This is a genomic window from Streptosporangium album (assembly GCF_014203795.1).
Classification (GTDB): Bacteria; Actinomycetota; Actinomycetes; order Streptosporangiales; family Streptosporangiaceae; genus Streptosporangium; species Streptosporangium album.
The window spans coordinates 115,343-170,500 of sequence record NZ_JACHJU010000001.1; the positions used below are offsets into that span (position 1 = coordinate 115,343).

General features: G+C 70.8%; 57 protein-coding genes and 1 pseudogene (2 of these 58 only partly in view). 23 read left to right on the forward strand and 35 right to left on the reverse strand.

Annotated features, from left to right (window positions below):
- Window positions 1-542, forward strand: partial view of a glycosyltransferase family 4 protein gene (locus FHR32_RS00465; protein WP_184751932.1) — the 3' portion only. The gene continues 499 nt to the left of window position 1, outside the view; the window shows 542 of its 1,041 coding nt (coding positions 500-1,041); its start codon lies beyond the left edge, outside the window; it ends in the stop codon at window positions 540-542.
- 4 nt (window positions 543-546) lie between these two features.
- Window positions 547-1,929 (forward strand): tyrosine-protein kinase domain-containing protein, encoded by a 1,383-nt coding sequence (locus FHR32_RS00470; protein WP_184751934.1) that lies wholly within the window; start codon window positions 547-549, stop codon window positions 1,927-1,929.
- On the opposite strand, the gene FHR32_RS00475 is transcribed toward FHR32_RS00470, so the two are convergent.
- From FHR32_RS00475 to FHR32_RS00485, 3 genes are all read right to left on the reverse strand, one after another.
- Window positions 1,901-2,590: an arsenate reductase/protein-tyrosine-phosphatase family protein gene (locus FHR32_RS00475; RefSeq protein ID WP_184751936.1), complete on the reverse strand. Its 690-nt coding sequence runs from the start codon at window positions 2,588-2,590 to the stop codon at window positions 1,901-1,903. The two genes, FHR32_RS00470 and FHR32_RS00475, sit on opposite strands and share 29 nt — an antisense overlap.
- Window positions 2,591-2,709: 119 nt before the next feature.
- The gene (locus FHR32_RS00480; RefSeq protein WP_184751938.1) at window positions 2,710-4,473 is read right to left on the reverse strand and encodes a DUF4012 domain-containing protein; all 1,764 of its coding nucleotides are present in this window, start codon (window positions 4,471-4,473) and stop codon (window positions 2,710-2,712) included.
- The gene (locus FHR32_RS00485; protein ID WP_184751940.1) at window positions 4,463-5,020 is read right to left on the reverse strand and encodes a hypothetical protein; all 558 of its coding nucleotides are present in this window, start codon (window positions 5,018-5,020) and stop codon (window positions 4,463-4,465) included. The genes FHR32_RS00480 and FHR32_RS00485 overlap by 11 nt, the downstream gene beginning before the upstream one ends.
- 246 nt (window positions 5,021-5,266) lie before the next feature.
- Between FHR32_RS00485 and FHR32_RS00490 the strand changes: the two genes are divergently transcribed.
- On the forward strand, window positions 5,267-6,022 hold the full coding sequence (locus tag FHR32_RS00490; protein WP_184751941.1) for an SDR family NAD(P)-dependent oxidoreductase: 756 nt from the start codon (window positions 5,267-5,269) through the stop codon (window positions 6,020-6,022).
- A gap of 105 nt (window positions 6,023-6,127) precedes the next feature.
- On the opposite strand, the gene FHR32_RS00495 is transcribed toward FHR32_RS00490, so the two are convergent.
- Window positions 6,128-7,348: an ABC transporter ATP-binding protein gene (locus tag FHR32_RS00495; protein ID WP_184751943.1), complete on the reverse strand. Its 1,221-nt coding sequence runs from the start codon at window positions 7,346-7,348 to the stop codon at window positions 6,128-6,130.
- A gap of 176 nt (window positions 7,349-7,524) precedes the next feature.
- Between FHR32_RS00495 and FHR32_RS00500 the strand changes: the two genes are divergently transcribed.
- A complete protein-coding gene (locus tag FHR32_RS00500) occupies window positions 7,525-8,523 on the forward strand; it encodes a LacI family DNA-binding transcriptional regulator (RefSeq protein WP_184751945.1) in 999 nt (332 codons plus the stop codon).
- Here FHR32_RS00500 and FHR32_RS00505 read toward each other — a convergent pair.
- On the reverse strand, window positions 8,495-8,980 hold the full coding sequence (locus FHR32_RS00505; protein WP_184751947.1) for a glutathione peroxidase: 486 nt from the start codon (window positions 8,978-8,980) through the stop codon (window positions 8,495-8,497). The genes FHR32_RS00500 and FHR32_RS00505 overlap by 29 nt on opposite strands.
- Before the next feature lie 225 nt (window positions 8,981-9,205).
- Between FHR32_RS00505 and FHR32_RS43930 the strand changes: the two are divergent.
- Both FHR32_RS43930 and FHR32_RS46500 read left to right on the forward strand, forming a co-directional pair.
- A pseudogene (locus tag FHR32_RS43930) lies at window positions 9,206-9,394 on the forward strand (aggregation-promoting factor C-terminal-like domain-containing protein); the annotation flags it as partial.
- Between the two features lie 328 nt (window positions 9,395-9,722).
- Complete coding sequence (locus tag FHR32_RS46500; protein WP_184751949.1) at window positions 9,723-10,223, forward strand: aggregation-promoting factor C-terminal-like domain-containing protein; 501 nt, start codon at window positions 9,723-9,725, stop codon at window positions 10,221-10,223.
- A 66-nt stretch (window positions 10,224-10,289) separates the two neighbouring features.
- On the opposite strand, the gene FHR32_RS00515 is transcribed toward FHR32_RS46500, so the two are convergent.
- Window positions 10,290-10,922, reverse strand: coding sequence for a TetR/AcrR family transcriptional regulator C-terminal domain-containing protein (locus FHR32_RS00515; protein WP_184751951.1), 633 nt, complete (start codon window positions 10,920-10,922; stop codon window positions 10,290-10,292).
- Between the two features lie 88 nt (window positions 10,923-11,010).
- Here FHR32_RS00515 and FHR32_RS00520 point away from each other — a divergent pair, with 88 nt between their 5' ends.
- The gene (locus FHR32_RS00520; protein ID WP_184751953.1) at window positions 11,011-12,126 is read left to right on the forward strand and encodes a ferritin-like domain-containing protein; all 1,116 of its coding nucleotides are present in this window, start codon (window positions 11,011-11,013) and stop codon (window positions 12,124-12,126) included.
- Here the strand turns inward: FHR32_RS00520 and FHR32_RS00525 are convergent.
- The 4 genes from FHR32_RS00525 to FHR32_RS00540 all read right to left on the reverse strand — a co-directional run bounded on the left by FHR32_RS00525 (window position 12,123) and on the right by FHR32_RS00540 (window position 14,109).
- Complete coding sequence (locus tag FHR32_RS00525) at window positions 12,123-12,893, reverse strand: rhomboid-like protein (RefSeq protein ID WP_184751955.1); 771 nt, start codon at window positions 12,891-12,893, stop codon at window positions 12,123-12,125. The two genes, FHR32_RS00520 and FHR32_RS00525, sit on opposite strands and share 4 nt — an antisense overlap.
- Before the next feature lie 74 nt (window positions 12,894-12,967).
- On the reverse strand, window positions 12,968-13,291 hold the full coding sequence (locus FHR32_RS00530; RefSeq protein WP_184751957.1) for a DUF202 domain-containing protein: 324 nt from the start codon (window positions 13,289-13,291) through the stop codon (window positions 12,968-12,970).
- Entirely contained in the window at window positions 13,288-13,629 is a 342-nt protein-coding gene (locus FHR32_RS00535) for a YidH family protein (protein ID WP_184751959.1), read from the reverse strand. Before FHR32_RS00535 ends, FHR32_RS00530 begins: the two co-directional genes overlap by 4 nt.
- 78 nt (window positions 13,630-13,707) lie before the next feature.
- Window positions 13,708-14,109: a DUF8711 family protein gene (locus FHR32_RS00540; RefSeq protein WP_184751961.1), complete on the reverse strand. Its 402-nt coding sequence runs from the start codon at window positions 14,107-14,109 to the stop codon at window positions 13,708-13,710.
- Window positions 14,110-14,280: 171 nt separating this feature from the next.
- Here FHR32_RS00540 and FHR32_RS00545 point away from each other — a divergent pair, with 171 nt between their 5' ends.
- Window positions 14,281-14,538, forward strand: coding sequence for a ubiquitin carboxyl-terminal hydrolase 14 (locus tag FHR32_RS00545; protein WP_184751963.1), 258 nt, complete (start codon window positions 14,281-14,283; stop codon window positions 14,536-14,538).
- A gap of 50 nt (window positions 14,539-14,588) precedes the next feature.
- Here the strand turns inward: FHR32_RS00545 and FHR32_RS00550 are convergent, their stop codons facing one another.
- Window positions 14,589-16,172, reverse strand: coding sequence for a Na+/H+ antiporter (locus tag FHR32_RS00550; RefSeq protein ID WP_184751965.1), 1,584 nt, complete (start codon window positions 16,170-16,172; stop codon window positions 14,589-14,591).
- A 71-nt stretch (window positions 16,173-16,243) separates the two neighbouring features.
- Window positions 16,244-17,455: a hypothetical protein gene (locus FHR32_RS00555; RefSeq protein ID WP_184756668.1), complete on the reverse strand. Its 1,212-nt coding sequence runs from the start codon at window positions 17,453-17,455 to the stop codon at window positions 16,244-16,246.
- A 263-nt stretch (window positions 17,456-17,718) separates the two neighbouring features.
- Between FHR32_RS00555 and FHR32_RS00560 the strand changes: the two genes are divergently transcribed.
- Complete coding sequence (locus tag FHR32_RS00560) at window positions 17,719-19,761, forward strand: ATP-dependent DNA helicase (protein ID WP_312881785.1); 2,043 nt, start codon at window positions 17,719-17,721, stop codon at window positions 19,759-19,761.
- Here the strand turns inward: FHR32_RS00560 and FHR32_RS00565 are convergent.
- The 10 genes from FHR32_RS00565 to FHR32_RS00610 form a co-directional block, all read right to left on the reverse strand.
- Window positions 19,739-20,506 (reverse strand): SGNH/GDSL hydrolase family protein, encoded by a 768-nt coding sequence (locus FHR32_RS00565; protein WP_184751967.1) that lies wholly within the window; start codon window positions 20,504-20,506, stop codon window positions 19,739-19,741. The two genes, FHR32_RS00560 and FHR32_RS00565, sit on opposite strands and share 23 nt — an antisense overlap.
- Window positions 20,503-20,937, reverse strand: coding sequence for a type II 3-dehydroquinate dehydratase (gene aroQ, locus FHR32_RS00570; RefSeq protein WP_184751969.1), 435 nt, complete (start codon window positions 20,935-20,937; stop codon window positions 20,503-20,505). Before aroQ ends, FHR32_RS00565 begins: the two co-directional genes overlap by 4 nt.
- Window positions 20,934-22,010, reverse strand: coding sequence for a 3-dehydroquinate synthase (aroB, locus tag FHR32_RS00575; protein WP_184751971.1), 1,077 nt, complete (start codon window positions 22,008-22,010; stop codon window positions 20,934-20,936). The genes aroQ and aroB overlap by 4 nt, the downstream gene beginning before the upstream one ends.
- Entirely contained in the window at window positions 22,007-22,510 is a 504-nt protein-coding gene (locus FHR32_RS00580; protein ID WP_184751973.1) for a shikimate kinase, read from the reverse strand. The genes aroB and FHR32_RS00580 overlap by 4 nt, the downstream gene beginning before the upstream one ends.
- A 64-nt stretch (window positions 22,511-22,574) precedes the next feature.
- Window positions 22,575-23,753, reverse strand: coding sequence for a chorismate synthase (gene aroC, locus FHR32_RS00585; RefSeq protein WP_221465196.1), 1,179 nt, complete (start codon window positions 23,751-23,753; stop codon window positions 22,575-22,577).
- Between the two features lie 58 nt (window positions 23,754-23,811).
- Window positions 23,812-24,264, reverse strand: coding sequence for a MarR family winged helix-turn-helix transcriptional regulator (locus FHR32_RS00590; protein WP_184751974.1), 453 nt, complete (start codon window positions 24,262-24,264; stop codon window positions 23,812-23,814).
- Between the two features lie 89 nt (window positions 24,265-24,353).
- The gene (locus tag FHR32_RS00595) at window positions 24,354-25,202 is read right to left on the reverse strand and encodes a prepilin peptidase (protein ID WP_221465197.1); all 849 of its coding nucleotides are present in this window, start codon (window positions 25,200-25,202) and stop codon (window positions 24,354-24,356) included.
- 259 nt (window positions 25,203-25,461) lie between these two features.
- The gene (locus FHR32_RS00600; protein WP_184751978.1) at window positions 25,462-26,013 is read right to left on the reverse strand and encodes an SseB family protein; all 552 of its coding nucleotides are present in this window, start codon (window positions 26,011-26,013) and stop codon (window positions 25,462-25,464) included.
- Window positions 26,014-26,049: 36 nt separating this feature from the next.
- Window positions 26,050-27,141, reverse strand: a complete 1,092-nt coding sequence (gene bar, locus FHR32_RS00605; protein ID WP_184751980.1) for a barbiturase — start codon at window positions 27,139-27,141, stop codon at window positions 26,050-26,052.
- Window positions 27,142-27,569: 428 nt separating this feature from the next.
- Window positions 27,570-28,313 carry a thioesterase II family protein gene (locus FHR32_RS00610; protein ID WP_184751982.1) on the reverse strand — a complete coding sequence of 248 codons (744 nt, stop codon included), beginning with the start codon at window positions 28,311-28,313 and terminating at the stop codon, window positions 27,570-27,572.
- A 259-nt stretch (window positions 28,314-28,572) separates the two neighbouring features.
- On the opposite strand from FHR32_RS00610, the gene FHR32_RS00615 reads away from it, so the two are divergent.
- Window positions 28,573-29,523, forward strand: coding sequence for a cation diffusion facilitator family transporter (locus FHR32_RS00615; RefSeq protein ID WP_246465876.1), 951 nt, complete (start codon window positions 28,573-28,575; stop codon window positions 29,521-29,523).
- Between the two features lie 28 nt (window positions 29,524-29,551).
- Here FHR32_RS00615 and FHR32_RS00620 read toward each other — a convergent pair whose 3' ends face one another.
- On the reverse strand, window positions 29,552-30,112 hold the full coding sequence (locus FHR32_RS00620) for a TetR/AcrR family transcriptional regulator (RefSeq protein WP_184751986.1): 561 nt from the start codon (window positions 30,110-30,112) through the stop codon (window positions 29,552-29,554).
- Window positions 30,113-30,193: 81 nt separating this feature from the next.
- Between FHR32_RS00620 and FHR32_RS00625 the strand changes: the two genes are divergently transcribed.
- Complete coding sequence (locus tag FHR32_RS00625; RefSeq protein WP_184751988.1) at window positions 30,194-31,771, forward strand: MDR family MFS transporter; 1,578 nt, start codon at window positions 30,194-30,196, stop codon at window positions 31,769-31,771.
- 139 nt (window positions 31,772-31,910) lie between these two features.
- Here FHR32_RS00625 and FHR32_RS00630 read toward each other — a convergent pair whose 3' ends face one another.
- From FHR32_RS00630 to FHR32_RS00640, 3 genes are all read right to left on the reverse strand, one after another.
- The gene (locus tag FHR32_RS00630; RefSeq protein ID WP_184751990.1) at window positions 31,911-32,867 is read right to left on the reverse strand and encodes a TIGR03621 family F420-dependent LLM class oxidoreductase; all 957 of its coding nucleotides are present in this window, start codon (window positions 32,865-32,867) and stop codon (window positions 31,911-31,913) included.
- A gap of 253 nt (window positions 32,868-33,120) precedes the next feature.
- The gene (gene ahpD, locus FHR32_RS00635; RefSeq protein ID WP_184751992.1) at window positions 33,121-33,657 is read right to left on the reverse strand and encodes an alkylhydroperoxidase, AhpD family; all 537 of its coding nucleotides are present in this window, start codon (window positions 33,655-33,657) and stop codon (window positions 33,121-33,123) included.
- Window positions 33,657-34,211, reverse strand: a complete 555-nt coding sequence (locus FHR32_RS00640; protein WP_184751994.1) for a peroxiredoxin — start codon at window positions 34,209-34,211, stop codon at window positions 33,657-33,659. Before FHR32_RS00640 ends, ahpD begins: the two co-directional genes overlap by 1 nt.
- Window positions 34,212-34,347: 136 nt before the next feature.
- Between FHR32_RS00640 and FHR32_RS00645 the strand changes: the two genes are divergently transcribed.
- Window positions 34,348-35,253 carry a hydrogen peroxide-inducible genes activator gene (locus tag FHR32_RS00645; protein ID WP_281390892.1) on the forward strand — a complete coding sequence of 302 codons (906 nt, stop codon included), beginning with the start codon at window positions 34,348-34,350 and terminating at the stop codon, window positions 35,251-35,253.
- 71 nt (window positions 35,254-35,324) lie between these two features.
- Here the strand turns inward: FHR32_RS00645 and FHR32_RS00650 are convergent, their stop codons facing one another.
- Window positions 35,325-36,509: a pyridoxal phosphate-dependent aminotransferase gene (locus tag FHR32_RS00650; protein ID WP_184751996.1), complete on the reverse strand. Its 1,185-nt coding sequence runs from the start codon at window positions 36,507-36,509 to the stop codon at window positions 35,325-35,327.
- A gap of 93 nt (window positions 36,510-36,602) precedes the next feature.
- Here FHR32_RS00650 and FHR32_RS00655 point away from each other — a divergent pair, with 93 nt between their 5' ends.
- The 8 genes from FHR32_RS00655 to FHR32_RS00690 all read left to right on the forward strand — a co-directional run bounded on the left by FHR32_RS00655 (window position 36,603) and on the right by FHR32_RS00690 (window position 45,238).
- Window positions 36,603-39,695, forward strand: coding sequence for a DEAD/DEAH box helicase (locus FHR32_RS00655; RefSeq protein WP_184751998.1), 3,093 nt, complete (start codon window positions 36,603-36,605; stop codon window positions 39,693-39,695).
- A gap of 43 nt (window positions 39,696-39,738) precedes the next feature.
- Window positions 39,739-40,578 (forward strand): SWIM zinc finger family protein, encoded by an 840-nt coding sequence (locus tag FHR32_RS00660; RefSeq protein ID WP_184752000.1) that lies wholly within the window; start codon window positions 39,739-39,741, stop codon window positions 40,576-40,578.
- A 179-nt stretch (window positions 40,579-40,757) separates the two neighbouring features.
- Window positions 40,758-41,705: a DUF418 domain-containing protein gene (locus FHR32_RS00665; protein ID WP_184752002.1), complete on the forward strand. Its 948-nt coding sequence runs from the start codon at window positions 40,758-40,760 to the stop codon at window positions 41,703-41,705.
- A complete protein-coding gene (locus FHR32_RS00670; protein WP_184752004.1) occupies window positions 41,702-42,586 on the forward strand; it encodes a carbon-nitrogen hydrolase family protein in 885 nt (294 codons plus the stop codon). The genes FHR32_RS00665 and FHR32_RS00670 overlap by 4 nt, the downstream gene beginning before the upstream one ends.
- Window positions 42,587-42,595: 9 nt before the next feature.
- Window positions 42,596-43,057 carry a hypothetical protein gene (locus FHR32_RS00675; protein WP_312881791.1) on the forward strand — a complete coding sequence of 154 codons (462 nt, stop codon included), beginning with the start codon at window positions 42,596-42,598 and terminating at the stop codon, window positions 43,055-43,057.
- Entirely contained in the window at window positions 43,054-43,485 is a 432-nt protein-coding gene (locus tag FHR32_RS00680; RefSeq protein WP_184752006.1) for a UCP033725 family protein, read from the forward strand. The genes FHR32_RS00675 and FHR32_RS00680 overlap by 4 nt, the downstream gene beginning before the upstream one ends.
- Window positions 43,486-43,541: 56 nt before the next feature.
- On the forward strand, window positions 43,542-44,042 hold the full coding sequence (locus tag FHR32_RS00685) for a SigE family RNA polymerase sigma factor (protein WP_184752008.1): 501 nt from the start codon (window positions 43,542-43,544) through the stop codon (window positions 44,040-44,042).
- Window positions 44,039-45,238: a hypothetical protein gene (locus tag FHR32_RS00690; protein ID WP_184752010.1), complete on the forward strand. Its 1,200-nt coding sequence runs from the start codon at window positions 44,039-44,041 to the stop codon at window positions 45,236-45,238. Before FHR32_RS00685 ends, FHR32_RS00690 begins: the two co-directional genes overlap by 4 nt.
- On the opposite strand, the gene FHR32_RS00695 is transcribed toward FHR32_RS00690, so the two are convergent.
- Window positions 45,235-46,779 (reverse strand): carboxyl transferase domain-containing protein, encoded by a 1,545-nt coding sequence (locus FHR32_RS00695; RefSeq protein ID WP_312881794.1) that lies wholly within the window; start codon window positions 46,777-46,779, stop codon window positions 45,235-45,237. The genes FHR32_RS00690 and FHR32_RS00695 overlap by 4 nt on opposite strands.
- Window positions 46,769-47,926, reverse strand: a complete 1,158-nt coding sequence (locus tag FHR32_RS00700) for a CaiB/BaiF CoA transferase family protein (RefSeq protein ID WP_184756287.1) — start codon at window positions 47,924-47,926, stop codon at window positions 46,769-46,771. Before FHR32_RS00700 ends, FHR32_RS00695 begins: the two co-directional genes overlap by 11 nt.
- A gap of 228 nt (window positions 47,927-48,154) precedes the next feature.
- Here FHR32_RS00700 and FHR32_RS00705 point away from each other — a divergent pair, with 228 nt between their 5' ends.
- A complete protein-coding gene (locus tag FHR32_RS00705; protein ID WP_221465200.1) occupies window positions 48,155-48,736 on the forward strand; it encodes a uridine kinase family protein in 582 nt (193 codons plus the stop codon).
- A 176-nt stretch (window positions 48,737-48,912) separates the two neighbouring features.
- Here the strand turns inward: FHR32_RS00705 and FHR32_RS00710 are convergent, their stop codons facing one another.
- From FHR32_RS00710 to FHR32_RS00730, 5 genes are all read right to left on the reverse strand, one after another.
- Window positions 48,913-49,263, reverse strand: coding sequence for a rhodanese-like domain-containing protein (locus FHR32_RS00710; protein ID WP_221465201.1), 351 nt, complete (start codon window positions 49,261-49,263; stop codon window positions 48,913-48,915).
- Window positions 49,264-49,337: 74 nt separating this feature from the next.
- Complete coding sequence (locus FHR32_RS00715; protein ID WP_221465202.1) at window positions 49,338-49,748, reverse strand: rhodanese-like domain-containing protein; 411 nt, start codon at window positions 49,746-49,748, stop codon at window positions 49,338-49,340.
- Between the two features lie 8 nt (window positions 49,749-49,756).
- Window positions 49,757-50,086: a hypothetical protein gene (locus FHR32_RS00720; protein ID WP_184752012.1), complete on the reverse strand. Its 330-nt coding sequence runs from the start codon at window positions 50,084-50,086 to the stop codon at window positions 49,757-49,759.
- Between the two features lie 122 nt (window positions 50,087-50,208).
- Window positions 50,209-50,472 carry a metal-sensitive transcriptional regulator gene (locus FHR32_RS00725; RefSeq protein ID WP_221465203.1) on the reverse strand — a complete coding sequence of 88 codons (264 nt, stop codon included), beginning with the start codon at window positions 50,470-50,472 and terminating at the stop codon, window positions 50,209-50,211.
- 229 nt (window positions 50,473-50,701) lie between these two features.
- Complete coding sequence (locus tag FHR32_RS00730; RefSeq protein ID WP_184752014.1) at window positions 50,702-52,735, reverse strand: hypothetical protein; 2,034 nt, start codon at window positions 52,733-52,735, stop codon at window positions 50,702-50,704.
- Window positions 52,736-52,865: 130 nt separating this feature from the next.
- Between FHR32_RS00730 and FHR32_RS46505 the strand changes: the two genes are divergently transcribed.
- Together FHR32_RS46505 and argG are read left to right on the forward strand one after the other, a co-directional pair.
- Window positions 52,866-53,108, forward strand: coding sequence for an alpha-L-arabinofuranosidase C-terminal domain-containing protein (locus FHR32_RS46505; RefSeq protein WP_312881797.1), 243 nt, complete (start codon window positions 52,866-52,868; stop codon window positions 53,106-53,108).
- 73 nt (window positions 53,109-53,181) lie between these two features.
- Entirely contained in the window at window positions 53,182-54,630 is a 1,449-nt protein-coding gene (gene argG, locus FHR32_RS00740) for an argininosuccinate synthase (RefSeq protein WP_184752018.1), read from the forward strand.
- Between the two features lie 155 nt (window positions 54,631-54,785).
- Here the strand turns inward: argG and FHR32_RS00745 are convergent, their stop codons facing one another.
- On the reverse strand, window positions 54,786-55,158 hold the 3' portion of the coding sequence (locus FHR32_RS00745; protein ID WP_184752020.1) for a histidine phosphatase family protein. 281 nt of this gene lie beyond the right edge of the window; only the last 373 of its 654 coding nucleotides appear in the window; the start codon falls outside the window, past its right edge; it ends in the stop codon at window positions 54,786-54,788.

Here is a 55,158-nt window from a genome sequence, read left to right on the forward strand (position 1 = left end):
CCTTCGTGTCCGCCCAGCCGTCACTCGGGCTGCTGCTGTCCGTGCTGGCCTATGCCAGCCTCGGCTTCCTGCTGCACAACTGGTCTCCCGCGAGGATATTCATGGGGGACTCCGGATCGCTGTTCATCGGCTCCATCCTCAGCTCCTCTGCGGTCGTCCTGGTGGCGGAGCGAGACCCGGCCACCATGGCCTCCGGGCTGCTCCTGCCGACCTTCGTCGCGGTCGTCGACACCGGCGTCGTGTTCGTCTCGCGGACGATGGCCGGCCGTTCACCGCTGACGGGCGGCACCGACCACGTCTCGCACCGGCTCCGCCGTGTCGGCTTCGGCATCCGGATGGTCGCCGTGCTGTTTGGCGTCATCACGGCTCTCGCCGGCGCGCTCTGCCTGGCGGTGGCCCTGAAGTGGGTGCCGCCGATCACCGCGGCGATCGTCGCGGGCGGAACCGCCCTTCTTCTCATCAGCCTGCTGCAGGGCGTGAACGTCTACTCGCCGGCCCAGCACTCCAAGACTCTTTCACGAATCCCCGAAAGGCTGCGTTGATCCAGTGGATCTGCTCTCCTACCTGCGGCTCATCCGCAGGAACTGGCTGCTCATCCTCTTCTCCTTGGGCGTGGCGGTGGCCGCGGCGGCCTTCGTCACCGCGCACACGCCACCCAAGTACGTCGCGACGATCACCATGCTGGTCTCCGGCCACGATAGGGAGGGCAGCCTCTCCACCGCCTACCAGGCGGGAGCGCTGTCCCAGCAGCGCGTGCAGTCCTACGCCGAACTGCTGACCAGCCGCCGCGTGATCGAAAAGATCGCCGAAGGCGGTGACGTCCAGAGCCTCCAGGGGAACATCACCGCGGAGTCCATCCCCTCCACCGTGCTCATCCGGGCCACGGTCACCGACACCGACCCCGCACGCGCCGCGCAGCTGGCCAACGCCCTGGGCACCGAGTTCCCCAAGCTGATCAGCGAGATCGAGCGGCCTGCTCCCAACAGTCGTGCCACGGTCAAGGTCACCATGGTGGATCGGGCAATCCCCCCGGTGGCGCCGGTCGCTCCCCGGCCGCTGGTCAACCTCGCGCTTGCCGTAGTGATCGCGCTGTTTGTCTCCGTCGGCTCGTTCATCCTGCGGGACCACCTGGACACCACCATCAAGTCAGACGAAGCGCTACAGCAGGCGTCGAAAAGCGCGATCCTGGGCGTCGTTGGCTACGAGCGGGACGCACGGCGCCTTCCCTTGATCATCCGTCATCGCGGCCGGTCGTCCAGGGCCGAGGCGTTCCGCTCGCTCCGAACCAACCTGCAGTTCGTCGGCGTCGACCGGCACCCGAAATCGCTCGTGGTCACCAGCTGCCTGCCGGGTGAGGGAAAGTCCTCGACAGCAGCCAACCTCGCGATCACGCTCGCGCAGGCCGGCTGGCGGGTGATCCTGGTGGACGGCGACCTCCGCCGCCCGCGCATCCCGGACTACTTCGGGATCGAAGGCACGACGGGCCTCACAGACGTGTTGATCGAAAGAGCCGGGCTACAGGACGTCATCCAGACCTGGGGGGCGGCGGACCTGTCGATCCTGCCGAGCGGCCAGATCCCGCCGAACCCGAGCGAGCTCCTCAGCTCACGCGTGATGCGCAGCGTCCTCAGCCAGCTCACCGAGGCCTACGACATGGTGATCATCGATGCGCCGCCGCTGCTGCCCATCACCGATGCCGCGGCGCTCGCGGCGATCTGCGACGGTACGCTCCTCATCGCGCGGTACGGCAGGACCCGGCGGGAGCATGTCGTCCGTGTCGCGGAACTGCTGTCGTCGATCAACGCCCGCCTGGTGGGCGCCGTCCTGAACTTCGCGCCCGCCAGGAACCGCCAGGAATACGGCTACGGCTACGGCTACGGCTACGAGTCCGACGCAGAGGTCAAGAGTAAGACGCCGACGCACGCGTGAGCAGCAGGTGCGGCGCGGCGAGTGACTTTGCGATCCTCCGTCCTGCGATCCGGTGAGCCAGCCAAGAGCCACCGTGGGGGTCGGGGATGTCCGGCTGGTCCACACGGACCAGCCCGCGCAGTGCCCTCGCCTCGGCGATCAGCGCATGGGCCCGGCATACGGGGTCCGCATGGCAGGTGACCGCGGCAGGCGGCACGGCCTGGACCAGCGCACCGAACTCGGCGATGGTGAAGGTCCGAGCGGCCGCCGGGAAATGTCTGGCCACCGACTCGGCGCGGTGCTCGGAGGTGGCGGTCAGCACGAGGTCGGCGGCGGCCACCAGCTCGAAAGTGAGCGGGCGGGAGGTGAACCCCCGGGGATCTCCTCCAAGCCTGACCAGCACGCGTTGAGCCCGTTCGGCCATCTGCTTCCCCGGCTCGGCGTGAGTGCCGGCGCTGATCACCTGGAGCGCCGGGCACGGCCCCAGCACCGACCGGGTCAGCCGTTCCGCCAGCGGGGAACGGCAGAGGTTGCCCGTGCAGACGTACAGGATGCGGAATCTGGGCTCGTCCCCCGGAGCGGGCACCGCTCCGGGGCCCCTCCAGCACCGCCGTCCACAGCGCTCGTGCCCGGAGGGCCGGGTGGGCACGATGCTCTCACTGGTCTTCGGTGAACCCTGCATGAGCGCGACGGTAGGCCGCCCCCGCCAGGCGTTCACCCCTGGCGCGCCGCGCTTTACCTTTTACTGCAATGCCCGCGGAACGGCGTGCGCGTCCACCGTCCTCCGCCGCGGCCACTCGGTCAGGGGGTACAGCCTTGCGTGTCCCAGCTGATCCGGGTGTGCTGGGGGCGGACCAGCGGCTGCACCGGGACCAGCGGCTGCCGGTCGGAAGACGGTTCCAGCAGATCGAACTCCAGCGTCCTCGACTGCCGCGGGGCGAACTCCAGCAGGGTCGAGTAGACCGGATGGGAGCGTTCGTCCTCCCGCAGGACCGGCACCCGGTCACCGTCGAGCCGCGCCAGCCTCATCTTCGTTCCGATCCCGGCGTACAGCGACACCCACAGCAGGTTGGAGCCGGGCGTGTGGCGGAGCTGCGGGGAGTCGAGCCGGCCGGTGACGTAGCTGGGCAGGCTCCCACGGGGCACGTCGTTGGTGAGCCGGACCCGCACCCTCGCGGAGCGCAGCCCGCTCCGGCATGGACCGAGCTCGTAGTCGAGGGAGCGCTTCAGGTAGTAGTCGAGCTTGCCGCCGGCCGAGTTGTTGACCACCAGCCCCGCGAACGGTCCCGGCCGCCGGGACAGCACGCCGCCGGCGTCGGCCGCCGACAGGAGTGACTGCTCGGCCCTGTGGCGGCTCCAGATCTGGATTCTGCGCTCGTTCACCATGTGGAGCAGAGCGGGCAGCAGCCGGGAGGGCTCGGCGAGGGCCGAGGGCAGCGCCTCGCTGACGGCGCCGGCGACCGTGATGAGGAACCGCTTGCGCGCCACGGGGTCGGTGTATCGGGCGTAGGCCGTCCGCTCGGTGAGGCCGACGACGTTCCCGGCGGTCACCGTCTCACCGTCGGGGAGGGTGACCGGCCCTATCACCTCGAGCAGGTCGGACAGGCCGATCGGGTCGGTCGCGATGGCGCCGTCCAGCCGCTGGTGGGTCTGCTGTTCCCACAGCCGCGTCCAGGTGGCCGCGGCGTACGGGAAGTGCGGGGAGAGGTTGGAGTTGGAGAGCATCCTGACCGCGCTCGGCCCGTAGCGCGCCCGGAAGTCACGGCCGTAGTCGGCGACCGGTCCCGAGCTCGTGTCAAGGGTGGTGTTGGCGGACAACCGCGTGACGTCGACCCTGCCGTGGCCGGCCCGCAGGATGCCGAACGCGCCGACCAGACCTCCGGTCCCCCGCGCCTCGGCGTTGGTCTGGAACGCCAGGAAGTAACGGCGCGGGCCGTCGTGACCCAGCATCGGCGGGAGCAGGGCCGTGACGGCCGCCGCGCCGGCGAACCAGCCCCGTAGCTGATCGACGCCCTCCAGCGCCGTGTCGCGTGCCTTGTCGAGCGGGTCGACGCCGGTGTCGGCCGGTGTGGCCTCCAGACGAGACCTCATGCGTGCGAGCCGGGTGACGGCGTCGTCCAGAACCGGCGTCGCGGCGTCGAGGTCGGCCAGCACCGAGGTCACATCGCCCGGGGCTCGCGACTCCGCCGTCAGGAACGCCCCACCGACCCGCTGGACGGCGGCCAGCACATCGGTCAGCTCCGCGGCGCTCTCCGCCAGCACCCGCACGGTCGTCGCGCCGTCGCCCACCACCGGGGCGTGGGCGATCGCCGACCAGTCGGGGCCCGCGGTGAGCCGCCGCGCCTCGGTGGCGTGCCGCCGGGCGTCTGCGAGCGCCCGGGCCATCGGTTCGATGTCGCGTGTGCTCGCCAGCGTGCGCAGCCGGAGCAGCGCGGTCCTGGTCGCCTCCAGATGGTCCCGTACGCTCAGGACGAGATGGGCCGACCAGCCCCCGGCGGGCACGAGGACGGCGACGAGACCCAGCAGGACGGCCAGGACGACTCGACTGCGCCTCCTACCGGACACCGGAAGATCTGCGACGCCGTACGGAGATCAGCGTGCCGGCGGCGCCGACGGCGAGCAGGCCGGCACCCATCGTCGCGATGAGCGCTACGGGTGCTCCGGTGAACGGCAGTTCACCGGCACCGGAGGTGGCAGCGGCGGTGGCCCGGCGCCCCCCGCCGCATCTGCCGCATCCGCCGCATCCGCCGCACCTTCCGTGGCCCCAGTCGTTGTCGGTCAGCTTGATGACCTGCCGGTTCCTGGAGTCCTGGACGATTGCCGGGCCGTCGTCGTCCTCGCCGTTGAGCCCGGTATCGGCCTTCCCCATGATGGCGTTCACCTTGCCTTCGGCGAGGTCCTCGATCGCCTGCTCGGGGCCCCCGAAATCGCCCTCGCCCATGAACGGATCGCCGGTATCGATGTCGGGGACCGGTGGATAGGGATGTGCCCGCAAGGCGGCCACCGGCGGCGACAGGTCGGCGTCGGCGGTCGCCGTTTCGGCGAGTCCGAGCACGGGTCCACCCCCGACAGCCATCGCGATGAGAAGAGAGATCGTCTGCTTTCCGGCCATTTCAGACTCCTGGTGGCGATGATTCAGGCCATAGAACGTGCCACTCAGAACACGAGCGACATGTCTCCGGAACCCGTTATATTCACCCCCGCATAGGGACAGCTCGTCCGGCTCACGCTCATTGCCAAACGATCGCCGGGCGTTCTCGGAACATTGACCCTCGCGGGAGCGACACGCCGGGGAGGATCGCTCCGGAAGGCGGCGGGGAGCCGCCGGATCGGACGGCGCGGTCCCTAGACTTCGGACATGCCTTCCGCATTGATCACAGGTGCGACCGCCGGCCTCGGTGCCGCGTTCGCCCGCCGCCTGGCCGCCGACGGTTTCTCCCTCGTCCTGGTGGCCCGCGACGAGGGGCGTCTGAGCGCCTCCGCAGAGGAGTTGCGCCTGCGCTACGGGGTGAAGGTCGAGGTGCTCTCCGCCGACCTGGCCGCCGAGGAGGGCCTGGCCGCGGTCGAGAGGCGACTCCGGGAGGGGGTCGACCTGCTGGTCAACAACGCCGGCTTCGGCCACCCCGGCGCCTTCCTCGACGTTCCGGTCGCCGACGAGCTACGGATGCTGACGGTGCACTGCGAGGCGGTGCTGCGGCTGACGCTGGCCGCGCTGCCGGCGATGCGGAAGCGCGACCGGGGAGCGGTGGTCAATGTGGCGTCGGTGGCGGCGTTCTTCACCCGGGGCACCTACAGCGCGTCCAAGGCGTGGGTGGTCAACTTCAGTGAGTCCGTCGCCGCCGAGCTGACCGGCGGCCGCGTGCGGGTGATGGCCCTGTGCCCGGGGTTCGTCCGGACCGAGTTCCACGACCGCGCCTCGATGGACGTCTCCGGTATCCCCGGTTTCCTGTGGCTCTCGGCGGACAACGTGGTGAACGAGGCCATGCGCGACCTGGCCCGCGGCAGGCGGGTGAGCGTCCCGGACATCCGTTACAAGGTCATCGTCGGAGTCGGCAGGCTGGTCCCCCGGGGTCTCTCCGGGGAGATCTCCCGCCGCCTCGGCCGCCGGCGGTAGGACCGCCGGACCCGGGCCGGGGCGGACACGGGCCGGGGCGGACACGGAAGGGCCCGCGCCACGGGAGGGGGTCGTGGCGCGGGCCCTTCCGGCCTACGGAGGTGGTCAGACGCGGGCGTTGGCGTGGTGGCCGATCGCCAGACCCGAGACCGGGTCGAAGAAGTGAAGGTTGTGGGTGTCCACGACCAGCTCGATGTTCTGGCCGGGGCGGACGTGGCTGCGGGAGTTGACGCGGGCGGTCCACAGCGACTTGTCGCCGACCAGCGGGAGCGTCGCCTCCTCGTCGTCGCCCGCGTCGGCCGCGGCGACGGTGTCCTGGTGCTGGACCGGCGGGGCGTCGATCAGGAACAGGACGTTGATCTCGGAGCCGAGCTCCTCGGTGACCTCCGCGCGGACCTGCAGGCGGGTCCAGCCGCCGGCCGAGCCGTTGGCGGCGACGGAGTCGTCGAAGTCCGAGGGGCGGATGCCCAGGATGATCTTCTTGCCGAAGTACTGGTCGAGACCGGGCTTCTCGGTGAAGGTCTCGTCCGGCACCGGCAGGTTGAAGCCGGCGAACGAAACGGCGGCACCGCCGTCGCCGCGCACCAGCTCGGCGTTGACGAAGTTCATCGACGGGGAGCCCATGAAGCCCGCGACGAACAGGTTGACCGGCTTGTCGAAGAGGTTCTGCGGGGTGTCGACCTGCTGGAGCAGTCCGTCGCGCAGGACGCAGACGCGGTCGCCGAGGGTCATGGCCTCGACCTGGTCGTGGGTGACGTAGACGGTGGTCACGCCGAGGCGCTCGTGCAGGGTGTTGAGGGAGGCGCGCATGGAGACGCGGAGCTTGGCGTCCAGGTTGGACAGCGGCTCGTCCATGAGGAAGGCCTGCGGCTCACGGACGATGGCGCGGCCCATCGCGACACGCTGGCGCTGACCGCCGGAGAGGGCGGCCGGCTTGCGCTTGAGGTACTGCTCCAGGCCGAGCATCTTGGCGGCCTCGTTGACCCGCTTGGAGATCTCCGCCTTGGGCATCTTGCGGAGCTTGAGACCGAAGGCGAGGTTCTCCTCGACGGTCATGTGCGGGTAGAGCGCGTAGTTCTGGAAGACCATGGCGATGTCGCGGTCCTTCGGAGGCAGGTGGTTGACCACCCGGTCGCCGATGGCGATCTCGCCGCCGCTGATGTCCTCAAGACCCGCGATCATGCGCAGGGCGGTGGACTTTCCGCAGCCGGACGGGCCGACGAGCACCATGAACTCGCCGTCCTTGATCTCAAGGTCGAGGCCGTTCACGGCTTTTACACCGCCTGCGTAGATCTTGTCGACTTTGCTGAGAACGATGGATGCCATGGAAGTCCTTAGCGCCTCGGGTCAACCCCGCGTTCACCCGATGTGGATACGTTTTCATGCATCCCACCGGAAAGGAACATCGATGTCAAGAGCTGGTCTGGTTCTTCCTTGTCAACAGGGGCGTCATTATCTCTTCGCACTGGATCCGCTACGGAAATCATGATGGAATCGTTTCCATGAATATGCGTCGAACGACCATCAAGGACGTCGCCGAGGTGGCGGGGGTCGGGGTCGCCACGGTGTCGCGGGTCCTGTCCGGCGGCTCGGCGAGTCCCGAGACCAGGGAGCGGGTGCTGACCGTCGCGGCCCAGCTCGACTACCGGCCCAGCGCGCTCGGCCGCAACCTCCGCCAGCAGCGGTCGGGCGGGATCGGACTGCTGCTGCCCGACATCACCGACACCTTCTACGGCCGACTGGCCGACGGTGTGCTCGCCTGCGCGCGCTCGGCGGGTGAGCCGGTGATCCTGGGGGCGACCGGCGACGACGCGGAACGCGAGGCGGAGCTGATCGGCATACTGCTGGAGCAGGGGGTGGACCGGGTGATCGCGGTCCCCTCCGGCGACGGGGAGACGTGGACCCCGACGCTGCGGGCCGGGCTCACCATGGTGTTCGCACACCGGCTCGCGGCCGGGCGCGACGACGTGCCCTCGGTGCTGGCCGACGACCGCGCGGGGGTGCGGACCGCGGTCGACTACCTGACGGGGCTGGGCCATCGCCGCATCGCCTATCTCGGCGGTCCCGGCCAGGAGCAGCGCCTGGCCGTCTTCCGCCAGGCACTGGGCGAACTGGTGGACGAGGAGCTCATCGTCTCCGCGCGCGGCAGCCGCGACTCCGCCTACGCGATCGCCGCCGGGCTCCTCCAGCGCCGGCCCGACCTGACGGCCGTGCTGGCCGGGGGCAACCTGCTGGGCGAGGCGGCCGTGCTCGCCGCCAGGGAGCTGGATCTGCGGGTGCCCAGGGACATGTCACTGATCATGTTCGACGACGTGCCCTGGGCCGAGCTGTGCTCCCCGCCGCTGACCGTGATCGCCCAGCCCGCCCAGGACATCGGCTACCGCGCGGCCGAGCTGGTGTTGCGCGCCGGAGGACGACGCCCGCGCAGCGTGCTGCTGCCCACCGAGCTGATCGTCAGGGGAAGCTGCGCCCCTAAAGGGATTTCTCGATCGCCGCGATGACGGCGGGGTCCTCCGGCTCGACGGCCGGGCGGAACCGGGCCAGCACCTCCCCCTCGCGGGAGACCAGGAACTTCTCGAAGTTCCATCGGACGTCCCCGGACTCGCCGTCGGCGTCGGGGGCCTGGGTGAGCGAGGCGTAGAGCGGATGCCGGTCATCGCCGTTGACATCCGTCTTGGCGAGCAGCGGGAAGTCCACCCCGTAGGTCGTGGAGCAGAACTCCTGGATCTGCTCGGCGCTGCCCGGCTCCTGGCCCATGAACTGGTTGCACGGGACGCCGACGACGGTGAACCCCCGCTCGGCGTAGGTCCGCTGGAGCTGGACCAGCCCCGCGTACTGCGGAGTGAGACCGCACCTGGAGGCCACGTTCACGATGAGGGCTGCCTTGTCGCCGAGCAGCTCGGCCAGTGCGGTGGGGACGTCGGCGAGAGTGTGCACGGGGATATCACGGATGCTCATGGTCTGCACCCTAATCGCCCTGTCACATGTGAGAGTTATGACGTCCAAGGAATGAAATGTGATGGACGCCATAGGCGAGACGCCGAGCCCCTCACCAGGCGCATGATCCTTCTCTAACCGATCTTTGACAGAGGTCTCGACAAGGTTTGTCGACTGGCCCGCCGGAGAATCGCCGGGGCATCGTGGCGACCGTCCCTCGTTCCCAGCGAAGGGCAGACCCCTTTAGCGCACAACCGCCGCTCCGGCGCCTACGGCATCCCCCAGGCGCTGCCCGGCGGAAAGATGGCCGGCGCCGGACGTGACTGGCGCACCAGCCCCAGGACACAGATCAAATGGGGACTTTCCTACATCAAGGGGCGTTACGGTTCACCGTGCGGAGCGTGGGCGCATTTCCAGTCACGCGGCTGGTACTAGATCTAAACCCCATGCCGGGGTGTTTTTCACCTCCTCCCCACGCATAGGCGCATCGCTCGTGGTAAGCCGGAGCCCGCCGAACCACCCGTAGGCCACGAAGATCGGGCAAACACCTTTCCACCGCATGTCGCAACCACCGCTCAGGGCTTCCCCGACGTACTAGAAAGCGCCCTAGAGAAAACGTCGCGGCGTCTCATGCCGGAAACGGGCCGGCGAGACCGCGCGGGCATGTCCACGTCCGAGCCATGGACGCCGGTTCGTCCGGCGTGCGAGGGGGCCAGCGCCCTCTCGCGCGCCTCCCGCACGCGGCCAGCGGACAAGGATCATCATGAACAGCTACCGCGTCCTGCGGAACACCGCCGCGACCATGATCGCCGCCTCGGCGATGGTCGGATCGGCGGGGATCGGGCAAGCGAAGGAGATCATGCAGCCGGCCAGGAAAGGGCTGGCGAAGATGATCGTCCATCAGGGTACGTGGTTCACCCAGGCCCAGCCCAGAGTCATCAGGTTCGCTTCGAGGACCACCAAGAGCAGGAACAAGGCGATCGCGTTCCGGCTCGTCTCCCGCCGCCTGTGGTCCCACAACCAGTTTCGCTGCCTGAACAGTCTCTGGACCAGGGAGAGCAACTGGAACCACCAGGCGTACAACGCCTCCTCGGGGGCGTACGGCATTCCCCAGGCACTGCCGGGCTCGAAGATGAGCGGCAGCGGCAGGGACTGGCGGTTGAACCCGGTCACCCAGATCAGCTGGGGGCTGGGCTACATCAAGAGCCGCTACGGATCACCGTGCGGCGCATGGGGTCACTTCCAGTCCAGTAACTGGTACTGACCGCAGAAGGAGTGTCCAGGGGAAGGGAACACTCCTCCGGCGTCCGGGGCCGGCGGGTCCCGGACGTCATCTTTTCAGCTGTACGGCTATCGCCTGGATGAGCAACTCCAGGCCGAACGCGAACTCCGCCTCGGGGTCACAGTCGATCAACTGCGGGGCCAGCCCGCTCACCTGCGGAAACAGCAGAGGATCGACGTTTTCGACCGCGACGTCGGGCCGGTGGAGCGGGGCGAAGGTCGGGGTGACGCCGACCTCGCGGAGCAGCGAGCCCACGATGTAGGCGATGAACACGCGCAGGATGCGCACCGCGTCACGCCCGTCGAACCCGGCGCTGCGCAGCGTGGCGAGCGCCCGCTCCACCGGCAGCAGCCCGGCGGTCGACTGGAGCTGGCGGCTGACCACCACCATCGTGCAGCGGGGATAGTGGTGGGCGATCTGCCGGAAGGCGAGCGCCTGTATCCGCACGCGGTCGGTCCAGCCGGCGTCCGGGTCGTCGGCGAACTCGATCTGCGAGAGCACGGTCTCGGCCACCCCGTCGAGCAGGGCGGACTTGTTGGGCACATGGTTGTAGAGAGACATCACGCCCACACCCAGGTCGGCCGCGATCCTGCGCATGGACACCGCGTCGGCACCCTCGCGCTCGATCAGATCGATGGCCGCCGCGACGATGCGGGGACGGGACAGTGGCTCTGCAGGCATACTGCCATTGTCCCCCCCGCCTTGACGCCCGTACACCGTACGTGCGACTCTCGCTGGTATACGTACGGTGTACGTCTCTGGAGGCCGCATGTCGACTCACGATCTCTACACGATCCCGGCCGAACTCTCCACGTGGGATGTCGAGGCGGCCGGAGCCGCCCGCTTCACGTGGGAGTACGACGACGGCAGGGACCGCATGCTCGCCCTCTATCAGAAGGGCAAGGACAAGCAGTGGGACTCCGTCAAACGCATCGACTGGAGCCTTGAGGTCGATCCGTACAACGTGCTCGGCGTCCCCGACACCACCATCGCGATCCATGGCACACCGCTGTGGGACCGGATGGACGAAAAGCAGCGCAAGGACGTCCGCCTGCACAACGCGGCCTGGCAGTTCTCCCAGTTCCTGCACGGCGAGCAGGGCGCGATGATCTGCTCGGCCAGGATCGTGGAGTCGGTCCCCGAACTCGACTCCAAGTTCTACGCGGCCACCCAGACCATGGACGAGGCCCGGCACGCCGAGACCTACGCCCGCTTCCTGCAGGAGAAGGTAGGCCTCGCCTATCCCATCAACACCCACCTCAAGGCCCTGCTGGACAGCACGCTGAGCGACTCCCGCTGGGACATGCCCTACCTCGGCATGCAGGTGCTCATCGAGGGCCTGGCCCTGGCCGCCTTCGGGGTGATGCGCGACATCACCACCAAGCCGCTGCCCAAACAGATCCTCTCCTACGTCATGCAGGACGAGGCCCGGCACGTCGCCTTCGGCCGGATGGCGCTGCGCGACTACTACAGGCAGCTCACCGAGGCCGAGCTCCGCGAGCGCGAGGACTTCGTCATCGAGGGGTGCTACCTGATGCGTGACCGGCTGCGCGGCCGGGAGACGTGGGAGACCATCGGCCTGAGCAGATCCGAGGTCGCCCAGGCCATGGAGTGCGTCGACCAGTCGGAGTACCTCAGGCTGTTCCGTTCCCTGCTGTTCAGCCGCATCGTCCCGTGTGTCAAGGACATCGGCCTGTGGAGCCCCCGGCTCCAGCAGGCCTACGCCGACATGGGCGTCCTGGACATGGCGGGCCAGAACCTGGAGGCGCTGATGAAGCAGGACGAGGACATCGCCGAGAGACTCGACGCCGAGCGCTTCGCCGCCGAGGAGGCCGGACGGCACGCCGAGGTCGCCGAGACCGTGGCGATGGGCGCCGACTCCTAGCCGGGACGCTCACCTGCCCGTGGAGACGGCAGGCGTGGCCAGAGATCCGGTGGGACACGCGGCGGCGCGACCGCGAGGGAGAAGAGCGCCGCCGCCAGGCCGCACGCCGTGGCGAGCAGGTGCCCGAGGTCCCACAGCGTGCGGGTGACGTACAGCGGTAGCAGGACCCCGGCTCCCAGCGCGACCGCTCCGGCGAGCCGCCGGCGGCCGCGCATCACCACCACCGCCGCCGCGCACCCGGCGACCATGATGTAACTGACGCCGACGTCGGTGGTGAGCGCGAGCGCGAGCGGAGCCCTCCCGGTCTTGATCGCGTGCCATTCGACCAGCGCCGTCAGCAGCGAGCCGAACACGTGCCCGCACAGCCCGATGACGATCATGCGTGGCGTGCCGTACCGTGTCTCCGCCCACGCCACCACAGACGCGAAGACGAGCACATAGAGGACGAGCCCCGAACCCTTGTCCGCGACCCAGAGCGCGCTGTCGGCCAGGGCGGTCAGCGGCCGCGCGCCGAGATGGGCCAGGTCGGTCCCCTGGACCGCCGTGAGCAGGTCGATGAGCGCGTTCGGGGCCGTCTTCTGCAGCAGCGTCGAGCTGGTGAAGATCGCGATGTAGGCGAAGGTCGCCGGCGCCGCGAGCACCCACGCGTGCAGCCCCCGGGTGTACGGCGAGAGCCGCTCGACCGTCTGGCGGGCCCATGCCCACCGCCGCGCAGCCCCCCGCAGCACGTACCACGCCACCACCACGGCGACGAAACCCAGGATCATCTGTACGGCCCCCGGCGAACGCTCTCCCTCGTCGGAACATACACTTCGCGGGACGCGGCCCCCGGCCGGGGCTCCTAGCGGGTGAGCAGGAAGACGAACGCTCCGGCGGCGAAGGCCAGGGTGCCGAGCCACGCGATGACGGCGTCGGACCGCTCGTCGAGCGGGCCGCCTCCGTGCAGGGCGCGTTGCACGCGCTGGTAGCGGACGCCCGTGCGGGCCAGCAGCAGCGCGCCGCACAGGGCGGCCAGGGCGAAGGGGACGACGGCGAGCGGGGGGACGCCGACGCGCAGCCCGGCGCCCCCGGCGCCCAGTCCGCTGACGGCGAGCAGCGCGGCGGTGCGGACCCAGGCCAGCCTGGTCCGCTCACTCTGCAGGCCCTCGTCCCACAGCGGGGTCATCGGCCCAGCAGGATGAGGATCACGGCCAGCACGGCCACGGCCGCCACGCCGTACCCCAGGAGGGGCGCGATGGCGGGGGGCGGGAGCGGGGCGGCGGTGCGCAGGGCACGCTGGACGCGGCGCCAGCGGGGATAGGCCATCGCGGCCGACAGGGCAGACAGGGAGACCAGAGTGAGCGCCAGGACGGTCCGCATCCACGGTACGAAGACGTCCTCGGAGACCGCGGCCATCGCGACGCCGCCCGCGCTGAGCGCGAGCGACGTGCTCAGCCAGGTCAGGAAGGTGCGTTCATTGGCGAGGGTGAACCGGGGATCCGGTTCGTTGCCGGGGCTGTCCATGGGAACGACGTTATTTCAGCGACATTTCCCCTAGAGAACCCGGGTTGAGCAAAGCCGCAGGTGATGAGCCGCGCCGCCTCAGCCGCAGGCGTTGGTGAGCTGTTCGACCCACTTGACCGAGTCGGTCGCGACCTTCTGCGCCGCGTCGACGGCCTCGTTGGCGCTGTTGACGTTCAGGCCCTCCAACTGCTTGGCGACCCCGTCTGCGGCCTCCTTGAGCGTGGTGTTGGCCGCCTTGTCGCCCAGGTCGCCGAGCTTGGCGGCCCCGTCGTTCAGCGCCTTCTCCATGGCGGCGGGATCGTCCACCGTGGCGCTGATCTTCTGCAGGGTCTGGGTGACGATACCGGCGGCCTGCAGGCACTGCTGGGCGTTGTCGACCCCGTCGCTCACCTGCTGGATCTCCGAACATCCGGTGGCGAGGAGGACAGCGGTCAGCGCGGAGGCGGCGAGAGCGGGGATCCGTCGCGGAAGAGGGAGCATGCCCCGACCCTACCCAACGGGTCGGTCCGGCAGGCGGCCCGCGCATCTCCGCAGGGCCGGAAGGAGCGCGGAGTAAGGTGGTTCCATACGCTCCGTCCGCGCCGCCGTGGGCGGATCACGCAACGTGGATCCCGCCGTACGATCACCGTGAGACATCCACAAAGGGGGATCATGCATAGCTGCGCCCATCTCGCCCAGACCCAGGACCCGCCCCCTCGTACGCCCGAGGGATGCGAGGAGTGCCTCAGCATCGGCATGCGCTGGGTTCACCTACGCAAATGTCTGTCATGCGGACACATCGGCTGCTGCGACTCCTCTCCCGGCAAGCACGCCACCGCCCACTACAAGGAAGTGAGCCACCCGGTCGTCGCCTCGTTCGAGCCGGGCGAGGACTGGCGTTGGTGCTACATCGACAACGTCATCGGCTAGCCGTGTTCTGTGGCTCCCCCGGCCGCGGTCGGGGAACCGCAGGACACGCCTCAGTCCCTTTCGAGGGTGGCCTCTTCGAAGTCGAGCTCCTGAAGGATCCTGCGGAGCACCTCGTCGTCGATGCGCCCCCCGTCGCGGAGCCGTACGAGCACCTCGCGCTCGGCCGCCAGCATCTCCCTGCGCAACCGCCGGTAGACGGTGCTCGGCGTCTCCTCCCCCTCGATGCCGGTGCCGCCGCCGAGGCGCTCCCACGCGGTGAGCCCACGGCGTTCGGACCGTGACCTGAGCTGCTCCACCACGTCCTCGTGGATGTCCGCGACCCCCTCGGCCACCAGCTCGTCCAACCGGGCCAGTCCGGCCGCCACCGCCGCCTGCTGGGCGGCTGCCTCTGCCAGGTTGTCGGCGAAGATCTCCTGCTCGTTGGAGATCTTCAGCCGCCGGATGAGCGCCGGGAACGACATTCCCTGGATCAGCAGGGTGCCTATCACCACCACGAAGGTGAGATAGAGCAGCGTCGCGCGGCCGGGGAATCCCTGCGGGAGGGCGAACGCGGCGGCCAGGGAGACCACCCCGCGCATGCCCGCCCAGCTCACGATGGCCGTGTCCTGCCAGGACGGCGGATGGGGCTCGCGACTGCGGATTTTCCTGGACAGGATCCTGGGCAGGTAGATGCTGGGCACGACCCAGACGATCCTGGCGAGCACCGCGGCGGCGAAGACGGCCAGCGCCATCCCGGTGAGCCTCCACGGGTTCTCCCCCTCCAGCGCATTCATGATCGGCCAGAGCTGCAGGCCGATCAGCACGAACACGATCGACTCCAGGAAGAAGTCCACGATCCGCCAGACGGCGTCCGACAGGATCCGGGTGCTGAAACCCGCGGTGGGCAGGCGGTGGCCGACGTAGAGGCCGACGATCACCACGGCGATCACACCGGAGACGTGCACGCTCTCGGCCGCCAGGTAGACCGCGAACGGGATGAGCAACATGATCGTGTTCTCTACGAGGGCGTCCCGCAGCAGCAGCAGTCCCCTCACCAGGACCCACGCGAGCACCACGCCGACCACGACGCCGCCCACCGCCGAGTAGAGGAACCTGCCGGCCGCGTCCAGCCAGGTGAGCCCCGCGCCCGCCGCCGCGGCGACGGCCACCCGGTAGGCGGTGAGCGCGGTGGCGTCGTTGAACAGGCTCTCCCCCACCAGGATGGTGACCACCTTGCGGGGCAGTCCCAGCCTGCGGGCCACCGCGACCGCGGCGACCGCGTCGGGCGGGGCCACGATCGCGCCCAGCGCGAACGCGGCCGCCAGCGGCAGGCCGGGGATGAGCAGGTGGGTCACCCAGCCGATGACCAGGGTGGTGAACAGCACCAGGCCGATCGAGAGCAGCCCGACCGGCCTGCGTACCGCCTTGAGCCTCAGGTAGGAGCTGTCGATCGCGGCGGAGTACAGCAGCGGCGGCAGGAACACCAGCAGGACCAGCTCGGGGTTGAGCTCGTACTCCGGCACCAGCGGCGACAGCACCAGCCCGGCCAGCACCAGCAGCAGGGGCACCGGCCATCCCCTGCGCCGGGACACGCCCGCCACCGCGATCGCGATGACCGGCACGACCAGCGTCTGCAGCACCGTCTCCTGGTTCATCCCCACCCCCAACCGTTACGGCTGATCAGCGTACGGGACCTACCTCGACGATGTGTCTCCGCCCCCGACGATCACCAGCCGCGACGCTCGTCCCGCTCCTCGTGGCGCCGGTCGTCGTAACGCGGTTCGGGGCGGAGCCGCTCTCCGGTGGAGTGCGGCACGTCCTGGACGTAGGGGCGCGACATCCGCTGTTCGAGCGGCTGGCCACGGAGCCCCAGGGGGTCGGACGGGTCCACGGTCTGCTCGTAGGCGGGCTGCTCGTAGGCGGGCGGCGAGTCGTAGAGGTCACGCAGGTCCGCCGGGTGACCGGCCTGCGGAGACGGCTGCGAGACGGGCTGCTGGGCTCCGAACGCGTAGGGGTCGGGCTGGGCCGGGGCGGGGTAGCCGTAGGCGTCGGACTGCGGCGCCTCGTAGGCGGACTGCTGCTGGGCCGCGAAGCCGAAGGGATCGGTGGAGTGCTGCTGGACGGGAGTCCCGTAGAGGTCGGGGTGCGACGGATGGGCGGAGCCCGGGAACTGCTCGGCGTGCGAGGTGAAGGGGTCCACCGGCTGCCGGGCGGCCGGGGCGGCGTACGGGTCGGCCGGCTGGGGCGGCACACCGTAGGGGGCGGGCTGCTGGGCCTGCGGAGGAGAGGCGTAGAGGTCTTGCTGGGACGGCACGCCGTAGGGATCGGGCTGCTGGGGCGGGTAGGGGGTGCCTGGCAGCTGGTACAGCGGCTCGGCGGAACCGAGAGGGTCGGCAGGCTGGGGCTGCCCGTAGGGCAGGGAGTCTCCCACGATCATGTTCTCCCGCGGCACCACGTCGGCCGGGCCGTACCCGGCGGTCGCGCGGTCCACGGGTCTGTCCGCGGGCGGCACCGCGCCCCGGGCGACGAGCACGTCGTTGGGACCGAGGGCGGCGGTCTGACGGGACTCCTGCGGCTCCGCGGAGATCGGGACGGCCGGGTCGGGGTACGGCGGCTGGGTGTACTCCTCGGGGCGCGGCCGGGCGTACTGCCCGGTGCCGGGGAACTCCCCGTGCTCGGCGTAGTCGGCCACCGGGGGGTGCTGCTCACCCACCTCGTCGGGATACTGGCCGCCGGCCTCCACGAAGCCCTCGTCGAGGGTGTCGACCAGACGCCCCACATCCTGCATGGGCATGCGAAAACTGGCGCTGCACATCTCGCCGCGCCACAGACTCAGCACAAGCGTGCCTTCATGCCAGGTGACCCGGAGCACCCGCTCCTGGCCACGCTCGTCAAAGAACACTTCGCCGAACGACGGCAACGGGACAACTTCCGACATGGAAGACATAGTGCTTTAACCAGCCTTTATTCGTCCACTCGACCTCGGGAAACTCTACCGAACCGGTCTTTCCGTCCCCATCTCCAGTCACTATGACACCAAAACGGGCAATCTTCATGACCCCTGAAGGTCAGCGAGCCGGATGATCCAGCCAGTTTGCCACGGGAGTCAAGCCACGGGTTCCGGAATGCCGCGATGAGTTCGGCCGGTGACTCCCCGGAGACAACCGCGACTGTCGCAGGGAGCGGGTACGGTTGGCTGTCGTGCCGACCGACTCCATCGCCCCAGCCGAAGACGTCTCCCCGAAGGTGGATCTGCCGCCGGTGGAGGAGCTGTTGAACAGAGCCGTCGAGGCGGTCGGCGGGGTGGAGCGCCCCGGCCAGATCACCATGGCGCGGGCGGTGCAGCATTCGATCGACTCCGGCGACCACCTGGCCGTCCAGGCGGGCACGGGCACCGGCAAGTCCCTGGCCTACCTGATCCCCTCGATCCGGCACGCGATGACCTCCGAGGGCGCCGTGGTCGTCTCCACCGCCACCATCGCGCTCCAGCGCCAGCTCGTCGACCGCGACCTGCCCCGGCTCTCCGAGGCACTCGCCTCACAGCTCCCGCACGAGCCCACGTTCGCGATCCTCAAGGGCCGCCGCAACTACCTGTGCCGCTACAAGGCCAGCGCGGGGTGGCCCGACGACGAGCAGGACCAGCTCTTCGACCCGCGCGAGGTGAGCCTGACCGGGCGGATGGTCCAGCGCATCCAGGACTGGGCGCAGGAGACCGAGACCGGCGACCGCGACGAGCTCGTCCCAGGCGTCAACGAGCAGGCCTGGCGGCAGTTCTCGGTGAGCGCCCGGGAGTGCCTGGGCGCCACGCGCTGCCCGAGCGGGATGGAGTGCTTCGCCGAGCTGGCCCGGGCCCGGGCCGGCGAGTCCGACATCGTGGTCACCAACCACGCGCTGCTCGCGATCGACGCGATGGAGGACTTCCCCCTCCTGCCCGAACACGACGTGGTCGTGGTGGACGAGGCCCACGAGCTGGTCGACAGAGTCACCTCGGTGGTGAGCGGCGAGCTGTCGGAGACCATGGTCGCGATGGCCGTGCGCCGCGTCGGACGGCTGATCGAGCAGCCCACCTCCGACCGGCTCATGGAGGCCGGAGAGGATCTGAAGGCCCTGCTGGCCGCCGCGCCCGCCGGACGCCTCGACGACCTCCCCGAGGTGCTCGGGCTGACGCTGGCCCTGACCCGCGACGCGGCGTGGGGATGCATCACCGCGCTCGGCCCCCGGATGAGCGCCGACAAGGACGACCCCGAGGGGGCGGGGCTGCGCAAGGCGGCCTTCACCGCCCTGGACGAGGTCCACGACACCGCGCAGCGGATGCTGGACGCGTTCGGCCACGCAGAGGAGGTGGACCGGGCCGAGGTGGTCTGGCTGGAGGCGGGCACCGATCGCCGCCCGCCCCTCCTGCGGGTCGCCCCGCTGACCGTGGCCGGCATGCTCCGCGACAAGCTCTTCGGCGACCGCACGGTGGTCCTGACCTCCGCCACGCTGGCCCTGGGCGGCGCCTTCGAGGGCCTGGCCCGCCAGTGGGGCCTGAGCGCCAAGGAAGGCGGAGCCAAGGAGAAGGGCAAGTCCCGGACCGCCGGATGGACCGGGTTGGACGTCGGCTCGCCCTTCGACCATCCGCGCAGCGGCATCCTCTACGTCGCCAAGCACCTGCCCCAGCCGGGCCGCGACGGCCTGCCCGAGGCCTACCTCGAGGAGATCACCGAGCTGATCGAGGCGGCCGGCGGCCGGACCCTCGGGCTGTTCTCCTCCATGCGCGCCGCCAAGGCCGCCACCGAGGCGCTGCGGGACCGCCTGAGCGTGCCACTGCTCTGCCAGGGCGACGACTCCACGATGCTGCTGGTCAAGCAGTTCGCCGAGGACGAGCCGACGTGCCTGTTCGGCACCCTGTCCCTGTGGCAGGGGGTGGACGTGCCGGGACCCTCCCTGCGGCTGGTCATCATCGACCGCATCCCGTTCCCCCGTCCGGACGACCCGCTGAGCTCCGCCCGCCAGCGCCACGTCGCCGCCAAGGGCGGCAACGGCTTCATGACGGTCGCCGCCACCCACGCCGCCCTGCTGCTCGCCCAGGGCGCGGGCCGCCTGCTCCGCAGCCAGCACGACAAGGGGGTGGTCGCGGTCCTCGACCCTCGCCTGGCCACGGCACGCTATGCCGGGTTCCTCCGCGACTCCCTGCCGCCCTTCTGGCCCACCAACGACCCGGCGAAGGTCCGCGACGCCCTCAAACGCCTCGCAACGTCGTAAGGTCGGGCCTCTTGGGGTCGAGGTCGTCGCCCGAGGAGCGCCCGCGCAGCCGGCGGACCACCCAGGGACCGAGGTGCTCGCGCACCCACTGCATGTCCTCCCGGCGCTTGAGCCGGGGGTCGACGCGGTCCCGGGGCGGCCAGGCCTTGCGCCAGTCGCCGTCGGATCCGATCCCGAGCACCTCGCAGACCTTGGCGGCCACCATCCGGTGGCCCTCCTCGTTCATGTGCAGGCGGTCGTCGCTCCAGGCACGCCAGTCGCGCAGGCCCTGCATCGACCACTGGTCGACCAGGCGGCAGCCGTACAGCTCGGAGATGGACCTGACGTGCATGTAGAAGATCGCGAACGTGCCGCGGGCGCGGCGCATGATGGGGGTGTCGCGCGGGTCCACGCCGGTGAACAGCAGCACCTCCGCCCCGGAGGCACGGAGATCGCGTACGGCTCCCGCCAGCTTCTTGGCCATCCGATCGGGGTCGCTGCCGGGGCGGAGCAGGTCATTTCCCCCGGCGCAGAAGCTCACCAGGTCGGGGCGCATCCCGACGGCACGCGGGACCTGGTGCTCGACGATCTGGTCGATGAGCTTGCCGCGCACGGCGAGGTTGGCGTAGCGGAACTCCGGGTCGAGCTCGGCCAGCCGCTCGGCCACCCGGTCGGCCCAGCCCCGGAAGGTTCCGTCCGTCCCGGGATCGTTGAGGCCCTCGGTGAAACTGTCTCCGAGGGCGACGAAGGAACGGTAGCCGCTCACCCGGTCTCCTCCGCGATGGCGTACAGCGCGAGCACATAGGACCTCAGACCGAAGCCCGCGATGGTGCCGGTGGCCACGGCGGCGACCACGGAGGTGTGCCGGAACTCCTCGCGGGCGGCCGGGTTGGAGATGTGCACCTCGACCAGGGGGGCGGTGCGCTGGGCGATGGCGTCACGCAGCGCGTAGGAGTAGTGGGTGAACGCCGCCGGGTTCAGGATCACCGGGATCTTGCCGTCGGCGGCCTCGTGCAACCAGCCCACCATCTCGGCCTCGTCGTCGGTCTGCCGCACCTCGACCGACAGGCCCAGCTCACGGCCGGTCTCCCGGCAGAGCGCGACCAGATCGGAGAAGGTCTCCGCGCCGTAGACGTCGGGCTCCCGCGTGCCGAGCCGCGACAGGTTGGGGCCGTTGAGCACGTAGACGGGTCTCATCGGGCGACCTCCTCGTAAGCGGCCTCGAGCAGCTCCTCGGGCGGATCCTCCAGCAGAGAGACCCTCGCGAGCTCGTCCAGGACGACGAAACGCAGCTTGGCGCCGCGGCTCTTCTTGTCCAGGCGCATGTGGTCACGGAGCTGGGGCCAGGCGTCGCGGCGGTAGGAGGTGGGCAGCCCGACCGAGGTCAGGATCGACCGCGTCCGGCCCACGACGTCGGCCCCGATCCGGCCGTCGAGCCGGGACAGCTCCGCGGCGTAGACCATGCCGATGGCCACCGCCTCGCCGTGGCGCATCCGGTACTCCTCGACCCGCTCGATGGCGTGGGCCAGGGTGTGCCCGTAGTTGAGGATCTCCCGCAGGCCGCCTTCGCGCAGGTCGGCGCCGACGACGTCGGCCTTGATCTGGATCTTCCGCTCGATCAGCTCGCGGGTGTGCCGTCCCTCGGGGAACCGGGCGCCGGCGGGGTCGTCCTCGATGAGCGTCAGGATCGCCGGGTCGGCGATGAACCCGCCTTTGATGATCTCAGCGAGGCCTCCGACGTAGTCGTCACGGGGCACCGAGACCAGCGTGGCCAGATCACACAGCACCCCCGCCGGGGGGTGGAAGGAACCGACCAGGTTCTTGCCCTCGGGGGTGTTGATACCGGTCTTGCCGCCGACCGCGGCGTCGACCATGCCGAGCAGGGTGGTGGGCACCTGCACGACCTTGACTCCGCGCAGCCAGGTGGCGGCGGCGAACCCGGCCAGGTCGGTGGTGGCTCCACCACCGACGCCGACCACGGCGTCGGAGCGGGTGACGCCGTAACGGCCCAGGGCCGACCAGAGTCCGGCGAGCACGTCGACCGTCTTGGCCTGCTCGGCGTCGGGCACCGGCAGCGGGACGACCTCGTATCCGGCGGCCTCGACGGCGCCGCAGACCGGCCGCGCGATCTCCGGCAGGCCCACCGGGTGGATCACGGCGACCGTGCGGGCCCCGGGGCCGAGCAGGCCGGGGAGCTCACCGAGCACACCGGTGCCGATCACCACGTCATAGGGGACCTCCCCGTCGACGGTGATCCTGGAGACCGTCACGGCCGCAGCCCCTTCACGATCTCGTCGACGACCTCGTCGGGCTTGCGCTCGTCGGTCGCCACGGTGACCATCGCCAGCCCCTCGTAGACCGGGCGGCGGGCGTCCATGAGCTTCTTGAGCTGGCTGCGCGGGTTGAGCACGAGCAACGGCCGAGCCGAGGCCAGCCCCACCCGCTGCACGGCCTGCGACAGGCCGACCTCCAGGTAGACCACCGAGTGCCCGGCCAGCAGCTCCCGCGTGACCTCGGCCAGGACCGCGCCGCCGCCGAGGGAGAGCACGCCCTCGTGCTCGGCCAGGGCACGCCGTACGGCCTCGGCCTCAAGCTCGCGGAAGCGCTCCTCGCCGTCCTCTACGAAGATGTCGCCCACCGGCTTACCCGCCACGATCTCCACGTCGGCGTCGGTATCGCGGAAGGCGGCTCCCAGGCGGTCGGCCAGCAACCGGCCGACCGTCGACTTGCCCGATCCGGGCGGACCGATCAGAACTACGCGGGGACTCACTGTGCCTCCTTGGGTGGCTCGCCGGTCCGGCGGCCGGATCCGTTCTGCGCGCCGGCCGGCTCGCTCACTTGATCACCATCGACGAGAGGTAGCCTGACAGGTTGCGGGCGACCTCCTCGACGGAGTCGCCGCCCAACTTCTCGATCGCGGCGTCGGCGAGCACCAGCGCGACCATGGCCTCGGCGACGATGGCGGCGGCCGGGACCGCGCACACGTCGGAACGCTCGTGGTGGGCCTTGGCCGCCTCACCGGTCAGCACGTCGATGGTGGCCAGCGCCCGCGGCACCGTGGAGATCGGTTTCATCGCGGCGCTGACCCGCAGCGGCTCGCCGTTGGTCATGCCGCCCTCGACGCCGCCCGCCCGGTTGGTGATGCGGCGCACCCCGCCCGCGGTGTTCTCGATCTCGTCGTGGGCCCGGGAGCCGGGACGGCGAGCCGTCTCGAAACCGTCGCCGACGGCGACCCCCTTGATCGCCTGGATGCCCATCAGGGCTGCGGCGAGGCGTCCGTCGAGACGGCGGTCCCAGTGGGTGTAACTGCCCAGGCCCGGCGGCAGGCCGTAGGCGATCACCTCGACGACACCGCCGAGGGTGTCGCCCTCCTTGTGCGCCTTGTCGATCTCGGCGACCATCGCGGCGCTGCCGGCCGGGTCGGCGCAGCGCACCGGGTCGGCGTCGACCGCCTCCATGTCGCCGGGGCCGGGGACGACGCCCTGCGTGGTCTGCGCCTCCCCGATCGAGACGACGTGGCTGACGATGTCGACGCCGAGCGCCTGCTTGAGGAAGTTCTTGGCGACCTGGCCGAGGGCGACGCGGGCGGCGGTCTCGCGGGCGCTGGCCCGGTCGAGCACCGGACGGGCGTCGTCGAAGCCGTACTTCTGCATGCCGGCGAGGTCGGCGTGGCCGGGGCGCGGGCGCGAGCGGGGCGCGTTGCGGGCCTGGCCCTCCAGCAGCGCCGGGTCCACCGGGTCGGCCGCCATGACGATCTCCCATTTGGGCCACTCGGTGTTGCCCACGCGGATGGCGACGGGGCTGCCGAGCGTGCGGCCGTGCCGCACGCCGCCCACGACGTTCACCTCGTCCTGCTCGAACTTCATCCGGGCGCCACGGCCGTAGCCCAGACGCCGTCTCGCCAGTGCTCGGTCGATATCGGCCGTCGTCACCTCGACCCCGGCGGGCAGGCCCTCCAGGATCGCGACGAGTTCGGGGCCGTGGGATTCTCCGGCGGTCAACCAGCGCAACATGATGACAAGTCTTCCATGTGCCGCCCACTGGAATGGCCCCCGCTCAACCGGTGAGACGTCAGCCCGTGATTACGGCGGTCGCCTCGCGCTGGACCTCGGCGGATCTGCGCAGGAAGTCGAGGATGACCTCGAGCTGCTCGTCGGTATAGGTGGCGTACAGCCCCTCCAGGCCCTGGACGAATCCGTCGAACAGCGAGCCGAACCCGGCGATGCTGTCGTGCCGGATCTCCACGATGACCCGGCGCCGGTCCTCGGTGTCACGTATCCGCCTGACGAAACCTTTGTGCTCCAGCCGGTCGATCAGGCCGCTCACCGAGGCCGGGGCCAGGCCCGAGTGTCCGGCGATCTCACCGGCGGTGAGCGGGCCCAGGCGCTGGAGCAGGTCGAGCGTCTTCTCCTCGGACATGCCCAGGCCCATCCGCGCGCTGATCGCCGTGTGGAACATCACTGCCGCGTTGCCGTGCTCCCGGCCGGCCTCGTGCAGGGCCGCCAGGACTTGGTCTCTTGACACTCGGAGAACCCCTCCTTATATTTCGTTAGGACGAACTAAATAATTTTCACAAGAGGAGACTAAGGGGCCCGCGGACCGGCGGACGGCTGTCAGAGACCGGCGAGGATGGCCGCGAAGGCCCCCACGGCCATGAAGGGGCCGAAGGGGATCTCGCTCTTGCGGCCCGCCCGGCGCAGGATCACCAGCGCGACTCCGTAGAGGCCGCCTGCGACGAAGCCCAGGAAGGCTCCGGCGACCAGCGTGTCCCAGCCCAGCCAGCCGAGCGCGGTCCCCAGGGCCGCCGCGAACTTGACGTCACCCAGCCCCATGCCCGCCGGGTTGATCAGGAAGAGCGTCAGGTAGAAGGCCGCCAGAGCGAGTCCACCCAGCCCGGCCCGGAGAAGGTCGTCGAACCGTCCTCCCGACAGGGCCGTCACCGTGAGCAGGGCGGCGGTCCCGAGGTAGGCGGAGAGGGTGAGCCGGTCGGGCAGCCGGTGGACGGCGGCGTCGACGAAGACCAGCGCGACGGTGACCACGGCCAGCCACCCGTAGGCGGCCAGTTCACCCGCCGACGCGACGTCCGGCAGCAGGCCGGGGTGCTGCCCCGCCGGGGTGACACCCGGCCGGGGTGACGGTAGGGCGAGCAGGGCGAGGGCGGCCAGCACCAGGGCCGTGACGACCTCCACCGCCAGCGGCGGCGGACCGATCCGCCCGCGACAGCCGGGACAGCGCGCAGCGGACAGCGGGCCGGCCCACGCGAAGCGGCCCCGGCGCCTTCCCCTCGGGCCGGCACCCTCGACGCGCCCTCGGCGCTCCGCGACGGGCAGCGGGCTGCCGCAGCGCGGACATTCGGACCGGAGCGGCTCGCTCCCGGCCACCGAGTGCCGGATCACCAGGCCCCGCGTCCAGAACCCGGCCACCAGGCCGGTGAGAGCCGCCAGAGCCGGCAGGAGGGTCACCGGGCCTCCCCTGCCGGTGCCGGCGCCGGCCTCGCCGGGGCACCGTCCCCGTCTGCTCGCCCAGCGCGCTCGTCCACGGGCCGACCATAATCCGTACCGGACTCCGGCGTCTCGGGGACGGCCGAGCCGTCGGACACGGACACGGGGAATGCCGATGGACGCGAGGGAGGGCCGGGCCGGTCGTCGCGGGCGTCGGGCCGGGGCCGATGGACGTGGAGCCGGGACCTCTCGCTCGCGTCCGCCCATGTGGTCCGGGAGGTCAGCGCCGCCCGCGGAACGGCCAGCCGAACCGCCGCCGGGAGGTGGGGGCGGCCTCTTCCATCCGAGCCACGGTGACCTCGGGTCCCAACTGGTCGATGGTGCCCGACTGGACCGCGGCGAACGCCCGCAGGACGCTCCCCTCGATCACGAAGGGCACCGGGCCCGCCACGTCGACCACCACGGCCGCGGCGTTCTCGTGGACCGCCGCCTGGCAGACCTGCAGGGTGGTCGCCTGGATGGGGCGGGCGTCGGGACGCCAGAGCCGCAGCGACTCGGCCCCGGTGAAGGCGAGCACCGCCTCGCGCCCGTCGTTGCCGACGAGCTTCGGCAGGGCCATCTCGCTCTCCTTCTCCTGCCGCAGCCCGTGCGCCCCGACCTCCGACTCCGTCAGCAGGGCCACCACCGGGACGAGCAGCCGGGCGCCGCCCAGCGCGGTTATCACCGCACCGGCGTCGGCCGTACCGGCGGAGAAGGCCGCGAGCGCGGACGACACGGCGGCGTCGGCGCTGCCGTCGTCGCCGGGGACCAGGGGCTGGGGAATGCTCGGCACGGTTCCGGAGCCTACCCGCGACCGGCGGGGAAACCGTCAGCCGAGGTCGGCGATGGCGGCCACCGGTCCGCCGCCGCTGGGACCCTGGTGGACCGCGGCGACCGAGACGAAGACGGCGGGGTCGCCGGTGACGCTGGCCGCGACACCGCCGACGGTGGCCTTGATCTGACGGTGCCAGTGCACGTCGGAGTCGTCGAGCATGATGTTGCGGCGCCCCCGGACGCTGCCCGACGGGTCGGCCTCGCACTTCATGAAGACGTTGACCAGCCTGTCGCCCAGGTCGGACGGGTGGGGCCGATCGGGCAGGTCGATGCCGCTGGAACGGATGGCCTCCCAGATGCCGTCGGCGTCCAGCGCGTCCTTCATGACCGAGTGGCCGATCCGGTAACGGCCGCCGATGCCGCGCACGTTGCCGACCACCACGATCTGCGCGCGGTCCAACTCGACGCCCGAGGAGCAGGACGCGACGGAGGAGTACAGCGACAGGTCGCGGTGGATCTGCTCGGCGGTGGGCATCTCGATCTCGCCGAGCGCGACCGCGACGCCGAGCGCGGTGGTGGAGTTGGAGATGTCCATGGACGGGCCGGTGTCCTCGATGACCACGTCCTTGCCCCGGGACTTGGCGTCGTTGATGGTGGCCAGGGTCAGCAGGGGCGTCTTGGTCTGGACGTAGTGGACGTCGGCGGGGTCGTCGATCCCGGCGGTCTTCATGGCCTCGCGGACGCCCGCGGCGACCTTCTCCACCATGGCGGGACGGCCGATGTCCTCTGGCAGGATGACATCGCTCATCGCGATGCCGACACTGACGCGCGGCTCGTCGCCCGGCTCCGCGTCCGCCGTGGTGGCGAAGATCGTCGCATGCGGGCTCAGCACGCCGTCGGTGCCGCCGGACCACACCAGCGGCACGCTCTCGGGGGACGGGTGCCCCTTGGCGGCGAGCACCTCGCGGAAGGCCCGGTCGGCCAGGATGCGGGTGTAGTCGTTCACCCCGCCGTTGCCCTCGGTCTTGCCGATCACCGCGAGCACCCGGTGCGCCTCGATCACCCCGTCGTCGATGAGCCTGGTCAGCCCGGAGGCGTCGGTCACGCTCTCGATGGCCACCTTGCGCACTTCAATCGGTTCCGGCATCCCTGCCACCTTCCCATCGGGTCCATTCACTTTCGCACCGCGGTGCCCGCCCGGCGATCACCGCCCCGGTGCCCTCCGGAGGAGCGATCACCGCCCGGTCGTCGCCCTGATCCATGCGGCGGCGCCCCGGCCTCCGGACCCATGCTGCCCCCGGCGACGTGCTCTGCCGCGGACAACACGCGCGGCCCGGCCGCGGCGGCGGGACGCACCGTCCCTCAGCCGCCCGGCGACGCACCTTGTCAGGACCGTCACCGCATCGCCGTTGAGCGCGATCAACAGGCGTTCCCCACACCGCGACGTTAACGGCCCGGTACGGCCCGGCTCATGGGCACTCCTTGCCCAAGGGGACACCGTTCTTCGACAGAACTCACCGCCTTCTCCGGTGCCCCGTGCCGTTCGCCCGACCCCGATCGCGCCCGTTTGAGGAGCTACCCGTCCCGCGGTTCCGCGCGCATCCCCCGGGCGATCTCGGCGACGACCCGTTCCCGCTGCGGCTGGAGGTAGAAGTGATCGCCCGGGAAGACCGTCAGGGAGAAGCCGGAAGCGGTGAGGGCCTCCCAGGACTTGGCCTGGGCCGGGGTGAGCACCGGGTCGGCGTCGCCGACGAGGACGGAGATCGGGGTGCGCAGCGGGGGGCCCGGGCGGTGGCGGTAGTTCTCCAGCAGCCGGAAGTCACCGCGGACGTAAGGGAAGACGATCTCGCGTATCGAGCGGTGGGAGAGGACCTCCAACTCGGTGCCACCGAGCCTGGCCAGCTCGGCCAGGAGCCCCTCGTCGTCGTAGGCCGAGACCTTCCGCCTCTCTGCGGCCTCGTGCGGTGGCAGGCACCCCGAGGCGAACAGCCTCGCCGGGCGGATCCCGCGCGCCTCCAGCGCACGCGTGACCTCGTAGGCGGCCACCGCGCCCATGCTGTGCCCGAACAGCGCGAAGGGCCGGTCCAGCAGCGGGAGCATCGCCTCGGTGACCGAACCGACCAGCGTGTCCATGTGCTCCAGAAGCGGCTGGCCGAGCCGGTCGGCCCTACCGGGCAGTTGCACGCCGTACAGCTCGACGGACTCCGGCAGCGGCCCCGACCAGTCGCGGTAGGCGGCGGCCGACCCGCCGGCGTGCGCGAAGCAGATCAGCCGCGCGGTCGCCCCCGGACGGGGGTGGAAACAGTGCAGCCAGGTCATGCGCGCTCCTCGCCTCCGGCCCGGGGCCCGTACCCGCGGCGCGTTCACCGAGGATCGTACGGCCCCTCGGCCCCTCGGCCCACGGCTCCGATCAGACCGTCGCGCGCGGCGATGACGGAGACCACATCCCGGTCCAGTATTTTGCCTCCGGCGCATTCTCCCTTCAACGACGCCGGAACATAACCGGGTGTTGCCCTGTTAGGCTTACCTTGCTTAACATCTGAGCAACTGTTCAAGTGTTACTGGGATGGATCTTGCGATGGGGCATGGGCACGGGCATGGACACGGGCACGGCGCGGACTCCGACCGCCGCTACCTGACGGCGGCGCTCGTCCTGCTGGTCGTCTTCATGGCGGCCGAGGTCGTCGTCGGCGTCATCGCCAACTCCATCGCGCTGATCTCCGACGCCGGGCACATGCTCACCGACGCCGCCTCCATCGCGCTCGCCCTGATGGCGATGACCATGGCCGCCCGTCCCGCCCGCGGGGCCTACACCTTCGGCTGGAAACGCGCCGAGATCCTGTCGGCGGCGATCAACGGGCTGACGTTCGTCCTGCTCGTCGTCTACTTCGTCTACGAGGGCGTGCAGCGGCTCATCGAACCGCCCGAGGTCAAGGGGCCACTGGTCCTGGGCACGGCCCTGGTCGGCATCGTGGTCAACGCGGCCGCCGCCTGGCTCATCGCCCGGGCCGACCGCAACAGCCTCAATGTGGAGGGCGCGTTCCAGCACATCCTTAACGACATGTACGCCTTCGTCACCACCGCGATCGCGGGCGCGGTCGTCTGGCTCACCGGCTGGGGCCGGGCCGACGCGATCGCCGCCCTGGTCGTCGCGGCCCTGATGGCCAGGTCCGCCTACGGCCTGCTGCGCGACGCCGGGCGCGTCCTGTTCGAGGCGGCGCCTCCCGGCGTGCACCCGGACGAGGTGAGCGCGGCGATCACCACCCACCCCGACGTCACCGGCATGGAGGACCTGCACGTGTGGACCGTGACCAGCGGCTTCCCCGCGCTGTCCGCGCACGTGATCGTCAGGACCGGCGGCGACTGCCACCGGATCCGCCGGGAGCTCGCCGAACTGCTGCACGAGCGGTTCCACATCGACCACACCACTCTGCAGGTGGATCACGTGCCGGGCACGGCCTGCCGGATCTTCAAGGCCGCCGAGCGGCCTGCCGCCGGTCCGCCTTCGGCGCACGCGCCCGCTCCCTGAGACGGGCACCGCCCCGCGGGGCGGGGAGTCACGCCTTGAGACAGGCCTCGAAGACCATGGTGAGCCGCCGGACGACGGCCTCGTGGCCGGGGGATTCGAGCGCGTCGGGACCGTACAGCCGGCTCAGCGTGCCCGCGCCGGTGATGAGCGCGGTGGCGACGGTCGCCCGGAAGGTCGCGTCGGGGCCCGGCAGCCGGGCGGCCAGCGGTTCCAGGATCGCCGAGGCGACCCGGTCGCGGATGATCTCGTGGATCTCCGAGCAGGACGACGACCTGACGAGCGCCGCCATGACCGGACTCCCCCGCTCCGATCTGAGCCGCTCGGCGACATACTCCGCCAGACGGCGGGGCAGCTCCTCCTCGGAGACCTCCAGCACGCCCGGGAAGCGCCCCTGCATCGCGAGCACCTCGGCGAACAGCTCCCGCTTGGTGCCGAAGTAGCGGTTGATCAACGCGATGTTGGCGCCGGCCTCCGCGGCCAGCAGACGCATCGTCACCTGGTCGTAGCCGAGCTCGGTGAACAGCCGGCGGGCGGCGTCGAGAATGCGCCGCCGGGTTCCCTCCCGGTCACGATGCCGTATCTCGTCCACCTTTCCGATCCTTTCAGATTTGACCAGTAAACAAGCGTCTACTAACTTCATATGTATCGTACACACATTGGGGGATGGTTCATGCTGACCGAACAACAGGCCCAGGCCGAGGCCGCACCGCGTATGACTCACAAGCAGGTGCTGGAGGTCCTGGTCGGCCTGATGCTCGCCATGTTGACGTCGATGATCTCGACGTCCGTGGTGGGAACCGCGCTGCCGACGATCGTGGGCACGCTCGGCGGTCAGGACCAGCTCGCCTGGGTGGCCAGCGCGACCCTGCTCACCATGACGGCCTCCACTCCGCTCTGGGGAAAGCTGTCGGACCTGTACGGGCGCAAGCTCATGTTCCAGGCCGCTCTGCTGGTCTTCCTTCTCGCCTCCGTCGCCGCGGGCTTCTCCCAGAACATGGGACAGCTCATCGCGGCCAGGGCCGTGCAGGGCATCGGCGCCGGCGGCCTCGCCGCACTGCCGCAGATCATCCTGGGTGACGTGGTCGAGCCCCGTGAGCGCGGACGCTACTCCGGCTACATCGGCGCGGTGTTCGGTGTGTCCACCGTGGCCGGGCCACTGCTCGGCGGGTTCATCGTGGACAACATGTCCTGGCGCTGGACGTTCTGGATCTGCGTGCCCCTGGCCGTGGTCGCTTTCGTCGTCATCCAGAAGGTGCTCAAACTGCCGCTCGTCCGCCGCGACACCAAGGTCGACTGGTGGGGCGCCACCTTCATCACCGGCGGCACCACCGCGCTGATGCTGATGCTCTCCCTCGGCGGGCAGGAGTTCGACTGGAACTCCGGGTGGGCCTACGGCCTGGGCGCGCTGAGCCTGGCGCTGTTCGGCCTCGCCGTGGTCGCCGAGCGCCGGGCCGCCGACCCGATCCTGCCGCCACAGCTGTTCCGCAACCACACCGTCGTGCTCAGCGGCCTCGCGTCCCTGCTGGTCGGCGCCGCGATGTTCGGCGCGCTGATGTTCCTCCCGCAGTACCTGCAGATCGTCAAGGGCATGAGCCCCACCGGCTCCGGCCTGATGACCCTGCCCATGGTTCTCGGGCTGCTCACCTCCTCGATCCTGGTCGGCCGGTTCGTCAGCAGGACCGGCCGCTGGAAGATCTTCCCCGTCGTGGGCATGCTGCTGGTCGCGCTCGGCCTGTTCCTGCTCTCCCGGCTGCACGTCGACAGCTCGCTGGCGATCGTCGGCGTCGACATCGCGGTGCTGGGCATCGGCCTCGGCGCGTCCATGCAGATCCTGATCCTGGCCGCGCAGAACGCCGTGACCCGCGGCGACCTGGCCTCCACCACCTCGGGAGTGACCTTCTTCCGCTCCCTGGGCGGCGCCGTCGGCGTGGCGGCCTTCGGCGCCATCCTGACCAACCGGCTCAGCGCGGAGCTGATCTCCCTGGCCAAGGCCGCGCACCTGCCCCTGACCGGCGGCGCGACGCCCAGCCTCGGCTCCCCTGCCGCCATCCGTCACCTGCCCGCCCCGGTGCTGGAGGTGATCCTGGAGGCCTTCACCCGGGCCATCCACACGGTCTTCCTGGTGGGCGTGCCCATCGCCGTCCTGGCCGCGGTGGCCGCCCTGATGCTGCGGGAGATCCCGCTCCGTTCGGCCCAGCCCACCCCTGCCACCGCCGACTCGACCGCTCCCCCGGCGCCGGTCGAGTAGTCGCCCCCGCACGTGCCCGGGTCCGGTCCTCTCCACCGGTCCCGGGCACCTTCATGCGGAGCGCCGTACGGCCCGGCCCTGAGGGCTCTTCCCCTCCTACGGCCGCCCCGCTCGACGCGGAGGAACAGAGACGTCCCGGCTACCGGCCTGCCAGGCGCTCGACGACCGGCGCCAACGCGTCGACGGGACCGGCCATGATCGAGCTGATCCCGAACCGTTCGCGCAGCTCGAGGAACTTCTGGGTCAGTCCGTCAATCGACCCGATGAACATGTTCGGCGAGTCCAGGATCTCGTCCGCGGTCATCTCGAATCCGGTGAGCTGCCGCAGTTGATCGGCGCGCCGACCGGCCTCCGCACGGGCGTTGTTGGTGACCACCACGGATCCGCCGGTGCAGTAGGTGTTGAGCTCCAGCCGGTCGAATCTGTCACCGGCCGCCTCCCGGATCCAGCCGATCTTCTCGGCGGTGGCGTCGGCGGTGATGCTGCGCGGATCCAGCTCGGGTTTCCCCTGGGCCCCCGGCAACAGCCGTGGTCCCAGCCCGACGATGTCAGCCTGTTCGGCGGCCAGTGTGAGAAGTCGCTTGCCGCCCCCGCCGACGAACAGCGGGGGATGCGGCCGCTGCGCCGGCTTGGGATGCCCGTCGTGCTCGTTGATCGTGAAGTGCTCGCCGGTGAACGAGAACGGGCCGTCGCCGAAGCAGCCCTTGAGCACGGCGATCACCTCGCGCAGCCGCGTCACCCTGGTCCCGACGGGCTGGAACGGCAGGCCGATCGCGTCATACTCCGGCCGGTTCCAGCCCGCGCCGAGGCCGATCTCCAGCCGGCCTCCGGAGAGCAGGTCGAGGCTGGCCAGATCCTGGGCGAGCACGGCCGGGTGACGCAGGTCGGCGTTGAGTACGTAAGTGCCGATACGGATCCGCTCGGTCACCGCGGCGATCGTGGCCAGCAGCGGGATCGGGGCGTGTTGGGGAAGAAGATGATCCTGGAGCACCAGTGCGCTGTAACCGATTGATTCGGCACGGCGGGCGGTGTCGGCCAGCTCTTTGGCGTCAACGACACCCGCGGCCGCGGAGGCGGTGAAACGGAAGGATCGCATGTCGCACATCCTCACATGATCAACCGATCATCGGCAGCCCGGCGCCACGGGCGGAACACCCCGGGACCTCGGACGGTACGGCGGAGGCGACCTGCCACCATGACCATCGGCTACGGACGGACGGCCCGGCGGGAGTCACGGACGGCCCGGGAGGAAAGGCGCCGGGGGGCCGGCCTCCGCCCGGCGAAGCCTGGAGCGGCACGCGGGGCGGGCGCTCCGGAGAGCGCCCGCCCCGCGTAGGAGGGCCGGAGGGTCAGACCGCGGTCAGCGTGGCCTCCGACTCCAGGACGGCGGCGGTGGCGTTGACGACCGCCGCGATCCGGATGGCCTCCTGGATCTGGTCGCGCGGCAGGCCCGACTGGCGCAGCACCTGCTCGTGCGACTCCAGGCAGCGACCGCAGCCGCCGATCGCGGAGACCGCGAGCGACCAGAGCTCGAAGTCCACCTTGTCGACGCCGGGGCTGCCGATGATCGTCATCCGGAGCTTGGCGGGCATCGTCGCGTAGGTCTCGTCACCGATGAGATGCATGGACCGGTAGTAGACGTTGTTCATCGCCATGATCGCAGCCGCGCCCTTGGCGGCCGTGAACGCCTCATCCGAGAGGTGGTCGGCAGCCTCGGCGGCGACTTCGGCGATCACTCGCGGAGACCTGGTCGCCACCGCACAGGCGAGCAGCGTCCCCCAGAGCTGCTGCTCGCTCAGCGAGGAGGTGGTGACCAGCGAGCCCAGGTTGAGCTTGATGTCCTTCGCGAAACCGGGAAGCGCCCCCTTGAGGTTGTCGATCGACATCAGGCGCCGGCCATCAGCTTCTGCGCGTCGAGGCCCGCCTCGCCCTTGTTCCAGTTGCACGGGCAGAGCTCGTCCGACTGGAGCGCGTCGAGGACGCGGAGGACTTCCTTGACGTTGCGGCCGACGGAGCCCGCGGTCACCATGACGAACTGGATCTCGTTGTTGGGGTCCACGATGAAGGTGGCGCGCTGGGCGACACCGTCGGCGCCGAGGATGCCCAGCTCGGTGCAGAGCTCGCGCTTGACGTCCGACAGCATCGGGAAGGGCAGGTCACGCAGGTCCGGGTGGTCCTTGCGCCAGGCGTGGTGGACGAACTCCGAGTCGACGGAGAAACCCAGGACCTGAGCGTCGCGGTCGGCGAACTCGCCCTCCAGACGGCCGAACTCGGCGATCTCGGTCGGGCAGACGAAGGTGAAATCCTTCGGCCAGGCAAAATAAATCTTCCACTTGCCCTCGTAGGACTTGTGGTTGATCTCGGCGAACGCGTTGTCCGCGTCCAGGGAGACACAGGCGGTCAGCTCGAACTCAGGAAAGTGGTCACCGACGGTGAGCAAGTCCGGATCTCCTTTGAAGAAAGACGTCGTTGTCGGGGCCTACCCTGCCGCATCTAACATTGATCCGAGAAATCGAGCAGTCAGACCAATCTGAGAGGCGTTCCCTATCGGTCACCCCGCCCCCACTCTGGCTCAGCTGCGCGCATTCCTCGCGGTCGCCGATCATCTGCACTTCAGGGAGGCCGCCGCCTCGCTCCGGATGAGCCAGCCCGCCCTGTCGAGCGCGGTGTCGGCCCTGGAGGAGATTTTGCACACACAGTTACTGGAACGGACCACCAGGAAGGTCCTGCTGACCCCGGCGGGCGACCGGGTCGCGGTGCACGCCACCCGGGTGCTCAACGCGATGGAGGACCTGATGGGCGAGGTGGCCCAGAGCCGGGAGCCCTTCTGCGGCCCGGCACACCTGGGAGTGATCCCGACCGTGGCCCCCTACGTGCTTCCCGCATTGCTGCCGATGCTCTCGCGGAAGTTCCCGCAGCTCAAGCTGACCGTGCACGAGGCCAAGACCGAGACCATCCTGGGGGAGGTGCGCGAGGGCCGCCTCGACATGGTGCTGCTGGCGCTGCCGACGGACACGGCCGGCCTGGTGGAGAAACCTCTCTACGACGAGGACTTCCTGCTCGCCGTCTCCTCGGACCACCCGCTGGCCGGCGCGGACGGACCACTGGACCGGGACGTGCTCAAAGGGCTGGACATCGTGCTGCTCAACCAGGGCCACTGCCTGCGCGAACAGGCCATCGACGTCTGCCGCGAGGTCGGTGCCCGCGCCACCGCGGCCACCTACGCGACCAGCCTCCCCACCCTGGTCCAGCTCGTCGCGGGCGGCCTCGGCGTGACCCTGCTCCCGGAGTCGGCCGTCCCGGTGGAGACGGGCAGGCGCACACGGCTGGCACTGCGCCGCTTCCGGCCCCCCGCCCCGGGCCGCACCATCGGCCTCGCCTACCGGGCGAGCTCCGCCCGGGCCCCGGAGTATGCCGAGCTGGCCGACGCCGTCCGCGGCGCGATCCGCGCCAAGCGCCTCCCGGTCCGGATCACCTCGTGATCATGTCCGGACGGTTCCAGCGGGGCAACGCGCTCACCCGGCCACGACATGGCGATCACTCCGCCAGGCGATCACCCAGAGCCGTCCTCCGCTTTACCCAGCCGCGTGAGGCGGCTCACGGCCTCGTCGATGACGGCGTCCTGCTTGCAGAAGGCGAAGCGGACGAAGTGGCTGCCGCGCTCGGGGCGGGCGTAGAAGACCTGGGTGGGGATGGCGACCACACCCGCCAGGGAGGGCAGCTCGCGGGTGAGGGCGAGGCCGTCGGCGAAGCCCAGCGGGCGGATGTCGGTCTGCACGAAGTAGGTGCCGGCGGGGCGGTAGACGTCGAAACCCGCCGCCGACAGCCCGGCGGTCAGGCGGTCGCGCTTGGCCTGCAGGTCGGCCCGGAGGGAGAGGACCCAGCCGAGCTCGTGGCGGAGGCCGTACGCGACGGCGAGCTGCCAGGGTGCGGCGGCGGTGAAGGTGAGGAACTGCTTGACGGTCTGGACGGCCCGGACCAGCTCGGGAGGGGCACAGACCCAGCCCGTTTTCCAGCCGGTCACCGAGAAGGTCTTGCCCGCCGAGGAGATCATCACGGTCCGCTCGCGCATGCCGGGGAGGGTGGCCAGCGGGATGTGCTCGACGCCGTCGAAGGTGAGGTGCTCGTAGACCTCGTCGGTGACGGCGATCAGATCGTGCTCCTGGCAGAGCAGGGCGATCTCCTCCAGCTCCGCGCGGGTGAAGACCGTGCCGGTGGGGTTGTGCGGGGAGTTGACCAGGATCGCTCGGGTGCGCGGGCCGACGGCGGCGCGCAGCTCCGCGGGGTCGAAGGTGAACCTGCCCTCGACCGGACGCAGGGTGACCGGGCGGAGCACGGCTCCGGCCAGGGCGACGGAGGCGGCATAGGAGTCGTAGTACGGCTCGAAGGCGATCACCTCGTCACCGGGCTCGCACAGCGCCAGGACGGCCGCCGCGATCGCCTCGGTGGCGCCGACCGTGACGAGGACCTCGCCGTCGGGGTCGTAGGCGAGGCCGTAGTGGTCCCCGTGGTGCTCGGAGACGGCCTGACGCAGCTCCGGGACGCCGGGGCCGGGCGGATACTGGTTGAAACCGCCGCCGATGGCCGCCACCGCGCGCTCCAGCATCGCCGCGGGCCCGTCGGTGTCGGGGAAGCCCTGCCCCAGGTTGATCGAACCGGTCCGTACGGCCAACGCCGACATCTCAGCGAAGATCGTCGTACCGAACGCGCGCATCCGCGCCGCCAGGGGATCGCTCACGCGCCCAGCGTAACCGGCACGCTGTCCGGCGATCGACACCGGTGGTTCCCCGTCACCGGGTACGGTTTCCATGACGACAGGAGGGATGCGACGGTGCTGGTGATCCACGGGGCCTGGTCCGGTGACAGGCTTGTGCTCTGGGCGGAGGATCCGTCCGGTCCCACCTTGGGCGCCTCACGTGCGAAGGTCCGCCCCCATCCGTTCGCAGCCTCGGTGACCGTTCTGACCGACGCCCTGTCGCTCTGGGGAGTCAGGCCCGTCGTGGAGGATCTCATCCTGCTCCTGCCGAGCACGGCACGGAGCCCGCTGCCCTCCCCCGAATCCGGGATCGAAGCCACCACACGGCAGCCGAAGATCAGCCCCTGGCAGGTGCCCGCCCTTCTGGTCGAGCCGGGCACGGCGCTGAGCCTGCTCGATCGCATCGAGAAACTGACCCGTCCTCCCACGGAGGGCCGGTCCCCGGATGAGGATCTGCGGGCACCGGCTCCCGGAGCCTCTCTTCGCTATCTCACCGTTGTCGCGTCCTACGCCCGCAACCTGGTCCGCACCGGTCGCCTGCTCCCCCAGCTCGTCGCCGAGGACGAGGGCTACGCGGCACGGTGGCGTCCCGTGCTGACCGGCCCCCACGCCGACCGCTTCCGCGATCTCGCCGCCGCGATGCCGCCCGTCTGCCGGGCCGTCGTCGAGGAACGGCCCTCGGCCCACGTGCTGATCGAGGCCCTGGCGTGCCTGGCCGACGCGGCGGTACGGCAGATGCTCCCCGACCGCCTGCTCGGCGGGCGCCGCCCGGGGCCCAGCAGCCCCGCGGCCGACCGCTGGACGGCCGCCCTCACCGGGGAGATCGCCGCGCTTCCCGGCCTGACGCGGGCCGAGGCGGATCGGCTGACCAAGCCACTCCAGGAGTGGTTCAGGTCGGCGCACCGGCTCGACGGCCCCGCCAGGGTCTGCTTCCGCCTGACCGAACCCGAGACCGCCCCCGCCCCTGTTCCGGAAGCCGACCTCGTCGCGGAGTACGGCGGCCGCCCCGCGCGGCCGCAGAACGACCTCTCGTGGCGGGTGGAGTTCGCCGTTCAGTCGTCGGAGGATCCGAGCCTCTACCTGCCCGCACCGCTCGTCTGGGCGGGCGAGACCGCCCCCGGACTCTCCGCCCGCCCCGAGGAGACGTTGCTCGCGGGCCTCGGCCACGCGGCGCGGCTGTATCCCGAGGTGGAGAGGGCGCTGCGTGGTCCCCGGCCGTCGGAGCTCGTCCTCGACACGGCGGGCGCGTTCGCATTCCTCCGCGAGGCCGCCCCGCTCCTGCAGGCGGCCGGGTTCGGCGTGCAGCTGCCCGCCTGGGCCGGCAGGACGAGGCTGGGGCTCAAACTCACGGCCCGCTCGAAGCAGACCGGCCCGAAGGCGGCCTCCGGCCAGGCGCTCGGACTTCGCCAGCTCGTGGACTTCCGGATGGATCTGGCGATCGGCGACGAGACGATCAGCGAGAAGGAGCTGGACGAGCTGGTCCGGCTCAAGGTGCCACTGGTCCAGGTGCGGGGCCGCTGGGTCGAGCTGGACGACCAGCAGCTCGGCGCCGCGCTGAAGGCGGTCGAGATGCGCAGGGCGGGTGAGATGACGGTCGCCGAGGTGATCCAGGAGGTCGTCCACGGCGACGACGAACTGCCGGTCGTCGCCGTGGACGCCGACGGCCGCCTCGGTGACCTGTTGTCCGGCGAAGCCGATCGCCGCCTCGAACCGATCACCACTCCGGCAGGTTTCCACGGCACGCTCCGGCCGTACCAGCAACGCGGGCTGTCCTGGCTGGCCTTCATGTCGGAGATCGGGCTCGGCGGCATCCTCGCCGACGACATGGGCCTGGGCAAGACCCCGCAGACCCTGTCCCTGCTGCTGTCCGAGCGCGAGGACGGCGCCCGGCCCGGAGCGACCCTACTGATCTGCCCGGTGTCCCTGCTCGGCAACTGGCAGAAGGAGGCGGCCAGGTTCGCTCCCTCGCTGGATGTCTACCTGCACCACGGCACCGCCCGGCTGCGCGGGCCGGAGCTGGCCCAGCGAGTGGAGCAGGCGGATCTCGTCCTCACCACGTACGGCACCGCCCTGCGGGACCGGGAGATGCTGGCGGACTTCGCCTGGGTGAGGATCGTCTGTGACGAGGCCCAGGCGATCAAGAACAGCGCCGCCAGGCAGGCGCAGGCCGTACGGGCGATCCCGGCACGCACCCGGCTGGCGCTGACCGGCACCCCGGTGGAGAACCACCTGGCGGAACTCTGGTCGATCATGGAGTTCTGCAACCCCGGGCTACTCGGCCCGGCAAAGCGGTTCCGCAGACGCTACCAGGAACCGATCGAACGGGACGGCGACGCGACGGCGACCGCCGCGCTCCGGCGGGCCACCGGGCCGTTCGTGCTGCGCCGCCTCAAGACCGACAAGACGATCATCTCCGACCTGCCGGAGAAGCTGGAGATGAAGGTCTGGTGCAACCTCACCTCCGAGCAGGCCACCCTCTACCAGGCCGTGGTCGAGGACATGATGACCAAAATCGCCGACAGCGAGGGCATCGAGCGGCGGGGCAACGTGCTGGCGACCATGACGAAGCTGAAGCAGGTCTGCAACCACCCCGCGCATCTGCTGCGGGACGGCTCGCGGCTCGCCGGGCGGTCGGGGAAGCTGGCCCGGCTGGAGGAACTGGCGGAAGAGATCGTCGAGGAGGGCGACAAGGCCCTGGTCTTCACCCAGTACACCGAGTTCGGCTCCCTGCTGCAGCCCTACCTGGCCGCCCACCTGGACCGCCCGGTGCTGTGGCTGCACGGCGGGCTGTCCAGGAGGCGGCGCGAGGAGCTGGTCGAGCGGTTCCGCCTCGACGACGAGCCGATGCTGTTCCTGCTGTCGCTCAAGGCCGCGGGCACCGGCCTCAACCTGACCGCCGCCAACCACGTGATCCACGTGGACCGGTGGTGGAACCCCGCGGTGGAGAACCAGGCGACCGACCGGGCCTTCCGGATCGGCCAGACGAAGAACGTACAGGTCAGGAAGTTCATCTGCGTCGGCACCCTGGAGGAGCGGATCGACGACATGATCGAACGCAAGAAGGCGCTCGCCGAGAGCGTCGTCGGCACCGGCGAGGACTGGATCACCGGCCTGTCCACCGACCGGCTCCATGAGCTGTTCCGCCTCGGACCGGATGCCGTCTCGTGAGCAGGCACATCACGTTCCGCGACACAGCGGGGGAGGAGACGGCATGAGCAGGAACGACTGGTTCGAGCCGTCCCGGCCGATCCGGGTCGAGGGCGGCATCCGGGCGCGGAGCAGGCGGGGCTCGATCGGCGAGCAGTGGTGGTCGCGCCGGTTCATCGACATCCTTGAGCGCGTCTGCGACCGGGGCAGGCTCAGCCGGGGACGCTCGTACGCGCGCTCCGGCCAGGTCCTCGACCTGGAGATCGCTCCCGGTCTGGTCACGGCGCGGGTCCAGGGGTCGAGGAGGACTCCCTACAAGGTGGGGATCGAGATCGCGGCCTACGACGCGGACCGGTGGCGGGCTCTCGCCGGGGCGCTGGCCGCGCAGGCCCTCTACCGCGCGAAACTGCTCGCCGGGGAGATGCCGGCGGAGATCGAAGATGTCTTCCACCGGTGCGACCTCCCGCTCTTCCCCGACGAGCGCGAGCTGGACATGGACTGCTCGTGCCCCGACTGGGGGTTCCCCTGCAAGCACCTGTCGGCCGTGCTGTACGTGCTGGCCGAGGCGTTCGACGACGACCCGTTCCTGGTGCTGGCCTGGCGGGGCATGGGCAAGGACGCCCTGCTCGGCGCCCTCCGCGAGACCGGCGGCGGGGAGGAGCCGGCACCGGCCCGGCCGGGGCTGTTCGACGTGACCGACACGCCGTTCACCGAGCGGATGGCGGACTTCTACGAGCCGGGCGCCTCCCCCGCACGCCTGCGCGACCGTACGGCGCTGCCCGTCGCCCCGCCGGACCTGCTGCTACGTACCCTCGACCCACCGCCGCTCACGGCACGGAAGATCCCCATCCTGGACCTCCTCCGGCCCGCCTACCAGGCCTTCGCGGAAAGCGACGACGCCTGAGAAAACGGCAACAGGCGACTGGAAGCCGGCCTAAGCGAGGCCACGTCGGCCGTCAGCGTTGACGGCTACCCGCCTTCCTGGAGTCCGGCGAGGCGGGCGCGGGCGTCGGCGGGGAAGAACACCCCTTTTGGTGGGGTCGTCTATGCATGATCTGTTGTGTGGTGGTACGTCTATTTCCTGTGACCCGAAGGCTTCACGAGCTGGACGCGCTCCGCGGCTTCGCGGTGTGCGGGATCATGCTGGTCAACACCTGGCAGCACACCCGTGAACACCTGAAGGCCTCCGACCGGAACGCGGTCGACTGGGCGATCGACAACCTCCTGCAGAGCAGGTTCTATCCGATCTTCTCGTTCCTGTTCGGCCTGAGCTTCGTGCTGTTCCTGAGATCCGCCGCCCAGCGGAGCGACCACCCGCGAGTGGTGCTGCTGCGCAGGCTGGCGGTGCTGGCGTGCTTCGGCCTGGCCCACCAGCTCGTCAACCCCGGCGAGGTGCTCCTGCCGTACGCGATCTTCGGGGCGCTGGTCCTGCTGCCCGTCACCTTCCTCCCCCGCCCCGTGACGCCGGTGCTCGGCATGGCCGTCACGGCCTGGGCGGTGCACGAGGGGGGCGGGGTGAAGCTCATCCCGGGACTGTTCCTGCTGGGGATGGTCGTGATGGAGTATCCGCCGCCCGAGTGGCTGCTGCCGCCCGTCTTCGTCGTCACCACCGTGCTCGCGGCCGGGCTCGGCTACCTGTGGATCCGCACCACCGCCGATCCCGGTCTCTTCTACCGGGGCACCTATCCGGCCGCCGGACTGGCCGCGGCGACGGCGTACTGCACCGGGCTGCTGCTGCTCCTGCGGACCCGGGCGCGCGACGCGCTGCTCTCCGTCCTGGCCCCGCTCGGCCGGATGGCCCTGACGAACTACCTGGTCAGCACTGTGGTCATCCTGCTGTCCCTGCCGCTGCTCACCGCGGACCCGACCCGCCTCACCGGAGTGGCGCTGGCCGTCGGCGTCCTGGCCCTGCAGGTCGTTCTCAGCCGGATGTGGCTGGCCAGGTTCAGGTACGGACCGCTGGAGTGGGTGTGGCGCCGCCTCACGTGGATGGAGCCGGTGCGGGGCAGCCGGATAGGGTCGGTCGTGTGACCCGCATCGCCCTGTGCCAGATCCCGGTCTCCACCGAGCCCGCCGCCAACCTGCGCCGCGCCCTGGAGGCGCTGGAGCGGGCCGCCGCCGACGGTGCCGACCTGGCGATCTTCCCCGAGGCCACGCTCACCCGGTACGGCCCGCGGATCACCGATCTGGCCGAACCGCTGGACGGGCCATTCGTCACCGCCCTGGCCGGGGCCGCCAGGGCGCACGGGCTGGCTGTGATCGCGGGCGTGTTCGAGCCGGGGGACGGCCTGACGGGCGACCCGGCGCAGAACGGTGACGCCTCCGGAGTCGACGGCACAGGCCGGACCGGGGACGCCTCCAGAGGCGGCGGCGCTCCCCGGGTGTACAACACCGCGGTGGCCATCGGCCCCGACGGCACGGTCCGGGCGGCCTACCGGAAGATCCACCTGTTCGACTCCTTCGGCGCCCGCGAGTCCGAGCTGGTCGAGCCGGGCTCCACCCCGGTCGTGGTGGAGCTGGCCGGACTCCGGATCGGCCTGGTCACCTGCTACGACATCCGCTTCCCCGAGCTGACCAGGGCCCTGGTGGACCAGGGGGCCGACCTGTTCGCGGTGATCGCCGCCTGGGGGTCGGGGCCGATGAAGGAGGAGCACTGGGCGACCCTGGTCCGGGCCCGCGCGATCGAGAACACCGTCTGGGTGGCCGCCGTGGGCCAGGCTCCCGCCCCGGAGGCCCGTGACGGCTTCGGGATCGGCCGGAGCATGCTGGTCGACCCGATGGGCGTGGTCCGCTCCGATCTGGGTCCCGCGCCCGCCGTGCAGACGTGCGAAGTCGATTCTCAGATCACGATTGCCACCCGGAATGCCCTGCCGTGCCTGGAACACCGACGGCTCCAGGTCGGCAGATCGTAAAATGCGATCGTGAGTGATCCACCAGGGCGTAGAACGCAGATGCAGAAGGTCATCCCGCCTCGGCTGCTCGTGCCCTATCTGGCCGGCCGGCGGACCGTGATCTCGGGATATGTCTACCGTGTGCAGGACTGCGCCCGCCTGACCACCCCAGCCCAGCTGTTCATGGGCCTTGACCTGGGATTCGACGGCTCGGAGCTGACGGTGACGGTGCCGGAGATCTATCTGATGCGCTGGTTCGCCCGCGACATGGACAGCTACGCCGTGCCGTACGGACCGCACATGGGCGGCGACTGGAACGATTCACCGCCCTTCGCCGGGAACGGTTTCACCACCTCGCGCGAGCACGTCGTGCCGCAGTTCCACACCACGCCGGTGCCCATCCCCGCGGGTGCGGAGATCATCCATGTGACGGCCGACGGGGAGCGTCTCTTCGGCCTGTACGACGGACTGAGCTGGAGGCCGGCGGCATGAGCCCCGAGATCGAGCCGGTGGCCTCGGGCTTCGTCGCCCACCACGCCGACCGGACCCACGCCGCCGCCCTCGGCCCGGACGGCGACGAGGTCGTGCTGTTCAGCGAGGAGGCCCGGGAAGGCTTCGAGGCCACCTCGGGCTACTGGCGCAAGACGGTCCCCCGTGAGGATCTCGACTGGCTGGTGCTGGTCCGCACGGTCGGCGCGTTCGGCGGCGAGCCGTGCCTCATCCTCGACGTCTCGGAGGAGAACGGCGAGGAGAGCCTGCACATCGCCTACACCGGGCACAGCGGGATGAAGGCCGAGGCCCTGGGCTACTGGATGGTCGACCACGGCGCCTACGAGGTCGTCGTCCCCCGCGACGAGGTCTTCTCCATCCGGATCGAGCGCGTCCCGGTCCCGCTGTCCCCGTCGAGATCCGAACCGTAGAACCAGTCGACGGGCGGCACCTGTCAACCGGCGGGCCGTCCGGGTGTCTCGACATTGTGATCGACCTTTCCACAGCAGCGCCTCCCTCGTTCGCCGAGCTGTTCGCGGCGCACCATCTGTCGATGGTGCGGCTGGCCGGGCTGCTCGGCGCCGACGACCCGGAGGACATCGCCCAGGAGGCGTTCGCCCGCCTCCACGCACGGTGGTCGCGGCTGCGCGACGACGGCGCGGCCGTCGCCTATGTGCGGTCCATCGTGTGCAATCTGACCCGTAACCGGCTGCGCCATCTGCGGCTGGTACGGCTGCGCCCGCTCGAACCTCCCCCGGCCGCACCCAGTGGCGAGCACGCGGTCATCGTCGCGGAGAGGCATCAGGAGCTCCTGGCGGCCGTCGACCGGCTCCCCCGCCGCCAGCGTGAGGCTCTGGTCCTGCGCTACTGGCTGGACCTGTCCGAACGGGAGATCGCCGACGCCATGGGCGTCTCCCCCGGCTCCGTCAAAACCCACACGAGCCGCGGCATGTCCGCCCTCGCCAGGACTCTCCGGGAGGAATCGTGAACGATCTCGAAGAGCGCCTGCGCGCCGCGCTCGACGCCCGCGCCGGCACCTACACCGTCAGCCCGGACGCCTACCGGAAGGTCCGGTCCCGCGGCCGGAGGGTACGGCGGTGGCAATGGCTCGCACTGCTCCCGGTGGCGGCCGGCGTGACCGCCGTCGCGGTGTTCCTGACCGTGAGCGGCGGCGCCGAGGGCGACATCGCCACCGGCACCGTCGAGAAGGGGAACCTCTACCGGCGGGTCACCGCCACGTACCCTCCGGTCGGCGAGCCGGTGACGGTCGACGACCCGGCGGAGAACAGGCCGGTGATCATGTGGATCACCGGAAAGACCAATCCGGCCGACAGCACCCGCTACGGGCTCTGTGCCATCACCCAGCAGGCGTCCGGCGGAGCGACGAGCTTTTGCACGAACGTGCCCCAGGCCGGCCGTGACAGCGAACAGGCCTGGTACCTGAACGGGTCCGACTCGACCTGGCCACGCCGCAGGCTCGGGCTGAGCTACGGCGCCGCCCGGGACGTCGTGGCGAAGGTCGAGGCCATCGCCAAGGACGGCACCAGGATCCCCGGCACGGTCCACCGGCCCGGCGGCGCACCGCTGGTGATGTGGACCGTGGCCTTCCCGTCCAGCGCCGGGGTGACGCGCTTCGAGTTCTCCGACAGCGGGGGGAAGGTCGTGCAGCGGCTGAAGCGGGACGAGCCCATGACGGACCCGGACGTCGCGAAGCCGCCCATCGGGCCCGCCCTGGACATGGCCGGCGGGCTCACCGCGCGCCTGTACGCCAACCCGGACCGGACGGTCGTCTGGTCGCGCGGCGGCGACGACATAGGGCTGAACCTCCTGGAACCCGGTCAGCTTCTGGCCGACCTGGCGGGGAAGAAACGGCCGGTGGACCTCCGGCTCCACGAGGGTCTCTGGTACGGCGTCGCCCGGACCGACACCGCGCGGATCTCGCTGGTCTTCAAGGACGGCACGTCGGCCGACGCCGGCACGGTCCCCGACCCATGGGGCGGGGCCGCCGCGCTGTTCTCCGGCACCTACCGGCATCCCGGTGACGCCTATCTGGAGGGCTTCCGGCTCGTCGGTTACGACGCGGCCGGGGTCGAGATCTGGCACGACGACGTGCCCGCCGTCACCCCGATCCGGCCGGACTCCTCTCCGGAGGAGACGCTCCGGCCGCCGGTGCCGGGGAACTAGACCCCGAGCCGCCGGTAGCGGGCCAGGCGGGCGGTGCGGCGGTCCGCGGGGGCCCGCCTCAGCAGGCCGGCGATCTCGTATTCGAGGGCGCCGGCCACCCGGCGGCAGAAGGCCTCCGGCTCGTAGGCGGCGTCGGGGCGCTCCGGGATGATCCGGTCCACGATGCCGTCGCGCCGCAGGTCGGTGGATTTCACGCCCTGCGCTGCGGCGATCTCCGGGGCGAAGTCCACGCTCCGGTACAGCAGCGCCGAGGACCCCTCCGGGGGCAGCGGGGACAGCCAGGCGTGCTGGGCGCAGAGCACCCGGTCGGCCGGCAGGAGCGCGAGAGCCGCGCCGCCCGCGCCCTCGCCGAGCAGCAGGCAGACGGTCGGGGCGTCCAACACCACCAGGTCGGCCAGGGAGCGGGCGATCTCCGCGGCCAGCCCGCCCTCCTCGGCCGCCTTGGACAGCGCGGCCCCGGCGGTGTCGACCACGGTGACCAGCGGCAGGCCCAGCTCGGCGGCCAGGCGCATGCCCCGCCGCGCGACCCGGAGCCCGGCCGGGCCGAGCGGGGTCACGACGCGCCGGCGGCTGCGGTCCTGGCCCAGCACGACGGCGGGAGCCGCGCCGAACCGGGCCAGGGCCAGCAGCATGCCGGGGTCGTTCTCGCCCTCGCCGGTGCCGTTGAGCGGGGTGACGTCGGAGGCGCCGAGCTTGAGCAGCGCCCGCACGCCGGGACGGTCGTCCCGGCGGGAGCGGGTGATCGCGTCCCACGCCTCGATCGGCTGGATCCGCTCGTCCGGCTCGGGGCCGCTCCGCAGCTCCTCGCCTGGGGCGCACAGTACGGCCAGCGTCCGGATCGCGACGCGCCGCGCGTCCTCGGCGGAGACGACGGCGTCGACCAGGCCGTGGGCGAAGAGGTTCTCCGCGGTCTGCACCCCCTCCGGGAACGGGTAGCCGTGCAGCGACTCGAACACCCTCGGCCCGAGAAAGCCGATCAGCGCGCCCGGCTCGGCGGCGGTGACGTGCCCCAGCGACCCCCAGGAGGCGAAGACGCCGCCGGTCGTCGGGTGGCGGAGGTAGACGACGTACGGCAGGCCCGCGGCGCGGTGCGCGATCACCGCGGCGGTGATCTTCACCATCTGGGTGAAGGCCAGCGCGCCCTCCTGCATCCGGGTGCCTCCGGAGGCGGGGGCGGCCAGCAGCGGGAGCCCCTCGGCGGTGGCGCGCTCGATCGCGGCGGTGAGCCGCTCGGCGGCGGCCACCCCGATCGACCCGGCCATGAAGGAGAACTCGCAGGCGATGACCGCGACCCGGCGCCCGTCGAGCAGGCCCTCGCCGGAGACCACCGATTCGTCGTATCCGGTCCTGGTCCGGGCCTTGGCCAGTTCCTCGGCGTAGTCCGGCCCCGGAGCGGCCGGATCGGCGGGGGTCTCGTCCCACGAGCGCCATGTCCCCGGGTCGAGGACGACGTCGATGAGGGTGCGGGCGTCGGGCCGGGTGGGGCTCGTCCCCTGCCCTCGCGCGGTGGGCTCCGCGTTGGAGGGATTCTCAGCGTTCACGGTCCTCCAGCCACGCGAGGATCTCGTCGTTGTGCTGGCCCAGGGCGGGTGGGGCGCCATGCCGTACCGGGGGCTCGCCGTCGAAGCGGAGCGGCGGGCCCGGCAGTTCGACGGTGCCGAGCACGGGGTGGTCGACCTCGACGAGCAGGCCCTGGGAGCGGGTCTGCTCCCAGGCGTAGACCTCGTCGATGGATCTGATCGCCCCGGCGGGCACGCCGGCCTCGGCGAGCGCGGCCAGCCAGTGGGCGCGGTCGTGCTTGGTCAGCGTCCGCTCCATGTCGGCGATCAACTCATCCCGATGCGCGAATCTTTCCCTGTTTATCGCATATTTCGGTATATCGGGGTCGATGTTCAGCAGGGCGGCCACCTTCCGCCACAGCGCGTCGTTCGCCGCCGCGATCTGGATCATGCCGTCGGCGCAGTGGAACGCCCCGTAGGGGGCGATGGAGGCGTGGTGGTTGCCCCCCGCCACCGGCACCTGGCCACCGACCGTCCAGGCCGTGCCGTGATAGGAGTGCACGCCGGTCACGGCGGCCAGCAGCGAGGTCCGCACGACCTTGCCCCGGCCGGTGCGCTCGCGCTCGTAGAGGGCGGCGACCACACCGTAGGCGCCGTGGATGCCGCCGAGCAGGTCGGCGATCGACGCCCCCACCCGGTAGGGCTCGTCGGCGGATGGTCCGGTGAGGCTCATCAGCCCGGCCTCTCCCTGGGCGATCTGGTCGTAGCCCGGCCGGCCCCCCTCGGGACCGTCATGGCCGAACCCGGTGATCGACAGGATGACCAGGCGCGGATTGAGCTCGTGCAGCCGCTCGACGGGGAAGCCGAGCCGATCGAGCACGCCGGTGCGGAAGTTCTCGATCAGCACGTCGCTCTGCCGTACCAGACGCTCGATCAGGGCCTTGCCCTCGGTGGACTTGAGATCCACGGTGATCGACTGCTTGTTGCGGTTGGCCGCGAGGAAATAGGTGGAGATGTCATTTTCTGGGCCGACGAACGGCGGTCCCCAGCTCCGGGACTCGTCGCCCCCCGCGGGATGCTCCACCTTGATCACGCGGGCCCCCAGGTCACCGAGCATCTGCGCGGCGTGCGGTCCCGCCAGCGCGCGCGAGAGGTCGAGGACGACGATGTCGCCGAGGGCTCCGTGCAAGATCAGCCTCCAGTGGTGGTCGCGGGCCTGGCCGGATCGGAGCGGGGAAGGCGTCTCCCCCGCCGTCAGCCTGCCTGATGACCCGCGCCGCTCCCTATCCGGGTGCGGCATGTTCGAGATCTTCCCAGACGTACCCCTTCCCTCTCCAGCCCGTTCCCCTTGGAACCGGCAAGGACACTCTCAAACCGGACAGACGAGCGTCACGTGCCCCCTCTGGATACTGACAGCATGGGCAAGGTGGGGGTAATCGTCTCCTTTGAGGATCTCGCCGGAGCGGTCCGGCGGCTGTCGCCGTCGTGCGGTCCGGTCCGCGTCGTCGCGGTGGACGGGCCGGGTGGGTCGGGCAAGACGACCTTCGCCGGGCGGCTGGGCCGGGCGTTGGACGCCCAGGTGATCCACAGCGACGACTTCCCCGTGCCGTGGGACGAGCCTCCCGCGGCCTGGTTCACGCACGTGCGGGAGCAGGTGCTGGGCCCGCTGGCGGCGGGCGAGCCGGGAAGATACCGGCGCTACGACTGGGTCCGCGGCGCCTTCGCCGACTGGGTGGACGTGCCGGTCGCACCGGTGCTGCTCCTCGAAGGGGTGAGCACGGCCCGGCGCACGGCCCCGGCGGCCTTCGCCGTCTGGGTGGAGGCCCCCCGGCCGCTACGGCTGACCCGCGCTCTGGCCAGGGACGGCGCCGCCCTCGCACCGCAGTGGCACGCCTGGATGCGCGCCGAGGACGAGTGGTTCGCCGCCGACGACACCCGCGCCCGCGCCGACCTCCGCCTCGACGGCGCCGCCGTGCCGGGCGAGTTCGTCGTGCTCTGAGAGTCCCGGATCCGAGCAGCACGCCGATCACCGCGCCGAGGACCAGTGCGGTCAGCATCGTCGTCTCCGTTCGACCGGTTGCTTCGGCCGGTTGGTTCGGGCGCGGGGTTCACCCGCCGGTCGGGCCGGCGGGGCGCACATCGGGGCCGCTCACCCGCGGGCGCCGGCCAGGGCGCTCAGCACGGTGTCGAGGTCGGTGCGGGGGCCGCCTGCCAGGTGGTGATGCCGCCGGTCAGGATGCGCAGATTGGGCAGGCCCGCACCGGCGAGGACCTGCTCGGCCTGGCCGGCGCGCTGGCCGGAGCGGCAGATCAGCACCACCTGCTCATCAAGGTGGGCGCGTAGTTCGGTGCGGTGCTCGCGCAGCAGGTCCAGCGGCACGTTGTAGGAGCCGGGGATGTGCGCGGTCTCGAACTCGCCGGGGGTGCGCACGTCGATCAGCCGGGGCCCGTTTCCGGATTCCAGCAGCTGCCGCAGGGTGGCGGCGTCGAGGGTGACGGGGGTCGCCGGGGTGTCGGCGGTGGTCATACGATCTCCTTGTCGAAAAGCGGTGGTGGTCGGCCGGTCCTCGGGGACAGCGGTTCTCGCAGGTGCCGCGGTCCTCAGGGGCGGCGGCCCTCAGTGGTGCGGCGGTCGGTCTCGGGGGCGGTGATGGTCAGGCCCGCGGCGGCGGCGTCGGCGTAGGCGTCGTCGATGTGCACCACGCGCCGCCCTGCTCGGATCAACAGGCCGGTGGCCGCCGCGGCCCGGTAGCCCGAGCCGCAGTGCACCCACACCGTCCCGTCCGGCACCTCGGTCAGACGGTTCGGCAGGTCGGGCAGCGGGATGTGGGTGGCGTCGTCGAGGTGCCCGGCGCGCCACTCATTGCCCATGCGCACGCCCAGCCGGCCGGCCAGGGCCAGGACGCGGTCGATGTCGCGCTGCGGGTCGATCACCAGCGCGAGTCGCCCGTCATGGGCCAGGTAGCTGCGGTCGCCCAAGGAGGAGGTCTCGACCACCTCAACGTGGATCATCGTCATCGTCATACCGCCTTCGCTTGTCGGTTTCGGTGTCGCTGCCGTGATTGCCGGGTTGTTCGGCGCCGGGGCCGTCGGCGGCCGCGCTCCAGTGGCAGAGCGGCCCGCTGCCAGGCGTTGGTGCCGCCGGCCGGCGACCACACCCGGGCTCCGGCGCCCCGCGGCGCTTGGGCCGCGACCGCGCTGCCTCTACCGGAGCGGCACTTCGCCACCACACTGCGCCCGGCGTGGCCGGCGTGGCCGGCGAAGAGCGTGTCCAGCTCGTCCAGCGGCACCGTGCCGGTCAGGTCGCTAAGCCGCAGATCATCGACGGTGATTTCACGGATCGTCATCATGCAACCCCTCAACGCATATACCCGGGGGGGTATCTATCGGACAGACAGGTGCCGTCGCTCTGCGGTGGTCCCCGCTCGCCTTCCCGGCGAACGGGGACCACTCGTGACAGCTTCCGGGCGCCTCAGGACAGGGACATGAACAGCTTCTCCAGCCGCTCGAGGCTGATCGGGGGCTCCTCGCCGCGCCCACGCGCCGCCTGGCACTGCTGCAACCCGGTTGATATGATCTTGAATCCGGCCCGGTCCAGCGCCTTGGAGACCGCCGCCAGCTGGGTCAGCACCCGCTCGCAGTCGTCGGCGTTCTCGATCATCGCGATCACTCCGCCCAGCTGGCCGTGAGCCCGCTTGAGCCGGGTGAGGGCGTCGGCCAGGACGGTCGCGTCCATCTCCACTCGCTCCACCTCCGCACCCAACATACCCCCCCAGGTATGTGAAGGACAGCGAGGGCCCTCATTCAGAGGTGGGACGGTCGGTGATGGCGCGCCGCCAGTCACCCGAGGCGAACATGATGCCCGGCTCAGGGCCACCTGCGTCGACCGTCTGAAAACACTTCAGATGCCGGCAAGTCTTCCGACCAGCCCATTGCCTCTTTCCGGCGATTTGGTCTGCCCCCCACTAACGCTCCACCGGATCCGCCGTGCAGGGGGCGTCACCGCAGACGTCGACCACCAGGCCGTCCTGGAGGAAGCGGGCCTTCTGCACGCGGGCCTCGGGATCGTTGCGCGGGTCCTCGTGGGGGTCACGTCCGTACTGCGGGCCGAGCGGCGGGACGTTGGCCGCCGGCGGCGCGGGCGTCCCGCTGTCCCAGACGACCAGCGCCGAGCCGGCGTAGGGCCTGCGGGGCAGGGAGGGAATCCCCCAGTACGGAGCCAGGTCGGGGCTGCGCCCGTCGGCGACCGCGGGCCGGTGGATCCGCGCCCCGATCGTGCGGGCCTCCACCTCGGCCGTCACCGTGGAGACCTGGTGGTCACCGAAGGCGGCGTGCAGCAGCACACGGTGACGGGGTGAGCCGGGCAGCGGGTCCCCGGTCAGATGCTCGGCATACCCGTTGGTCTCCGCACGGTCCCAGAGCATCTGGAGCAGCCCGAAGCAGACCTGCTGGGTCAGTTTGTCGGGATAGGCGCGGTCCATGAGCTGCTGGAACGGCAGGAAGTCCACGCTGCGGTTGAGCAGCGTGCCGTAGTTCATCCCCGCCACGCCGAGCACGGCGTTGCGCACGTCGGGCGAGACGGCGACCAGCGCACCGCCCGCGATGGCCCCCTGGCTGTTGCCGTCGTAGGCGAGAGCGTCCCGCCGGTCGATCAGCGACCTGCCCCGCCCGTCCTGGAAGGCCGTGTGGCCCGCGAACCCGTCCCAGGTGATCATCGCCCGGCCGAGGAGGACGAAGTTCAGCAGGCTCTGCTGGAGCCGGTCGGTGACCGTGCCGAACCGGGAGAGGTCTCCGAACACGCCCGCCACGTGCTGGACGTCCTCGTCGGCCATGCCGATCCACTTCGTCGCGCAGAACATGAAGCCGTGCTCTCCGGCCATCGCCCGCACGTTGCCGGCGCGCACCTCGGTGGCCCTGCCGAGCAGGCCGTGGCCGTACAGGGCCGGATGCGCGGGCCGGGTGAACGCCGAGCGCGGGATCTCGCACTGGTACTGCGCCTTCACCGTGTCGCCGAGCAGGCGCGGCAGCCCGTCGGGGCCACGGTTGAGGTTCGAGCCGGGCGGGCCGCCCGGCCTGTCGAGATAGTTCGGGACCAGGATCTCGCCGGCGACCTCCCTGGCGACGGAAGAGTCCTGCTCGGGGGTGAGGTCGGTGACGGAAGTGACCGTGAACTTCGGCGAGCGGCCCTTGAGCGTCCGCAGCGCCTGGTCCCGCATGGCCAGCACGGGAGCGGCGATGCCCTGCTGGCTGGCGACGGTGAAATCCCAGGCGAGCTGGAGTCCCGCGGTGTCCACCCCCGCTCTGGCGAGGTCGTCGAGTGTGCGGCGGAGCGAGTGCTGCCGCCCGGCGAGCGGATCCCCGGAGGGGAGGCCGTCGCCGAGGAGCCTGGTGAAGGTCTCCCCGACCGGCAGGTCCTCGCCCTCGGTGTCCTTCAGCCCCCGCAGGGCGACGGCGTAGCGGTGCCCCTCGCGGAAGTTCCTCGCCGGCCTGATGATCAGCGCCTGCCGGGCGGGGTCGGCGGCGCCCGCGTCGAGTTCCGCCCAGTACGGCCAGCGCTCCCCGGTCCGGGTGTCGACGATCACGACGGGGGCGTCGCGGCGCAGGGACCACCCGATGTCGGTGACGGGTGCGGCGCCCGTCTTGACCAGATCGAGGCCGGGCACATGGGCCAGGAGCGCCGAACCCGGGGAGAAGCCGTCGGCCGCGTTCCACTGGGCGGGGTCGATCGGGGTGTCCGCGGCGTTACGGGGCATGGCCTCGGCTGCGAGGGCGACCCGCAGTCCGGTGCGGGTGCGCGCACCCGTGGTGAACCAGTCGTTGGGGAAGGGAAGCAGGCACTCGGCGCCGGCGATCGGGTCGCAGCCGCCCCCGGACGCCGCGGCCGTCGGAGCCGGGGTCGCGGGAGGCGCGGCGCCGGGGGCGGGGCCGGCCCACGACGGTACGGCCGTCACCGAGGTCAGGGCCAGTACCGAAACCGCCAGCACCATACGCAGACGCATGCGCCCCTCCTCGCGGAGCTCTTATGGATCTAGGCGCAGCAGATCCCAGAACGGCGCGGCCGTCAATGGATGTCCGGAACCTGGTCTGAAACGTCACATTTCCCCCGGCGCGGCAGAGGAGGACCCGCCTGTGGAGTCCGCCAAGCTCACCCTGGATCCGGCCTTCGAGATCGGCCCGGTCGAACGGCGCCTGTTCGGCGGCGAGGCGAGCCTGGAGTGGGCCGAGGCGCCCCGGATCCTCGAGGAGGAGTACGACGCGACGGTCGCGGCGGTCGTGGGCAGCCTGCTGATCACCCTGCTTAACCACGCCGACCGGGTCGGCATCGCCTGCCAGGCCCAGCTCGCCAACGTCATCGCGCTCATCCCCGCCTAGCCGTACGCATTCGGGGGGCGTGTGGGCCGGTCGCGGTTTTGAATAATCATGCCTCGCAATGCATACTTATCCCATGTCTAAGGTTCTCACCTCCCTGCCCACCGGCGAGCGCGTCGGCATCGCCTTCTCGGGTGGCCTCGACACCTCGGTCGCGGTCGCGTGGATGCGCGACAGGGGCGCCTTCCCGTGCACCTACACCGCCGACATCGGCCAGTACGACGAGCCCGACATCGCCTCGGTGCCTGGCCGCGCGTCGACGTACGGTGCTGAGATCGCACGCCTGGTCGACTGCCGCGCGGCGCTGGTCGAGGAGGGCTTGGCCGCGCTCACCTGCGGTGCGTTCCACATCCGCTCGGCAGGGCGCCCCTATTTCAACACCACGCCGCTCGGTCGTGCCGTCACGGGGACCCTGCTGGTCCGGGCGATGCTCGAGGACGACGTACAGATCTGGGGCGACGGCTCGACGTTCAAGGGCAACGACATCGAACGGTTCTACCGGTACGGCCTGCTCGCGAACCCCCACCTGCGCGTCTACAAGCCCTGGCTCGACGCGGACTTCGTGTCCGAGCTCGGCGGCCGCAAGGAGATGTCGGAGTGGCTGCTCGCCCACGACCTGCCCTACCGCGACAGCACCGAGAAGGCCTACTCGACCGACGCCAACATCTGGGGCGCCACCCACGAGGCCAAGACCCTGGAGCACCTCGACACCGGCATCGAGACCGTGGACCCGATCATGGGCGTGCGGTTCTGGGATCCCGCGGTCGAGATCGCCGCCGAGGACGTGACGATCGGCTTCGACCAGGGCCGCCCGGTGACGATCAACGGCAAGGAGTTCGCCACCCCGGTCGACCTGGTGATGGAGGCGAACGCGATCGGCGGACGGCATGGCATGGGCATGTCGGACCAGATCGAGAACCGGGTGATCGAGGCCAAGAGCCGCGGCATCTACGAGGCGCCCGGGATGGCGTTGCTGCACGCGGCGTACGAACGGCTGGTCAACGCGATCCACAACGAGGACACCCTGGCGAGCTACCACAACGAGGGACGGCGGCTCGGCCGGCTGATGTACGAGGGCCGCTGGCTCGACCCGCAGGCCCTGATGCTGCGAGAGTCGCTGCAGCGCTGGGTCGGCACGGCCGTCATCGGCGAGGTGACGCTGCGGCTGCGGCGCGGTGAGGACTACTCGATCCTGGACACCTCCGGCCCGGCTTTCAGCTACCACCCGGACAAGCTGTCGATGGAGCGCATCGAGGACTCGGCGTTCGGTCCGGTGGACCGGATCGGCCAGCTCACCATGCGCAACCTCGACATCGCCGACTCGCGCGCCAAGCTCGAGCAGTACGCCCGCCTCGGCATGGTCGGCACCACCCATCCTGCGCTCATCGGCGCCGCCCAGGCGGCCTCGACCGGACTGATCGGCGCGATGCCGCAGGGCGGCGCCGAGGCCATCGCCTCACGCGGCAAGGTCTCCGGCGACGACGAGATGCTCGACCGCGCCGCGATGGAGTTCGGCACCGACTGACCAGCTCGTTGAGCCGGGAGTTCCGGTCCCCCCAGGCGCCCCGCCGCAGAACGACCACCGAGAACGAGCCGGTCGACTGGTCATTCGGCGACAGCGTGGCGCAGTACGCGGAGGCCGGCCGATGAGGGTGACGACGGCCATCCGGGAAACAGGGTCTAGAACGTCACGTTCTCCAGGTGGCCGGCATCGTTGAAAACCTCCGGCCGCGTCCCCCGCCAGACGGAGACCGAGGCGTTGCGGACCGGGAGGAACGGGTCCAGCCGGTCCAGCGGGATCCCCTCGATGACGTGTTTGACCATCAACACCACCGCGTCGTGCGCCACGATCAGCACCTGTCTGCCCGCGCACTCGGCGCGCAGGTCCGCGAGGACCTCTCGCACCCGGTCGGCGACGTCGGGCATGCTCTCCCCCTCCGGCGCGCGGTAGCTGTATCGCCGCGCGAGCATGGCCTCGGCCTCCTCGGGGAACCGCTCCCTGATCGCCGCCAGGTTCATCCCCGACAGCGCGCCCATCTCCCGGTCCCGCAGC

Bases quoted from the DNA above. Each gene is read 5' to 3' on its own strand.
- FHR32_RS00475 (WP_184751936.1), bottom strand. From the start codon at position 2,590: ATGCAGGGTTCACCGAAGACCAGTGAGAGCATCGTGCCCACCCGGCCC.
- FHR32_RS00485 (WP_184751940.1), bottom strand. From the start codon at position 5,020: ATGGCCGGAAAGCAGACGATCTCTCTTCTCATCGCGATGGCTGTCGGG.
- FHR32_RS00490 (WP_184751941.1), top strand. From the start codon at position 5,267: ATGCCTTCCGCATTGATCACAGGTGCGACCGCCGGCCTCGGTGCCGCG.
- FHR32_RS00495 (WP_184751943.1), bottom strand. From the start codon at position 7,348: ATGGCATCCATCGTTCTCAGCAAAGTCGACAAGATCTACGCAGGCGGT.
- FHR32_RS00500 (WP_184751945.1), top strand. From the start codon at position 7,525: ATGAATATGCGTCGAACGACCATCAAGGACGTCGCCGAGGTGGCGGGG.
- FHR32_RS00505 (WP_184751947.1), bottom strand. From the start codon at position 8,980: ATGAGCATCCGTGATATCCCCGTGCACACTCTCGCCGACGTCCCCACC.
- FHR32_RS46500 (WP_184751949.1), top strand. From the start codon at position 9,723: ATGAACAGCTACCGCGTCCTGCGGAACACCGCCGCGACCATGATCGCC.
- FHR32_RS00515 (WP_184751951.1), bottom strand. From the start codon at position 10,922: ATGCCTGCAGAGCCACTGTCCCGTCCCCGCATCGTCGCGGCGGCCATC.
- FHR32_RS00520 (WP_184751953.1), top strand. From the start codon at position 11,011: ATGTCGACTCACGATCTCTACACGATCCCGGCCGAACTCTCCACGTGG.
- FHR32_RS00525 (WP_184751955.1), bottom strand. From the start codon at position 12,893: ATGATCCTGGGTTTCGTCGCCGTGGTGGTGGCGTGGTACGTGCTGCGG.
- FHR32_RS00530 (WP_184751957.1), bottom strand. From the start codon at position 13,291: ATGACCCCGCTGTGGGACGAGGGCCTGCAGAGTGAGCGGACCAGGCTG.
- FHR32_RS00535 (WP_184751959.1), bottom strand. From the start codon at position 13,629: ATGGACAGCCCCGGCAACGAACCGGATCCCCGGTTCACCCTCGCCAAT.
- FHR32_RS00540 (WP_184751961.1), bottom strand. From the start codon at position 14,109: ATGCTCCCTCTTCCGCGACGGATCCCCGCTCTCGCCGCCTCCGCGCTG.
- FHR32_RS00545 (WP_184751963.1), top strand. From the start codon at position 14,281: ATGCATAGCTGCGCCCATCTCGCCCAGACCCAGGACCCGCCCCCTCGT.
- FHR32_RS00550 (WP_184751965.1), bottom strand. From the start codon at position 16,172: ATGAACCAGGAGACGGTGCTGCAGACGCTGGTCGTGCCGGTCATCGCG.
- FHR32_RS00555 (WP_184756668.1), bottom strand. From the start codon at position 17,455: ATGTCGGAAGTTGTCCCGTTGCCGTCGTTCGGCGAAGTGTTCTTTGAC.
- aroQ (WP_184751969.1), bottom strand. From the start codon at position 20,937: ATGAGACCCGTCTACGTGCTCAACGGCCCCAACCTGTCGCGGCTCGGC.
- aroC (WP_221465196.1), bottom strand. From the start codon at position 23,753: ATGTTGCGCTGGTTGACCGCCGGAGAATCCCACGGCCCCGAACTCGTC.
- bar (WP_184751980.1), bottom strand. From the start codon at position 27,141: ATGCCGGAACCGATTGAAGTGCGCAAGGTGGCCATCGAGAGCGTGACC.
- FHR32_RS00610 (WP_184751982.1), bottom strand. From the start codon at position 28,313: ATGACCTGGCTGCACTGTTTCCACCCCCGTCCGGGGGCGACCGCGCGG.
- FHR32_RS00615 (WP_246465876.1), top strand. From the start codon at position 28,573: ATGGGGCATGGGCACGGGCATGGACACGGGCACGGCGCGGACTCCGAC.
- FHR32_RS00625 (WP_184751988.1), top strand. From the start codon at position 30,194: ATGCTGACCGAACAACAGGCCCAGGCCGAGGCCGCACCGCGTATGACT.
- FHR32_RS00630 (WP_184751990.1), bottom strand. From the start codon at position 32,867: ATGCGATCCTTCCGTTTCACCGCCTCCGCGGCCGCGGGTGTCGTTGAC.
- ahpD (WP_184751992.1), bottom strand. From the start codon at position 33,657: ATGTCGATCGACAACCTCAAGGGGGCGCTTCCCGGTTTCGCGAAGGAC.
- FHR32_RS00660 (WP_184752000.1), top strand. From the start codon at position 39,739: ATGAGCAGGAACGACTGGTTCGAGCCGTCCCGGCCGATCCGGGTCGAG.
- FHR32_RS00680 (WP_184752006.1), top strand. From the start codon at position 43,054: ATGAGCCCCGAGATCGAGCCGGTGGCCTCGGGCTTCGTCGCCCACCAC.
- FHR32_RS00705 (WP_221465200.1), top strand. From the start codon at position 48,155: ATGGGCAAGGTGGGGGTAATCGTCTCCTTTGAGGATCTCGCCGGAGCG.
- FHR32_RS00710 (WP_221465201.1), bottom strand. From the start codon at position 49,263: ATGACCACCGCCGACACCCCGGCGACCCCCGTCACCCTCGACGCCGCC.
- FHR32_RS00715 (WP_221465202.1), bottom strand. From the start codon at position 49,748: ATGATCCACGTTGAGGTGGTCGAGACCTCCTCCTTGGGCGACCGCAGC.
- FHR32_RS00720 (WP_184752012.1), bottom strand. From the start codon at position 50,086: ATGATGACGATCCGTGAAATCACCGTCGATGATCTGCGGCTTAGCGAC.
- FHR32_RS00725 (WP_221465203.1), bottom strand. From the start codon at position 50,472: ATGGACGCGACCGTCCTGGCCGACGCCCTCACCCGGCTCAAGCGGGCT.
- FHR32_RS00730 (WP_184752014.1), bottom strand. From the start codon at position 52,735: ATGCGTCTGCGTATGGTGCTGGCGGTTTCGGTACTGGCCCTGACCTCG.
- argG (WP_184752018.1), top strand. From the start codon at position 53,182: ATGTCTAAGGTTCTCACCTCCCTGCCCACCGGCGAGCGCGTCGGCATC.